Source organism: Calidifontibacillus oryziterrae, from assembly GCF_000331575.1.
Lineage (GTDB): Bacteria > Bacillota > Bacilli > Bacillales > Bacillaceae_J > Calidifontibacillus_A > Calidifontibacillus_A oryziterrae.
Window position 1 is genome coordinate 230,686 of sequence record NZ_ANOK01000003.1, and the last position, 57,671, is coordinate 288,356.

Sequence of the window (57,671 nt, forward strand, 5' to 3'; positions counted from 1 at the left end):
TCTTAGTAGAATAATTTGATCCTTTAAATACAGTCCCGTGAGGCTGAGAAGGAGGTCGGATAATGATAAGAGGTGTATTGTACCCTCTTATACGTGCACGCGAGAATACGATCCTCTCACCAATGCGGTGGGGGGATTTTTTTATGCAACCAGAAACAGAACAACTGTGAGCACAGCCGAAATCGAAGAAGAGTTAAACAACATCAAAGTGAGGTGAACTAGTGGATGAAGGAAAAAGCTATTGTCCTTGATGAACAAGCAATACGTAGAGCCTTAACCCGAATAGCCCATGAGATTATCGAACGTAATAAGGGAATTGATAACTGTATTCTTATCGGTATTAAGACTAGAGGTATTTATTTAGCGAACCGACTTGCTGAAAAAATCCAACAAATTGAGGGAAGGCATGTCCCGGTTGGTGAAGTGGACATTACTCTATATCGTGATGATCTAACGAAAAAGACAATTGATCAGGAACCGATGATAAAGGGAACAAGCATACCAATAGATGTAACAGATCAAAAAGTAATTTTGATAGATGATGTATTATATACTGGTCGAACTGTACGTGCCGCAATGGATGCAATCATGGACATTGGTCGTCCATCGCAAATACAATTAGCAGTTTTAGTAGATCGTGGTCACCGCGAATTGCCAATTCGTGCTGATTTTGTAGGGAAGAATATTCCGACATCTAGTTCTGAAGTAATCGTTGTTGAGTTAACAGAAGTTGATGCAGATGATCAAGTAAGCATTCATGAAAATGATTAATAATAAAAATAGAGTAATCAGGGAGGCAGAAACAATGGCAAATAATGATATCGTATTAGACGTAAGAGACGTACCTAAAGTTCCACAGTGGATTTCCCTTAGTATTCAGCATCTATTCGCGATGTTTGGTGCTACAATTTTAGTGCCTTACTTAGTTGGGTTAAGTCCAGCAGTAGCCTTAATTTCCAGTGGTTTAGCAACACTAGCCTACCTATTTATTACAAAAGGTCAAATACCAGCTTACCTAGGGTCATCGTTTGCGTTTATCGCACCAATTATTGCAGCAAAAGCTAGCGGTGGACCGGGGACAGCGATGCTCGTTGGATTTATGGCAGGTCTTATTTACGGAATTGTAGCATTGCTCATCAAAAGCTTCGGAGTTAATTGGTTGTTAAATATTTTACCACCAATTGTTGTGGGGCCTGTCATTATGGTTATCGGTTTGGGTCTTGCAGGAACAGCAGTAAATATGGCAATGAGAATTGATCCAAATGATGCTGCAACATACAGTTCACTCCATTTTTCAGTCGCATTAGTTACTCTATTTCTCACGATCATTGCGTCAATGTTCTTTAAAGGGTTTTTCGGAGTTATTCCCGTCTTAATTGGCATCATTGGCGGTTATGTATATGCACTAATTGTAGGAATTGTTGATTTTTCAGGTGTAAAAGCTGCAGAATGGTTTGCTGCACCAGAATTATTAATCCCCTTCGTTACGTATGCCCCTGAATTGAAATGGGGTGTAGCACTCGCAATGCTGCCAGTGGTTATTGTTACATTATCAGAAAACATTGGACATCAAATGGTATTAAGTAAGGTAATAAATCGTGACCTACTTAGAAAACCAGGTTTGCACCGAGCAATTGCGGGTGACGGGGCAGCTTTAACACTAGCTTCATTAATAGGTGGGCCACCAAATACAACTTACGGTGAAAATATAGGTGTTCTCGCAATTACAAGAGTATTTAGTGTGTTTGTAATTGGCGGGGCAGCAGTTCTCGCAATTGTGTTTGGTTTTGTTGGTAAAATTAGTGCACTTATTAGTTCAATCCCTACAAATGTAATGGGTGGAGTCTCGATTCTATTGTTCGGTATTATTGCTTCTTCTGGCTTAAGAATGTTAGTTGATAACAAAGTTGATTTTAATGAAAAAAGAAATTTAATAATCGCTTCAGTTATACTTGTCATTGGTATCGGTGGTGCATTTATTCAAGTAAGTGAACAAGTTCAAATTTCTGGTATGGCCTTAGCTGCTATTATCGGAGCTATTTTAAACTTCATATTACCTGGAAGAGAAAAAACTAAAGACCATGATTCTAGCATAGAAGAAAAAAATGTAAATAACACACTTTAATAAAGCACAGAGAGGCTTCAAAGGGTGTTGAAAACAGGTGAGATACTAAATCTCGCCTTAGCCTGCACCCTTTTTGTTAAAAAGGGTGTTTTTTTATACAAATCGTGCCTTTCAATACAATATGGTAGTTGGCTTTTCGGAATAAAAAAGTACAGGGATGGGGGTAATACTATGAATCATTTATTGACAATAGGAAGCTTAACAGTCAATGAAATTGAAGAATTATTGTACAATGCTGAACAATTTATTTCTGGAACAGTTTGGCGACCTCAGCAACAAAAGTTTGTTACAAATCTATTTTTTGAACCTAGTACAAGAACTAGATTTAGCTTTGAAGTTGCAGAAAAAAAACTAGGATTAGAGGTGCTTAATTTCAGTACGGAAAGCTCTAGCGTCCAAAAAGGAGAAACATTATACGATACTGTACGGACATTGGAATCGATTGGTGCGAGCGCAGCAGTTATTCGTCATCCTGAGGATTATTTTTATCATGAACTGGTTGATAAAGTTAATATCCCAATTATAAATGCTGGCGCAGGCTCTGGAGAGCATCCGACACAATGCCTATTGGATTTATTAACGATAAAGCAGGAATTTCACTCATTTAAAGGTTTAACAGTTGCGATTGTTGGTGATATTCGCCATAGTCGCGTTGCTCATTCTGATTATGATGCGTTGACTAGATTAGGGTCGAATGTGATTTTTTCAGGTCCAAAAGAATGGCAGGATAATACAGGAGAATTTGTGCCGATGGATCAAGCTGTACGTGAAGCAGATGTTGTAATGTTATTAAGAATACAACATGAACGACATGGTGGGAAGATGGGAAATACAAAAGAAGAGTATCATCAAACATATGGCTTAACGCTTGATAGGGAGAAGAAAATGAAGGCTCACAGTATTATTATGCATCCAGCCCCAGTGAATCGCGATGTTGAAATTGCATCGCCGTTAGTAGAATGTGAACGATCAAGAATATTTAAGCAAATGGAAAATGGTGTATTCGTAAGAATGGCAGCATTGAAATGGGCGCTGGAAGAGCAAAAAGGGGGAATGAACAATGTCAATCATCTTAAAAAATACGAGGTTATTTAATCGTTCGGGGGAATTGGAACAGAAAGATATTAAAATTGAGAATGACATGATTACAGAAATATCCGATCGGATCGATGAAACTAGTGAGGTCATTATTGATGTAGCCGGAAAATTAGTTTCACCAGGCTTTGTCGACTTACATGTTCACTTACGTGAGCCAGGTGCGGAAAAGAAAGAAACAATTGAAACTGGTACGATGGCAGCGGCTAGAGGCGGATTCACTACAATTGCAGCCATGCCAAATACTCGTCCAGTTCCAGATTCAAAGGAACAGTTACAGTGGCTCAAAGATCGTATTAAGGAAACAGGAAAAGTTCGTGTTTTACCATATGCATCAATAACAGTTCGAGAACTTGGAGAGGAATTGACGGATTTTGAAGCATTAAAAGCTGAAGGTGCATTTGCTTTTACTGACGATGGTGTCGGTGTACAAAATGCAGGGATGATGTTAGCTGCAATGAAGCAGGCAGCGGAAGTGGATATGGCAATCGTTGCTCATTGTGAGGAAAACACTCTTATAAATAAAGGGGCCGTACATGAAGGGATTTTTTCTAAGAAAAATGGCTTGAATGGTATTCCATCTGTGTGCGAATCCGTACATATAGCCCGTGATGTGCTTTTAGCTGAAGCTGCAGGCTGCCATTACCATGTTTGTCACATTAGTACAAAGGAATCTGTTCGGGTTGTTCGCGATGCAAAGCGCGCAGGGATTAACGTCACTGCTGAAGTAACACCACATCATCTTTTACTTTGTGATGAGGATATACCGAGCTTAGATCCGAATTATAAAATGAATCCACCTTTACGTAGTAGAGCGGATCGTGATGCATTAATTGAAGGTTTATTAGATGGAACAATTGATTTTATCGCTACCGACCACGCCCCACATACAGCCGAAGAAAAAGCTTGGGGAATCGAGCAAGCACCATTTGGTATCGTTGGTTTAGAAACAGCATTTCCGCTTTTGTATACTCACTTTGTCAAAGCAGAGAAGCTCACTTTAAAACAATTGTTGGAATTTTTAACGGTCAAACCTTGTGAAGCCTTCAATTTGCCATATGGGAAAATTGAAGTGGGCAGTATTGCAGATTTAACGGTAATTGATTTAGAAGCAGAAGAAATGATTGATAGTTCGAAGTTTTTATCTAAAGGGAAAAATACTCCGTTTGATGGCTGGAAATGTAAGGGCTGGAATGTCCTAACGATTGCTTCCGGAAAAATTGTTTGGGAGAAGGAGATGATTCAACAATGAAACGACAATTAATTTTAGAAGATGGTACTGTTTTAGTTGGCAAAGGTTTTGGGAGTATGGAAGAAACGATTGGGGAAGTCGTTTTTAATACAGGAATGACAGGCTATCAAGAGGTTTTATCAGATCCTTCCTATTGTGGACAAATAGTAACGTTAACATATCCTTTAATCGGAAACTATGGAATTAATCGTGACGATTTTGAATCTATTTCTCCAGCCATTCAAGGCTTTATCGTGAAAGAAGCAGCGGCCGCTCCATCAAACTGGCGTAGTAAGGAAACGTTAGATGAATTGTTAAAAAGTAGGAAGATTCCAGGCCTAGAAGGAATTGATACTCGCAAGTTAACAAGAATTATTCGCCAATATGGTGCATTAAAAGGAGCCATTTGTGGAATGGACGTGAACGTTCAGGCAATGATTGAACGATTGAAAAATGAGCCATTACCAACAGATCAGGTTGAAAGAGTTTCAACAAATACAGCATATCCTAGTCCAGGTAGAGGATACCGAGTTGTGTTAGTCGATTTTGGGATGAAGCACGGTATTTTACGTGAATTAAACATGCGAAACTGTGATGTTGTTGTCGTTCCATATAATACTACAGCTGAAGAAATTTTAAGGCTTAATCCTGATGGCATTATGCTGTCAAATGGACCAGGAGATCCAAAAAGTGTTCCTGTAGCGATAAATATGATTCAAGGTGTATTAGGAAAAGCACCGTTATTTGGAATTTGTCTTGGGCATCAATTATTCGCTTTGGCTTGTGGTGCTAATACTCGCAAAATGAAATTCGGTCATCGAGGCTCTAATCACCCTGTAAAAAGTCTAGAAACGGGTGTGGTTGATATTACTTCACAAAATCATGGCTACACTGTTGAAATGGAATCGATCGAAAATACTCGTTTACAGGTGACGCATATAGCATTGAATGATGGAACTGTTGAAGGCCTAAAACATATAGACTATCCAGCGTTTACAGTTCAGTATCATCCTGAAGCATCACCTGGACCTGAGGATTCAAACCATTTATTTGATGACTTTATGAAGCTAATTGAAACATACAAGAAAGAAGGGGAAGACGTATGCCAAAACGTTTAGATATAAAACGAATATTAGTAATTGGCTCAGGTCCAATTGTGATCGGACAAGCAGCTGAATTTGACTATGCAGGTACTCAAGCGTGTCAAGCGTTAAAGGAAGAAGGCTATGAGGTAATTCTCGTCAATTCAAATCCAGCGACTATTATGACCGATACAGAAATTGCAGATAAAGTATATATTGAGCCATTAACATTAGAATTTGTTAGCAGAATTATTCGCAAAGAACGGCCAGATGCACTTTTACCAACTCTTGGTGGGCAAACAGGCCTAAATATGGCAGTTGAACTTCATAATTCTGGCATATTAGCTGAATGTGGAGTAGAAATATTAGGAACAAGACTTTCAGCGATTCAACAGGCAGAGGATCGTGATGAATTTCGAACATTAATGAATGAACTAGGAGAGCCAGTTCCAGAAAGTGCGATTATTCATACTGTCGAAGAGGCTTTTACTTTTGTTGAACAGATCGGATTCCCTGTAATCGTACGGCCTGCCTATACGCTTGGTGGTACTGGTGGAGGAATTTGTACAAATGAAGAAGAGTTAAAAGAAATTGTTGCGAGCGGTTTAAAATATAGTCCTGTTACACAATGTTTAATTGAGAAGAGTATCGCAGGCTATAAAGAAATCGAGTATGAGGTTATGCGCGATTCGAATGACCATGCGATTGTTGTTTGTAACATGGAAAATATCGACCCAGTTGGTATTCATACAGGAGATTCAATTGTTGTTGCACCGAGTCAAACGTTAAGTGATCGTGAATATCAGTTATTACGAAATTCTTCTTTGAAAATTATTCGTGCACTTAAAATTGAAGGTGGCTGTAATGTACAATTAGCGTTAGATCCACATAGCTATAATTATTATATAATCGAGGTAAATCCTCGTGTTAGCCGTTCATCTGCGCTTGCTTCAAAAGCAACAGGATATCCAATTGCCAAGCTTGCTGCGAAAATTGCGATTGGCTTAACGCTTGATGAAATGAAAAATCCTGTTACAGGGAAAACATATGCATGCTTTGAGCCTGCGCTAGACTATATCGTAACGAAAATTCCACGTTGGCCATTCGACAAATTTGAGTCAGCAAACCGTAAGCTAGGGACGCAAATGAAAGCAACAGGGGAAGTAATGGCGATTGGTCGAAGCTTTGAAGAATCGCTTTTAAAGGCTGTTCGCTCATTAGAATCGAAAGTTTACCACCTTGAAATCGAATCAATGTCACAATTAGATGATCAAACGCTGAAAAAAAGAATTGAAGTCGCTGACGATGAGCGTTTATTTGTGATTGGTGAAGCGTTTCGTCGTGGAGTAACTGTCGAGCAAATCTACGAATGGAGTAAAATTGATCATTTCTTCTTAGAAAAATTCAAAGGAATCATCGAGTTTGAAAGCAAGTTCAAGTTAGAACCTTTGAATGTAGAGTTATTACGAGAGGCAAAAGAAAAAGGTTTCTCTGATATTGCAATCGCGCGTTTCTGGAATAAGTCGGAAAGAGATATCTATGATTTCCGAAAAGCGAATGGAATTATGCCGGTTTATAAAATGGTAGATACATGTGCAGCAGAATTTGAATCAGAAACTCCTTATTTATATGGAACATATGAAGAAGAAAATGAATCGATTGTAACTGCTAAAGAAAGTGTAATCGTCCTCGGTTCAGGTCCAATTCGGATTGGTCAAGGTGTTGAGTTTGACTATGCAACTGTCCATTCCGTCTGGGCAATTAAAGAAGCTGGTTATGAAGCAATTATTATAAATAACAATCCTGAAACAGTTTCAACCGATTTTAGTACATCAGATAAGCTTTACTTTGAGCCGTTAACAATTGAAGATGTCATGCACGTTATCGAAGTAGAAAAACCGCTTGGAGTTGTTATTCAATTTGGTGGACAAACGGCTATAAATCTAGCAGAAGAGCTTTCAGCAAGAGGAGTAAAAATACTTGGGACAACTCTAGAAAATATGGACCGTGCCGAGGACAGGGATAAATTTGAACAAGCTCTTTCATCTTTAGGAATTCCACAGCCGAAAGGGAAAACAGCAACCTCTGTCGAACAGGCTGTTAAAATTGCTGAAGAAATCGGTTATCCGGTGTTAGTTCGCCCTTCCTATGTTCTTGGCGGCAGGGCAATGGAAATCGTTTATCATCTTGACGAATTGTTACATTATATGGAAAATGCAGTGAAAATCAATCCGCAGCATCCTGTTTTAATTGACCGATATATGATCGGTAAAGAAATTGAGGTTGACGCGATCTCAGATGGAGAGAATGTGTATATTCCAGGGATCATGGAACATATTGAACGTGCCGGTGTACATTCAGGTGATTCAATTGCTGTTTATCCACCGCAAACGTTATCTGAGGATATTAAACAACAAATTATTGAAAATACGATTAAAATCGCAAGAGGCTTGCAAATTGTTGGTCTATTAAACATACAGTTTGTACTATATGAAAATAAAGTATATGTGATTGAAGTCAATCCACGTTCAAGCCGCACGGTGCCATTTTTAAGTAAAATTACAGGTGTACCGATGGCGAACGTTGCGACAAAGGTAATCCTTGGCGCGACACTTCCTGAGCTAGGTTATGAAACAGGATATCATCCAGAAGAAAAAGAAGTAAGTGTCAAAGCACCTGTATTCTCGTTTGCTAAATTGCGACGTGTCGATATCAACCTCGGACCAGAAATGAAATCGACAGGGGAAGTAATGGGTCGGGATGTTACCCTTGAAAAGGCGTTATACAAAGGGTTGGTTGCTTCAGGAATTTCAATTCCAACATATGGCTCTGTATTAATGACAATTGCTGATAAGGATAAAGAGGAAGCACTCGATATAGCCCGCCGGTTCCATCAAATTGGCTATCGGATTTTGGCAACAGCAGGAACAGCAACACGATTGCAGGAAGAAAACATACCTGTTACCGTTGTTAATAAAATAGGTTCAGAGGATCATAATTTGTTAGACGTTATTCGTAATGGTGAAGCACAATATGTAATAAATACGTTGACGAAAGGGAAACAGCCTGCACGAGACGGCTTCAGAATTCGCCGCGAGTCTGTCGAAAATGGCGTTGCTTGTTTAACATCATTAGATACTGCGAAAGCTATTTTACGAGTTTTAGAGGCTATGACATTTACAGCAAATGAAATGCCTAAGTTTGAAAAGGAAAAGGTGGTTGTACCACAATGAAAAAGCAAATGATGAAGGTTGTTTCGCAAGTTGAAATCGCTAGAAATATTTTTGAGCTTGTCTTAGAAGGGGACCTAGTTTCTGACATGCAGCAAGCGGGACAATTTGTTCATCTTAAGGTGGATGAAAGTAACGACCCGTTGTTACGTCGCCCTATTAGTATATGCGATATTAATCATGAAAATAATCAATTTACGATGATCTATCGGGCTGAGGGCAAAGGAACAACCCTTTTATCAAAGAAAATGCCAAAGGATCACGTCGATGTTCTCGGGCCGTTAGGTCGTGGCTTTCCAATTGATGAAATAAGCGAAGGGAAAACAGCGTTGTTAGTAGGTGGCGGTATTGGTGTACCGCCGCTCTACAATCTATCAAAACGACTAGTAGCTAAAGGTGTTCGAGTAATTCATGTTTTTGGTTTTCAGGATAAAGATGTGATCTTTTATGAAGAAAAATTTAATGCGCTTGGTGATACGTACATTGCAACAGTAGATGGGTCACATGGCACTAAAGGATTTGTAACAGATGTGATCGATGCTAAAAACATACAATTTGACGTTTTATATTCATGTGGGCCGACTCCGATGTTAAAAGCGTTGGATCAACGTTTCAAAGACAAAAAAGGTTTTATCTCATTGGAGGAACGGATGGGCTGTGGCATCGGTGCATGCTTTGCTTGTGTCTGTCATCTCCAGAATGACCCTACGGGTGCTAGCTATCGTAAGGTTTGCAGTGATGGGCCAGTATTTCCAATTGGGGAGGTATCTATATGAATCGTTTAGATGTAACCCTGCCAGGCTTGAAATTAAAAAACCCAATTATGCCAGCATCTGGTTGTTTTGGTTTTGGCCGTGAATACAGCCAGTTTTACGACTTATCAAAGCTGGGGGCAGTTATTATTAAAGCAACAACGGTTGAACCTCGATTTGGAAATCCAACACCGCGTGTTGCTGAAACAACTGCCGGGATGTTGAATGCAATTGGTTTGCAAAATCCTGGATTAGATGCTGTATTAGAGCGTGAGCTACCATGGCTTCAGCAATTTGATGTACCAATTATTGCAAATGTTGCCGGCTCACAGGTTGAAGACTACTTACAAGTGGCAGAACGAATTGCAAAAGCTCCTAATGTACACGCGATTGAGTTGAATATTTCTTGTCCCAATGTGAAAACAGGCGGAATTGCGTTCGGAACGATTCCTGAAGTTGCTTACGAGTTAACAAAGCAAGTAAAATCCGTGTCCGGTGTTCCTGTTTATGTAAAGCTTTCACCAAATGTTTCAGACATTGTTGAAATGGCAATCGCAGTGGAAGAAGCCGGCGCTGATGGATTATCAATGATCAATACGCTTCTTGGCATGCGGATTGATTTGAAGAGTGGGAAACCGATCTTAGCGAACGGAACAGGAGGTTTATCTGGGCCCGCGATTAAACCTGTTGCGATTCGGATGATTTATCAAGTAAGCCAGAAGGTAAAGATCCCAATCATTGGCATGGGTGGGATTCAATCTGCAGAAGATGTCGTCGAATTTTTTATGGCAGGTGCAAGTGCTGTTGCGGTTGGGACAGCAAACTTTGTTGATCCGTATGTATGTCCGACAATTATTGAAAAACTCCCAGCTTTACTCGATGAGCTTGGTGTTGATCATATTTCCGATTTGACAGGAAGGAGTTGGGAGCGTGACAACAAGACCTTTAATTGTTGCTCTTGATTTTCCAAGTAGCCACGAAATCAAGCCGTTTCTTGAGCAATTCGAAGGCGAATCGCTGTTTGTAAAAGTTGGAATGGAGCTGTTTTATAAAGAAGGATTTCATGCAATCTCATACTTAAAAAAGAATGGGCACAAAATCTTTTTGGATTTAAAGCTACACGACATCCCAAATACAGTAAAGAGCGCGATGCGGAATCTGGCATCCCTTGATGTAGATATTGTCAATGTCCATGCTGCCGGTGGCAAACAAATGATGGTGGCCGCTTTAGAAGGGCTTGATCAAGGTACTATTGCAGGAAAAAAACGTCCAAAGTGTATTGCTGTTACGCAATTAACAAGCACATCTGAACAAATGCTGAAAAGTGAACTTCTTATAGATCAGCCGCTCGATACAGTGGTTCGTCACTATGCGAAGCTTGCTAGTGATAGCGGTTTGGACGGTGTTGTTTGTTCTACATGGGAGGTTGAGCAAATTTTAGCAGCTTGCGGGTCTGGATTTTTAACGGTCACACCTGGGATTCGGATGCTGAATGATAATAAGGATGATCAAGTACGTGTTGCGACACCAGAGGAAGCAAGAAAGCGTGGGAGCTGGGGCATTGTTGTTGGACGACCAATTACAAAAGCACTAAATCCGCTTGAAGCTTATCATATCGTCTGCGAGCAATGGGAGGGAAAATAAATGAAACGACAAATTGCATCACATTTATTAGAAATAGGTGCTGTCCACCTAAAACCAAGCGACCCGTTCACTTGGTCTTCGGGCCTAAAATCACCTATTTATTGTGATAATCGCTTAACATTGTCATATCCTTTACTACGGAGAGAGATTGCAAAGGGGCTTGAAAATATAATTGTGAAAGAGTTTATGCAATGTGAAATGATTGCGGGTACTGCCACAGCAGGGATCCCACATGCTGCCTGGGTAAGTGACCGTTTAAACTTGCCGATGTGTTATGTGCGCAGTAAACCGAAGGGCCATGGCAAAGGCAACCAAATTGAAGGTGCTGTTAAGCCAGGTCAAAAGGTTGTTGTTGTTGAAGACTTAATTTCGACAGGTGGCAGTGTCATTACTGCAGTAGAAGCGTTGCGGGAAGCAGGATGTGAAGTATTAGGTGCCGTTGCCATCTTTACATACGAATTAGAACGAGGTTTTAAACAGCTTGAGGAAGCAAGTATTAAAGCATTTGCATTAAGCGATTATTCTACATTAATAGAGGTTGCGCTAGAGAAAAATTTAGTGACTGCTAGCGAACTAGAAAAATTAAAACAGTGGCGCAAAAATCCTGAAGATGAAAGCTGGCTGAAGCTTTAAGAAAAAAATAAAGGAACTATAATTGATACTGTTGATAAAGGTATAATTTGAAAAAGCCCTCAAAAATTGAGGGCTTCTTTAAAAGAATAAGAATGTATATCATTTTGAGCTTTGGAATCCAGCGCTTGCGCCTTTTGTTCATATGAAGAGGTTATGATGTTTGCAAACCATATGACGGTAGTAATTTCATCTCATTCATATGAACGAGTATCGTTTTAAACGTGCCATCTTCTCGGATTTCACAAAAATTGCTCGTATATATATGGATCACTTTATACTCTTTATCTTCATAAACCACTTTGTCACCAATATTAATTCTCATCTAACAAGGCCTCCCGTATGTTCAATCATTCGTAATAGTGAGAAATATAAGTAATATAGTCTGAAAATTTCGTAATTAATTACTATCTATAATTACAATAATGGTTTCTATCGTATACTTCAACGTAATTCGATTGCGCTTTCCCGCCGTTTTTTTGCGGTCCAAAATGCGGATTACAACAGTATATTTTTAAAAATTATACTGATAAGATTAATACATGGTTAATCGATGTTATCCAGGGATGGTGATTAAAATAAGAAATTTACTAATAATCATAATGGCTACAGTTTTTTTTACAGCTTGTAGTAATTATAATAGCGAGATTCGTGATTTATATGCTAATGATGTTGGAAAATTTTCGTTATTTATAGTGGCTCTTACATGTTGTGTTCATCCATAAATTGAATGTCGCTTAAAATCAAAAGAAATAAAATATAGTAATCAATCAATATTATGCCGCAAATCTATTACGATATTCCGCAGCATTATTACGGTGATAATCTTTGGAAAATTAATTATAATATGAATAATATATCAATTCTATTTGCTAGGTGAAAAAAATGATAGAGATAAAAGACACTGTTCTGCAAATCATTGATCAATGTTATTATGATGACCGAATGAAAGAGCTTGCTACTAGTTTTATCGATTATAAGGAAAAAGAAGGCTTTCGCTTTGCAGAACTTGTATTGTTTCACTATGATCTTTTTGGTGGTAAAGACAAGGAAATTGTTAAGGTCGCTGCTGGAATAGAACTATTAATCCTTGCTATTGATATTTTTGATGATTTAGTTGACCAAGACAACCCAAATCCACCATGGACAAGCGTTTCCCCAGCAACTGTAACTCACGTAGCAATAGGGTTACTAATCGCTAGTCAAAAAGCTATTGATGAATGTCACTTGAATCAAGATGTTAAACAAGAAGCAAAAAAAATATTGAATGATCATTCGTTGCGCTGTATGTATGGTCAGCAAAAGGACTTTGAAAACGTAATTACAACGGAAGATGATTATCTCCGCATAACAAAGGAAAAATCAGGAGCATTAATTTCCAGTGCATGTCTATTAGGCTCTATTTTTGCAAATAAACAACATGTTACTGATGTAAAAAAATATGCTGAGTATTTTGGCATTGCTGTTCAAATTTCAAATGATATAAATGATATTCAACGGGAAACGAAGAAAAATGACTTGTTGCATAAAAAGAAAACGTTGCCTATTTTATTCTTACTTCAAAATAAAGATCCACAATTTAATATAATAAAAGATTACTATAATGGTAAGGTTACTACCGAAATAATAGAATCACTACAACAGGAAATAATTACAAATATAAAAAAGTCCGGTGCAATCGAATATGCGAAAGTAATGATGCAGTTTGAAATAAGTAAAGCCCAAAAATGTATCGATGAGATGGATATTCCAACTACCAGTAAAGAAAAAATAGTGGAGTTTTTATTAAAATAGTAATCATTTATTACTATTTATCATTATAAAAAAGGGGGATTGAAAAATGTTATCAGATATCATTCAATTTTTAGTAAACAACGAAGATGTAGTAGAAAAATTACAAAATGGCCTAGTAAGTCTTATTGGAGTAAGTGAGGAAGAATTGCGAATTATATTGGATGTGTTGACAGGCACTGTTAGAACATTATCGGATTTTTGGTATTAGTATTTATAGCTAGATTTTCCATATATTATGGAGAATCTAGCTATTTTCTCTTATACTTATAATAACTAACGTAATCTCAGTATAGGTGGATAACATGACAAAAAGAATGTTTATTTTTTTGAATTCTATTGTATTTCTTTTATGTAGTCTTTTTTTGGTCACAATATTAAAATATCCTTTTATTGGTATTGATGTAAAACAAAATGACAATAAGCAATATGAAATTATTAAAGTAAGCTCTACAGGTTTAGCGAAAGATTATGGATTGGAAAATGGGGATATTATTACTTCTATTAATGGAACCAATCCAGACGACCACTTTTCTGTCAAAAAATATAATCTTATCGAGAAAGCCCAACACCTTGCTATCGAAAGGGATGGAGTTATCCATGCTTTTTCATTTATAACAATTCACCAAAGAGGGCAGCTATTATTGCATTTAGTATTCCCTCTATTGTATTTAGTTCTTGCTACGTTGTTTAGCTTATTCCTGTATATAAAAAGCGGTAATGAGAAAGTTAGTTATGTTTTAATCATTTTATTCCAATTATATGGGATCAGTATGTTTGCAGGGGCAGCCTCGGCTCGAACCGAACCCCTTGCTCAGTTTTTCTCGACTGCTATTTTATTATTTATTCCATTGTTATTGCTTCAATTTTTTTATACATATTTTCAAAAGTATAACATCCAATTTGTCAATAGAAAGCTACTAAAAATATTATATGGTGCGAGCTTTAGTTTGATGTTTTTGATGCTTATTTACCTGTTACTACCGTTAGGTAATCACTTTTACCAGCTAACAAAGTTACTAGTGTTACTTTTGTTTGTTAGTAATGTGATAAGTTGTCTCTTTTTCTTTGGCCGAGGTTTTCTAAAATATCGAAAATCAATCTATAGTTCTTTTTTTAAGATCATAAATGTTGCAATTCTTATTTCTTTTACTCCATATGTTTTTTTATATGCATTGCCGACGATTGGACTAAACTGGGTAATTATGACTGGAGAAATTGCTTTTTTATTTACGTACTTTTTGCCTTTATCTTTTGTATATCTAGTAACAGCGAACCGACTTTTAGATATTGATTTTTATATAAAGCGGATTTACTATTATGCATTATTTTCACTTATACCGGCACTTTTGTTAACAACTTTTTGCCTATATTTAATCAATGATTTTTCCCTATATTTATGGTTTCAGGTTTTCACAATTATATATTTTCTTTTCATTCTCGTTTTTTACATAAAAGAACAATTAGATTATCGCTTTCGAAATAAACTATTTTCTGAAAAGTATAATCTTCAATCAAGCACCTACCAATTTGTACAGTTTCTGGCTGGAGCGAAAAGTAGTGACGAAATCGAGCAGCAGTTTCTTAAAGAAATTAAGTCTGTATTGGGGTTGAAAAATGCAACTATATTAGAATATGAAAAAAAACAAGCCAAATTCCAATTGAAAAATGGTGACGATTGGCAGTACGAACAAACTGAATTGAAAAGTCAATTAAAAGAATATATCGGAAAAAATTTCCTTGGGGAATTACTGTCGGCTGGTTCTATTTTTTATATTATTATCGCTGAACAATCAGAGAAAGCACTAGTGTTAGTACTTGGTACGAAACGTAATTTTACTGCACTGAACTTAGAGGAGAAAGAATGGTTGAAAACCATTTCGTACTTTGTGAATATAAGCTATCAAAATATGGAGCAGATTGAAGACCTTATTAACGAAATTGGGAATATTAGACAAAATGAAGCTGCCCCAAGCTGGTTGCTTAGGATGCTTTTTGCCTTGGAAGAAAAAGAGCGGAAGCGATTATCAGTAGATTTACATGATTCTGCTTTGCAACAGCAGTTATTATTATATCGAAAGTTAACACATGTGCTTGAATACTATGATTTTGATAAAAACATAAAGAATGAGCTTGAGATTATTAATGAGGGATTGTTAGATGTAGTTCATGATATTCGCGAGACTTGTAATGAGTTAATGCCACCGTTTTTGAAAGAGACTGGGATTATTGGTTCACTTGAAAATCTATTTAAAAAAGCGCAGCTGCGGACAAATCTTGTCATTGATTTCAAGTATGACAAGGATATAACGATTACCTTAACTGATGAAGTGACATTAACAATCTATCGGATCGTTCAAGAGCTGCTTAATAATGCGGAAAAGCATGCAAATGCTTCTCGGGTCCACATAAATTTAAAGAATCAATTTGATAAATTAGTTTTACAATATAAAGACGATGGAAAGGGTTGTGATACAGAAAAACTTTCGACAAATAATGTTTCCATCGGGCTCTATGGAATAAAAGAACGGGTTAAGAGCGTGGAAGGGGAAATGGACTTTGACAGTTCAGTAGAAAAAGGGTTACAAATGATGATAGTAATTCCAACCCAAATGAAGGATTATAGTCTAATCAACCAATGAGGAGGATCAAAAGTGAGAAGTATTTTATTCGTTGATGATCATCCGTCCGTTCGTGAAGGAACAAAAGGGATGATAGAAGAGCATAGTGATTATAAGGTGACGTTAGCTTCTTCGGGAGAGGATGCAGTGAAGCTAATTACTAGTACCAAATTTGATTTATATATTTTTGATCTGTTTATGCCGAGTTTGAGTGGACTTGATTTAACAAAACAAGTCATAGAGAAGGATAAAGAAGCAATTATTCTAATTTTGACAGGGTTTGATTTTGAACCTCATTTTAATATATTAATAGAAGCAGGTGTGAGTGGTTTTATAAGTAAAGCGGTGTCAAAGGATCAGCTCCATACAGCAATTAAATGTGCACTTCGGAAAGAAGCGATTATACCCGTTTCTTTTTTAAGACAGCTCCGTAGAAGTGAAATAAAATCATCAGATGATGGAAACTCAGCGAGAATAACTTTAAATGAACGTGAGCAGGAAATATTGTTTGAAGCTTCAATGGGAAAGACAAATAAAGAAATTGCCCAGAAGCTATTAATGAGTCAGCGTACGGTTGAATACCATTTGACAAAAATATTCAATAATTTAAATGTAACCTCAAGAGCTGAAGCGGTATCAAAAGCAAGGGAATTGAAGCTTCTACCTAGTGAGTTTGTAAAGTAAACGGTGTATAGTAGTTTAGTAGTCTAAAAAACAAAGGTAGGGGATGAAGATGAAAAAAGTTTTCTTTATAATCGTAATTAGCTTACTAGTAATCGTAACAGGTTGTAATAACGAAAAAGAGACTGTTAGTCAAACGGATACAAATAATTCTAATCAATCAGCTAATGAAAATAGTAAGGAAATTTTAATTAGCGATGAATCTGAAAATGCCAAGGATAGTGCCGAAACAGATGCTGAAAAAAGTGATGATGAGCCTGAACTGTCAGCTATTGTTTCTATACCGGATGATATGCTCCAATTTGTAATCCGTCAACAGCTTGAAAAGCCTGACGGTGATATTTTAGTTGAAGATATGTTAAAGCTTACAACAATTTCTGCCGGAGAAGGCATGGATTCGTATATTGTAGAGGATTTAACAGGAATACAATATGCAAAAAACTTAGAAAGATTTTATTGCTATGGCTGTAAAATATCAAATTTACAACCATTATATGAATTGGAAAAGTTACAAGTATTAGACCTTGATGATAATGGTCTTGATAATAGCATGATTGGGGGATTATCGGAGTTAAAATCCTTAACAGAATTACATCTCGATCGAAATCCAATCACAGACATTAAAGTATTAAGTCATTTGAAAAACCTTGAATGGTTAAGTGTAGGATTTATCAACATGGAGGATAGTGGAACGGTAATAACTGATTTCAGACCGCTTGCTAAATTGGTGAAACTTAAAGAATTACAACTACATGCGAATGAAATAAAAAATATTGATTTTTTACAAGGATTGCAAAACCTTACAATGTTAAATTTAAATGGGAATCAAATAGCAAATATCGAACCATTAGCTAATTTAACGAAGCTCCAAGAACTATCAATTTCAGGTAATCAAATTGTTAACATTCATCCTTTAACTGAGTTACATGAGTTGAAAAATGTAGGTTTAAGTGAAAACAATATTACGGATATTACCCCACTAAGTGGATTAACGAAGATATCTAGGCTACAAATCCGTAATAACAGTATTAGTAACATCGAGCCACTCAAAGATTTACAAGATTTAGAATCCTTATTGATAGACAATAATCAAATATCGAACTTAGGAATGGTGGTTAACTTTAAAAAACTCAATGAGTTTTCTGTAGGTGATAATCCGCTTGATGCTAATTCAATTAATTTAGTGAACCAACTAAAAAACAATGGCGTATATGTTTATTAATTATTTATAGATTATAATTGGGTGGTTGATTGGAGTGAAAGCGGCTACTCCTGCGGGATATCTGGCGGGACAGTCCGAGACCCTGGATTGAGTGAAGCGAAGGAAGCGGCTCGGCGCCCGCCCTAAGGTCCGCGTCCGCCTGAAAACGGAAATCAACCAACAAAATTTAACAGCCTATGAAAAATGAGGATGCTCAAAGAGTTACTTTGAGACACCCCCATATGTAATTAATTCTACTTTTTTCGTAATTTCAATATCAAATCTTCATCGGGTGTAACGTAAACGGTCGTCTGGTTGTAATAAATAACGTAACCAGGCTTCGATCCGTTTGGTTTTTTGACATGGCGAATTTTCGTATAATCGACTGGAACGGAGCTTGAATTTTTTGCTTTACTGTAAAAAGCGGCAATTGTTGCAGCTTCAACTAGGGTTTGTTCCGACGGCTCCTGATTGCGAATGACAACGTGTGAGCCGGGAATATCCTTTGTATGAAGCCAAATATCATCTCGACGAGCATATTTGTTTGTCAAATACTCATTTTGCTTATTATTTTTACCGACGATGATTTCATCGCCGTCGGTGGAAAAATAATAGTCTAACGTTGGTTTTTGATCTTTTGCTTTTACCCGTTTTTGATTACGACGTGCTTTTATATATCCTTCATCTGCTAGCTCTTCTCTCATTTCTTCAATATCCTTTGGTGATGCCGATTCAATTTGCTGCAACAATCCTTCAAAGTATTCAATTTCAATATGTGTTAAACGAATTTGTTCGTTAACAACATCAACGGAATTTTTCAGCTTTTGATATTTTAAAAAGAAGCTTTGCGCATTTTCCGACGGAGTTTTTAAAGGATCTAACGGAATCGTAAGCATCGACCCTTGTTCGTCATAATAATTACTGACTTCAATCGCCTTCATACCCTTCTTCGCGGCATACATATTGGCCGTTAGCAATTCGCCATATAACTGATAACGGTCAGCTTTTTGAGCGTCGGATAAAGATTGTTCAAGCTTTTTTATTTTCTTTTTGTTTTTGTTCAGTTCATTTTTAATAAAACGCTCTAAGTCATTTGCTTGTTGACGAACGCGGTCGCGGTCTGCTTTACCGTAAAAATAACGGTCGAGCATTTCACTGATTGATCGATACGTTTTTGCTTCCCCTTTTAAATGATGGAGATCGCAAATATAGAAAAATTCTTTATCGCCGCTATAAATGATCTGGGGATTATAGTTTTTATTTTTTATTGGTTCGATAACCGAAAAAAATCCATTGGCAATTGTAGCGCGATTTGCGAGACCTGCTCGAAACAAGACTTCATTTGCAAGTAATGGTGAAATCCCTGACAACTGCTCAACTAGTTGAGTACCAAGCTTCCCTCGATTAAAATCGAGCTTTTTCAGCAGAGTTTCCTCCGTAACCGTTAATGGGTTCAGCTTGTTTTGTTCAGGTGGGGCAATGTATTCATAGCCCGGCAGGACAGTGCGATGGCGGTTCAAGGCTTGCGATACATGCTTAATACTATCCATTATCAAATTTCTTTCATAGTCAACTAAAATGATATTACTATGTCGTCCCATTATTTCTATTATTAACGTCTTAACAGACTCATCACCAATTTCATTTTTTGTACGAACATGGAACTTGATAATTCGTTCTAGCCCATCCTGTTCAATTTTTTCAATGAAGCTTCCTTCAAGATGCTTCCTTAACAGCATGCAAAACATTGGAGGTTCTTTTGGATTTTCATATGCTTCAGTTGTAATATGAATTCGTGCATAACTAGGATTAGCTGAAATGAGGAGCTGATGATTTTTTCCTTTAGCACGCACAGTGAAAATTAAATCATATTTAAAGGGCTGATAAATCTTAGAAATCCGTCCTTGTTCAAGCAATTGTTTCAATTCTTCTGTCATTCCTTTTGTGACAATTCCGTCAAATGACATATTCTCCACCTCACAATGTACAAAGTATAACATGTTTTTAATTTATATTTTAAAAAGAAACAGCTATAATTTGGATTTAGAGTTAAAATAATGATTAATTACTTGTTGTACTAGCTTAAATTATATAAAATAAGATAGTGGATGTGATAAAAATGGTCGTAAGTATGACAGGATTCGGACGTAGTAAAAAAGAACATGAAAATTTTAAAGTGATTGTCGAAATGAAATCTGTTAATCACCGTTTTTGTGAAATCACAGTGCGGATGCCGAGACAATTTCTTTTATTTGAAGATAAACTCAAAAAAACAGTAAATCAATATATCGGTCGTGGACGAGTTGATGTGTTTGTAACGGTTGAAGGTGAAGGATATATTAATCGTACATTACAAGTAGACTGGAACTTGTTATCTCAATATGAACAGGCGGTCGAAAAAGCGAAGCATTCCTATAAGCTTGACGGTTCCTTTTCAGTAGAACAACTACTCAATCTTCCTGAAGTTTTTACAGTGAATGAAAATGAAGATGGAATTGAGGTATTAGAGCAGGTTTTATTAGAGGTAACAAAAGAAGCAGCAATCGAGCTACAAAATATGAGAAAGATTGAAGGCAAGGCATTAAAAGCGGATATTGTAGCACGCTTAGAGTTAATTGACCTAGCTGTACAATATTTAATTCCCTTGTCAGCTGATGTTGTCGAAAAGTACCGGGAACGACTTACCAAAAAAATGAATGATTTTCTAAACGGTGTGTATGAGGTTGATGAAGGAAGAATATTAACAGAGGTTGCGATTTTTGCCGACAAAGCTGATATAAATGAAGAATTAACAAGATTACATAGCCATATTGGTCAATTCTATAAAATTATCGAAGCTAATGAAAGCATCGGTCGGAAGCTTGATTTCCTTGTTCAAGAAATGAATCGCGAAATGAATACAATTGGCTCAAAAGCAAATGATGTGCAAATCAGTCAAAAGGTAGTTGAAATGAAAAGTGAGCTAGAAAAAATAAAGGAACAAGTTCAAAATATTGAATAGATAATAAATGTTACGTTTACTATATATGTTTGAATATTTGTAAACTAGCTAAAAATAGTTTAGTACATAGGGGGAGCATGATGAGCATTAAGTTGATTAATATTGGATTTGGAAATATTGTGTCTGCAAACCGAATTATTTCAATAGTAAGTCCTGAATCCGCACCGATCAAAAGAATTATTCAGGTTGCAAGGGAAAAAGGAATGCTCATAGATGCTACATATGGCAGACGGACAAGGGCTGTGATCATTACAGACAGCGATCATGTTATTTTGTCAGCAATTCAACCGGAAACTGTTGCACAACGGTTAGGGAATAAAGAGGATTTATCTGAAGAAGGGTAGGAATTAAGGAATGATTGAAGAAAGAGGTATTTTATTCGTCCTGTCTGGACCTTCTGGTGTTGGCAAAGGAACCGTTCGAAAAGCATTATTTGAAGGGGATATTAATCTCCAATATTCGATTTCGGCAACTACAAGAAAGCCACGTGAAGGTGAAAAGGACGGAGTTGATTATTTTTTCAAATCTAAACAAGAATTTGAAACAATGATCGAACAAAACAAATTGTTAGAATATGCACAGTTTGTAGGAAATTATTATGGGACGCCTATCGACTATGTGAAAGAAACTTTAGATCACGGCAAAGATGTATTATTAGAAATAGAAGTTCAAGGTGCGATGCAAGTGCGGAAAGCTTTTCCTGAGGCAGTACTCATCTTCTTAATTCCACCCAGCTTAGAAGAACTAAAAAATAGAATTGTAGGTCGTGGAACTGAGACAGAGGATATAGTTAAAGATCGTCTTGATACGGCTAAAATAGAAATTGAAATGATGAATGCCTACGACTATGTAGTTGTCAATGACCAAGTTGAAAAAGCATGTGAACGAATTCAGGCGATTGTTCAAGCTGAGCATTTTCGTCGAGATCGTGTCGAAGCATCTTATAAAAAATTACTGGAGGTTGAATAATTTATGTTATATCCATCGATTGATTCTTTAATGAAAAATATTGATTCAAAATATACACTTGTTACAGTGTCTGCAAAACGGGCTCGTGAAATGCAGGGAAATGATGATTGCTTGCTAGAAAAAACGGTGTCAAAGAAATATGTTGGTAAAGCATTAGAAGAGATTTACGAAGGCTTATTAAAGTACGATATAGAGAACAACAACCTATAATAGTAGGTTGTTATTTTCGTTATAGGGGTGAGATTAAATTGAAAGGAAAAAAGGTATTATTATGTGTAACCGGGGGGATAGCTGCTTATAAAGCGGTAGCATTAACGAGTAAGCTTACTCAGGCAGGAGCATCCGTCAAAGTGATCATGACTGCCTCAGCTATGCAGTTTGTTCAACCGTTATCGTTCAAGGTTCTATCCGGGAATGAGGTATATTATGATACTTTTGACGAAAAAGACCCAAGTAAAATTGCTCACATTGATTTAGCAGATTGGGCTGATTTAGTCATAATTGCACCAGCAACTGCAAATATAATTGGGAAACTAGCAAACGGTATTGCTGATTGCATGGTTTCTACAACACTTCTTGCTTCGAAAGCACCGATATGGATTGCCCCAGCAATGAACGTGCATATGTATGATCATCCTGCCGTAAAAAGAAATATTGAAATTCTTCATAATTTTGGTTATACATTCATTGAGCCTCAAGAAGGCTATTTGGCTTGTGGATATGTTGGAAGAGGAAGATTAGAGGAACCTGAGCAGATAGTTAATTTAGTGGAGAACTTCTTTTCAAGAGACAATTTGTGCCTGTTGGAAGGAAAACATGTTCTTATTACAGCAGGCCCTACACGAGAAAGAATTGACCCTGTAAGATTTCTAACAAATCGCTCTACAGGGAAAATGGGGTATGCACTTGCTGAGGCGGCTCGTGACCACGGTGCAAATGTAACGTTAATCTCTGGACCAACAGATCTCACCCCCCCTAGCGGTGTGAAATTTGTCCAAATTGAAACAGCACAACAAATGTATGAAGAAGTAATGAAGAATTATGCTACCACGGATATCGTTATAAAAGCAGCAGCTGTTGCTGATTACCGACCGAAAGTAGCATTTGCTGAAAAAATGAAAAAACAAGATGGTGATTTATCAATTGAAATGGAACGGACCATCGATATTTTAAAAACATTAGGTGAAAAAAAGGAACATCAAATCCTAATTGGCTTTGCAGCTGAAACTGAAAATGTTCAAGCTTATGCTGAAAAGAAATTACAAACTAAAAATTTAGATATGATTGTTGCCAATAATGTCAAACAAGAAGGTGCAGGATTTGGTGTCGACACAAACGTTATAACAATGTACACAAGAACAGGTGAAACTAATGAATTGCCTCTTTTGTCAAAGCGTGAAGCGGCAAACGAGATCATAAAAAAAGTTTCTACATTTACTAAATAAAGGAAGTTCATTATGAAAATTGCCAAAGTAATCGTTGACATTCCTGCCAATCAAATTGATAGGCCGTTTGATTATTTAATTCCAAAAGAATGGGCAGATAAAGATTTTGTTCAACCTGGGATGCGTGTCGTCGTACCATTTGGCCCTCGTAAGGTTCAAGGTTTTGTAAGTGCAATTACACATAATACCGCAGTAGAGAGTGAAAAAATTAAACCTATACAATCAGTCCTCGACTTAACACCTGTGTTAACTCCAGAATTATTGCAATTAGGGGAATGGATTTGTGGTACGACACTTTCCTTTTTAATAACGGCTTACCAAGCGATGCTTCCGGCTGCCATGAAGGTAAAGTACGAAAAAGAAGTTCATATATTTGATTTACAAAGTGTTAAAAATGATCAACTATTGCAATTTGCTACCGATTCTGTAATTCAATGGAAAGAAATTGAAAAAAACAAAATGATTTTTCCACTTATTCAAAAGGAAATTCAAAATGGAAACGCCGAGGTTGTTTATCGTGTTGAGGATCGTGCAAAGAAAAAGAAGAAAAGGCATATCATACCAAAGCTTTCACTAAAAGAACTTAGTGAATTTGCTGATTCTTTGCCCATGCAGGCGAGTAAACAAAAAGAAGTACTTCACTTTTTTTTAAAGCATCAAGATGGAGTTGAACTACAACAGCTCCTTTCCACCCTTCAAACATCTGCTGCACCTATCCATGCGTTAGTCACAAAGGGGGTATTACAAGAGAGCTTTGTAGAGGTGTACCGTGACCCGTATCAACATCGGAATTTCGAAGCTACCATGCCACTCGAGTTAACAAATGAACAAAAGCATGCAATTGAACCGATTCTTCAAAGTATCAAAAATGGTCAAAATGATGTTTTTTTAATGTTTGGCATAACCGGTAGTGGGAAAACAGAAATATATTTACAAGCGATAGCTTCGGTATTAAGAGCTGGGAAAGAGGCAATCATGCTTGTACCGGAAATTGCATTAACGCCAATGATGGTAGAAAGATTTAAAGGAAGATTTGGTAATGATGTAGCCGTACTACATAGTGGTTTATCCACAGGAGAAAAGTATGATGAGTGGCGGAAAATTCAACAAAAAGAGGTTCGTGTTGTTGTTGGTGCACGCTCGGCAATCTTTGCTCCTTTTGAAAATATTGGAATTATCATTATTGATGAGGAGCATGAAACAAGCTATAAGCAAGAGGAAAACCCTAGATATCATGCTCGCGACGTCGCGATCGAACGGGGAAAAAATCATAAATGTCCAGTTATTTTAGGTAGTGCGACACCATCATTAGAGTCGTTTGCGCGAGCAAATAAAAATGTATATCGTTTATTAACATTAAAAGAACGGATTAATGCTCGCAAGCTTCCTACTGTTGAAGTTGTTGATATGAGGAAGGAGCTTAAGAATGGAAACCGTTCTATGTTCTCGATAACTTTATTAAAAAAACTAACGGAACGTTTAGAACGCGGTGAGCAGTCAGTCTTATTTTTAAATCGAAGAGGATTCTCAACGTTCATAATGTGTCGTGACTGTGGTTATGTATTAAATTGTCCACATTGTGACATTTCATTAACATATCATAAAAAAGACTCAAAATTAAAATGTCATTATTGCGCATATGAAATTCCACTTCCTCGAGTTTGTCCGGAATGTTCTAGTGACCATATTCGCTTTTTTGGAACAGGCACCCAAAAGGTAGAAGAGGAATTAGCTAAGCTGTTGCCGGAAGCAAGAGTCATCAGAATGGATGTGGATACAACTAGTAGAAAAGGAGCACATGAACAACTATTACAAGCATTTCAGGGGAAAAAGGCGGATATTTTATTAGGAACACAAATGATTGCCAAAGGACTTGATTTTCCGAATGTCACGTTTGTAGGTGTATTAGCTGCTGATACGATGCTTCATTTACCAGATTTTCGTGCAAGCGAAAAAACATTTCAGCTCATTACACAAGTCAGCGGTCGCGCAGGCCGACATGAACTTCCTGGCGAGGTAGTTATTCAAACATATACGCCAGAGCATTATAGCATTGAGCTTGCCGCTATACCTGATTTTGAAAGCTACTATTATCACGAAATGATGATAAGAAAAATTCATCAATATCCACCATTTTATTATTTAACATTAATAACTATATCTCATTCTGAAATTATGAAGGTTGTTGATACTGCTGACAAAATTGCTCGCTTTTTACGAAGTAATTTATCAAATAATGCAATTATATTAGGGCCATCGGCATCTCCAATTCCAAGGATCAAGGATAGATATCGCTATCAATGCATGATAAAATACAAACACGAACCAAAACTTGGTAATGTACTTCATACACTAATAAACCATTATCAGCAGGAAATAAGTAAAAGTGAATTGCAAATATCAATTGATATGAATCCATATATGATGATGTAGTGTGAACAAGAAAAAAGGAAGTGAAACTTATATATGCCACGAATTGTTTTTATGGGTACACCTGATTTTTCTGTGCCTGTTTTAAAGCAGCTAATTATTGATGGCTATAATGTTGTTGGAGTTGTAACACAACCGGATCGTCCAAAGGGAAGGAAGAAGGAGCTAACGCCGCCACCTGTAAAAATTGAAGCAGAAAAGCATTCTATTGAAGTTCTTCAGCCGACTAAAATTAGCAATCCAGAACAACTAGAACAAGTTCTTGCTCTTAAACCAGATTTAATAGTTACGGCCGCTTTTGGCCAAATATTACCAACTCAATTATTAGAGGCACCTAAATATGGTTGTATTAATGTCCATGCCTCTTTGCTCCCAGAGTTAAGAGGTGGTGCCCCGATCCATTATGCGATTCTTCAAGGGAAAAAAGTGACTGGTGTTACGATTATGTATATGGTTGATAAGCTTGATGCTGGTGATATTCTTTCCCAAGTTGAGGTGCCAATTGAAGATACCGATCACGTTGGAACTCTTTTTGAAAAACTAAGTATTGCAGGTGCCAATCTATTATCAAAAACAATTCCGTTACTATTGGCTGGAAAGATTACTCCTATTAAACAAAATGATGATGATGCAACATTTGCTGCTAATATTAAACGGGAACAAGAGAAAATAGATTGGAGTAGAAGAGGAGAGGATGTATATAATCATATTCGCGGCTTACACCCATGGCCAGTTGCTTATACTTACTTAAAGGGTCAAGTATTGAAAATATGGTGGGGTGAGAAAATTAAAGTTAACGAAGCCGCTGAGCCAGGGACTGTTCTTCAAATAAATAGCAACGGCATAGTAGTGGCAACTGGGGATAATGTGGCAATCAACATAACCGATTTGCAGCCATCTGGTAAGAAAAGGATGACAGCTTTGGATTATTTAAGAGGTGCAGGTAGTAACATCGCAATTGGCGATAAACTGGGAGAAGAAAATGAGTAAGAACGTTCGCGAAGTAGCCTTAGATAGTCTTATCCAAATTGAAAAAAACCAAGCATATAGTAATTTGCTTTTAAATCAAATGATTCAAAAAAGCAATTTGGCTAGTAAGGATATAGGATTATTGACAGAAATCGTTTATGGGACGATTCAAAGAAGGCTAACTCTTGACTACTTCCTTCAGCCGTTTATACGAAACTCAAAAAAAATGGAAGCTTGGGTTCTTATACTTTTAAGAATATCGATATATCAAATGGTATATTTAGATCGAATCCCAGAGCGAGCAATTATCCATGAGGCTGTTGAAATTGCAAAAAAAAGAGGCCATCGAGGCATATCAGGAATGGTTAACGGAATCTTACGCTCTATTCAGCGCCAAGGTATTCCTAGTTTAGAAGAAATAAAAGATCCGCTAGAAAGGCTAGCTATTCAAATGAGCTTTCCGAGGTGGTTGATTGAAAAATGGGTCATGCAGTATGGAGAAGAGGAAACGAGAAAAATTTGTGAAAGCTATTTAATACCACCAAAGATTACAGCGAGAATCAATCGGATGAAAGCAACGAAAGAACACGTTATATCATTACTTGAGGATGAAAATATTTCTGCAAGACAAGGTGATCTTTCGATTGACGCAATTACAATCGAAAAGGGGAATCTTGCAAAAACAAGCGTATTTCAACAGGGTTATGTTACGATTCAAGATGAAAGCTCGATGTTGGTCGCGAGAGCACTTGACATAAATGATGGACAGCATGTTCTAGATAGTTGTGCAGCTCCAGGTGGAAAAACAACTCATATTGCGGATTTATTACATAATACAGGGAAAGTATTTTCCGTAGACTTGCACCCACATAAGGTAAAATTAATAGAGGATCAAGTTACTAGACTTCAGTTGAAAAATGTTGAGACACTTGTTCATGATAGTCGCCGGCTACATCATATTTTTCAACCTGAATCGTTTGATCGAATTCTAGTTGATGCTCCATGCTCTGGCTTTGGCGTAATCCGCCGTAAGCCTGATATTAAATACAGTAAAAAGGCAGAAGATAGTAATAATTTAACGAAGATACAGTTAAATATTTTAAATAATGTTGTTGGGCTTCTAAAAAAAGGTGGTAAACTCGTCTATAGTACATGCACTATTGACCATGAAGAGAATACCGGTGTTGTAAACAAGTTTTTAAAAGAAAATCGTGATATGATTTTGGACGATACATTAGCAGATCGAATGCCGGAAGCACTTAGGCCGTTGGTGAAGGGTGGACAAGTTCAAATCTTACCTCATTATTTTGGAACAGATGGTTTCTATATTGCTAGTTTTCGAAAGCAGGTGTAAAAACAACATGGATAATAGTCAAGCAGAAAAACACGCTAATCTAGAAAATGAAAAAAAGCCTTCAATTTACTCTCTTCAATATAATGAGCTTGAAAGCTGGTTGAAAGATCAAGGAGAGCCAAAATTTAGAGCTGGACAGCTTTTTGATTGGTTATATGTAAAAAGAGTTACGGATTTTGCTGATATGTCCAATTTATCAAAGGGTTTAAGGGAAAAATTAGAGAATCATTTTGTAATTACAACTTTAAAGACGATTGTTCAACATCGCTCTCAAGATGGAACGCTAAAATTTTTATTTGAGCTTTATGATGGGTATACGATTGAAACCGTGTTAATGAGGCATGACTATGGAAATTCAATTTGTGTGACAACTCAAGTTGGATGTAGAATCGGTTGCACATTTTGCGCTTCAACATTAGGGGGCTTAAAGAGAAATCTAGAAGCCGGAGAAATTATCGCCCAGGTTATACACGTGCAAAAAGCTCTAGATGAAACAAATGAGAGAGTAAGTTCAATTGTTGTAATGGGAATTGGTGAACCTTTCGATAACTATGACGCATTGCTATCGTTTTTAAGAACTGTAAATCATGAAAAAGGGCTAAACATTGGTGCACGTCATATTACTGTTTCAACAAGTGGTATTGTTCCAAAAATTTATGATTTTGCACATGAAGGACTGCAGATTAATTTTGCAATCTCCTTGCATGCCCCAAATACTGAATTGCGGAGCCGATTAATGCCAATTAATAAGGCTTATAAATTGGCAGACCTAATGAAGGCAGTCAAATATTATACTGAAAAAACAGGGCGCCGTGTCACATTTGAATATGGCTTGTTTGGTGGTGTGAATGATAGCAAAGAACATGCTGAAGAACTAGCACAGTTAATAAAGGGCCTTAAATGTCATGTAAATTTAATTCCTGTCAATTATGTACCGGAAAGAGATTATGTAAGGACACCAAAAGATCAGATATTTCTCTTTGAAACAACACTAAAAAAGAATGGAATTAATGTTACAATTCGTCGAGAGCAAGGGCACGATATTGAAGCAGCTTGTGGTCAGTTACGTGCAAAGGAGCGAAAAGAAGAGGCGAGGTGAAACCATGGAAACAGTTTTTCTTACCGATAAGGGAAAGGTTCGAACACACAACGAAGACAATGGGGGAATTTTCTTTTTAGAAAATGAGTTAGCTTTAGCTGTCGTAGCAGATGGAATGGGTGGTCATCAAGCTGGAGACGTTGCAAGTGAAATGGCAATAAAAGGGCTCCAGAAAGAGTGGTCCATTCAATCAAGCGAACTGTTGTCTTCACCGGAAAAAGTCGAAGCTTGGTTAAATAACACTGTTCAAAATGTAAATGCAACAATTTATGAATATGCAAAGGGCCATTTAGAATGTCAAGGTATGGGTACAACCCTTGTTGTTGCTGTGTTTACAAAAGAATTCATTACAATCGGCAATATTGGCGATAGTCGTTGCTATATCCTTAATAATAACGGATTTGCACAAATTACTGATGATCATTCTCTAGTGAATGAATTGGTGCGTTCAGGTCAAATTTCGGTAGAGGATGCAAAACATCATCCGCGCAAAAATGTTTTAATGAGAGCATTGGGTACTGAAGAATCTGTCTCTGCTGATATCAAAACAATAGAATGGGAAAAATCAGATTTATTGCTACTATGTTCTGATGGATTAACAAATAAAGTTCCTGCTGAAGATATAGAAAGTATCCTTCGTGACGACAGCTTAATTGAATATAAAGCTAAAGAGCTAATTGAACGAGCAAATAAAGCTGGCGGTGAAGACAATATTACAGTTGCGCTTGTAAAGTACGAATGGACGGAATTGGGAAGTGAGTGATGATAATTGATTATTGGTAAACGGTTAAATGGTCGATACAAAGTTCAAGAAATGATCGGCGGCGGCGGAATGGCAAACGTTTACCTTGCACATGACATGATCTTGAATCGGCATGTTGCGGTCAAGGTATTAAAACCTGAATTTTCCAATGACGATGAATTTATTAAACGTTTTCGTCGTGAAGCGCAATCAGCAACTAGTCTTGACCATCCGAATATTGTAAGTATTTATGATGTTGGTGAAGAGGATCATATTTATTTTATGGTAATGGAGTATGTTGAAGGTACGACTCTTAAGCAATTTATTCAACAACGGAAGGTATTATCTGTTAAAGAAGTCGTTGATATTATGATACAAATTACTGCTGCTATTGAGCATGCCCACCTTAATCAGATCGTACATCGAGATATTAAACCTCATAATATCTTAATCGACTTTAACGGAAATGTGAAAGTTACCGACTTTGGAATTGCAATGGCGTTAAGCGCAACATCGATAACCCAAACAAATTCTGTATTAGGTTCGGTTCACTATCTTTCACCTGAACAGGCTAGAGGTGGAATGGCTAATAAAAAATCGGACATATACTCATTAGGAGTTGTCATGTTTGAACTTTTGACAGGACGGTTGCCTTTTTCTGGTGAATCTGCAATTTCAATTGCCTTAAAGCACTTACAAAGTGAAACACCTTCACCAAGAAGATGGAATCCTGATATTCCGCAAAGTGTAGAGAATATTGTCTTAAAAGCAACAGTAAAGGATTCATTTCGTAGGTATGATAGTGTAACAGAAATGCGAAATGATCTGGAATCTGCTTTACATCCAAGTCGTATAAATGAACCAAAGTTTGAAATTCCAGAAGATGATGAAGCTACAAAAGCAATTCCGATTATTACAAATGAACACGAGTTAAAGATTAGCCATGACACAATTGTTCATCATACAAAAAATGGTAAAAAGAAATCTAAAAAGCGTTTGATCGCTTTATTACTTTCCCTTGCGATGATTTTTAGTGCTGGACTTATTGCCGTTATACTATTTATTCCTTCTCTATTCGAACCAAAGGATGTTATTATTCCAGATGTAACCGAATATGAAATAGCTGAAGCTATTGAAGATTTGCAATCTGTAGGTCTAAAGGTTAAACCAGAACAAATCCCAGATGATAGGGTACAAGAAGGATTAGTAATCAAAACGGATCCACCGGTAAATACAACAGTTAAAGAAGGCTGGGAAGTAATTGTTTATGAAAGCTTAGGAAAAGAAAAAATTCAATTTGAAGATTTTGTTGGTCAACAATTAGAAGATGTAATTCGGGATTTAGAGATAAAGGGAATAAGTGCGGATCACATATTGCCAAATTATATCGATAGTGATTTACCTGAAAACGAAATTATTGCCCAGCTTCAGCCACTTCCTGGTGACTTGATTAATCCAGATGAAATTAAAAATATGTGGGTGATTTTTCAAGTAAGTAAAGGACCTTTCGTAAGAATACCAAATATGAAAGGCTGGAGCGAAGCTGATGTTAATAAATTTGTTCATGATAATCAGCTATCTCTGGATAATACGAGTGAACGGCAATATTCCAATGAGCTTGCCGAAGGGCTTGTTGTTTCACAAGAACCAGGGGAAAATACATTACTCAAAAAAGGTGGAATCATAAAAATTGTTCTTTCAAGAGGTCCAGAACCAAAGACATATACATTTTCAAAAATTATACCTTTTGATAGTGAAGATGGGGAAAGTATTGTTGAAGTTTATAAAGACGATATGGAAAATAATATTGATGGGACTCCAGAAATTTTTATGATTAGTGAAACGACAGAAATTCCGATTGAATTAATTATTCCATACAATGGTAAGGCCACTTATAAAATATTTATAGATGGAGAGCTACTTGATAGCGAGGAAATTAGTTATAGTGCTATAGATTAGTACTTAGTTTTATAGTAAATCTATAATTGTGGAGGGTTACATGACAGAGGGTAAAATTATAAAAGCACTTAGTGGGTTTTATTACGTTTTGGCAGATAATAGAATCACACAATGTCGAGGAAGGGGAGTCTTCAGAAAAAAAGGGATTACACCACTTGTTGGAGATTATGTAATCTTTGAGGCGGAAAATGATCATGAAGGATATATTTTGGAGATAAAACCAAGAAAGAATGAGCTTTTAAGACCTCCAATATCAAATGTTGATCAAGCTATTCTAGTATTTTCAGCAGTGGAACCTGATTTTAATCCACTACTCCTTGATCGTTTTCTAGTGCAAATAGAGTTAAATCATATTACCCCTGTTATTTGTATTACTAAAATGGACATTGTAAACGGTGAACAATTGGATATTATGAAAGGTTATGGAGCGGATTATAGTAAAATTGGGTATGACGTCGTTTTTACATCAGCAAAAACACAGGACGGTATTGAAAAGCTTCGACCATATTTAGATGGGAAAATATCAGTTTTTGCGGGTCAATCTGGTGTTGGAAAATCTTCTTTATTAAATTCTTTAAATCCGGAATTACTATTAAAAACAGATAATATTTCGAATCATCTTGGAAGAGGAAAACATACGACACGTCATGTTGAATTAATTCAATTTGAATCAGGATTAGTGGCGGATACGCCTGGGTTTAGCTCATTAGATTTTATAAATATTGAGCTTGATCAATTATCGAGCTATTTTCCCGAAATGGCGGAATTATCAGATTTATGTAAATTCCGGGGGTGTCTACATATAGCTGAACCAAAATGCGAAGTAAAGAAAGCTGTAGAGCAAGGTGAAATTCCTAAATATCGTTATGATCATTATCTTCAATTTATGGAAGAAATAAAAGAAAGAAAGCCGAGGTATTAATTTTGATTAAAATAGCACCATCTATTCTATCTGCTGATTTTGCAAAACTTGGTCAAGAAATTAAAGATGTTGAAAATGGGGGAGCTGATTATATCCATGTTGACGTCATGGATGGACATTTTGTACCCAATATCACAATTGGACCGTTAATTGTTGATGCCATTAGACCTGTGACAACTTTACCGCTAGATGTCCATTTAATGATTGAAAATCCGGACCTATATATACCCGATTTTGTTCGGGCAGGGGCAGATATTATTACTGTACATGTAGAGGCATGCAAACATTTACATCGGACCGTTCATTTAATTAAGGATAGTGGAGTAAAGGCTGGAATTGTGCTAAATCCAGCGACACATGTAAATACAATTGAACATATTCTTGAGGATATCGACATGGTTCTTTTTATGACTGTTAATCCTGGTTTTGGTGGACAAAAGTTTATTTATTCTGTATTACCTAAAATTGAAGCGGCAGCGACAATGATTTCTAATAATAGATTAAATGTTGAAATAGAGGTTGATGGTGGGGTTAATCCTGAGACCGCAAAGCTATGTATAGATGCGGGAGCGAACGTTTTGGTCGCAGGTTCTGCAGTATTTAATAAACAAGATCGCAAACAAGCCATAGCACAAATAAGAGGATAATATAAGACAACCGTCTTTGAACGGTTGTCTTTTTTGAAAGATAAGAAAGTCGATGCGCTCTTTGTTTATACGTCGCTAATCAGGGCGCTTGCGCCTTTTTTAATCAGTTTAGTTCTCAAGATAAAAGTATAAGCATATCATAGATGATAAGTAGATGGCTATTATGTATAAATCTTCAGGTACTTTTTTGCAGCCTATGAATATATTAAAAGAGATAATTGTGGCCATAATTTTTGGAAAAGGTAATCCGCTTTGAGGAGGGACATTATGAAGTTTTATACGATTAAATTACCGAAATTTTTAGGTGGATTTGTAAGAGCAGTAATTGGGGTATTTAAAAAAGAGTAAAACGAAAAAAGCACCGAGCTCGGTGCTTTTTTCTTCACTTTCAAGGGGCTTGCGCCTTTTGTATTAAACGCGTTCTACTTTTCCTGACTTAAGAGCACGTGCAGATACCCATACACGCTTAGGCTTACCATCAACTAAGATGCGTACTTTTTGTAAATTCGCACCGAATGTACGTTTATTAGCGTTCATTGCATGTGAACGGTGATTCCCTGAACGGGTCTTTCTTCCAGTAATTTCACATTGCTTACCCATTGATATCCCTCCTCTAACTACAAACAATAACATTTAAACCAGTAAAAACACTTAATTACTTTATCATAAATAAATCAAGAAAGCAATCATTGAAAGTGATATTATCAAGAAAAAAACTTGACAGTAAGTGACGGGAACCAACCTGACTTTTAAATTCAATACTGTCGTGTTTTGATTCATATTTGTATATACTTTTATTATAAGCAATATTATAGTAAAATGACGATAAGTAATGGAATTAATAAAGGGGGATCATTATGTCAATTGAAATGAAGACAGAGTATGGTCAAATTGATATATCCGATGAAGTAATTGCTACAATTGCAGGCGGTGCTGCGGTCGACTGTTATGGTATTGTTGGAATGGCTTCTAAAAACCAACTTAAGGATGGTATATCTGAAATTCTTCGCAAAGAAAATTTCAAAAAAGGTATTTTGGTGCGTCATGAAAATGAAGAAGTACATATCGATATGTACATTATTGTTAGCTATGGAACGAAGATATCTGAAGTTGCACATAACGTGCAAACAAAGGTCAAATATACATTGGATCAAACATTAGGCCTTGCCGTTGATTCTATTAATATTTATGTTCAAGGTGTTCGGGTTACAAATCCATAAGAGGAGTAGGACAGTGAGAAAAGTGAAAGCGGCATAATCAGCCCCGAAAGAAAAGCACTGGCTAAATTCGCGACATCCTTTCGCAACGCCAGTACTAGCACGGCCTGTGCCCATTAAACTCTAGGGGCTAGACGCTGGAACTAGACATTTAAGGAGGAAGTTTAGTGACAATGCAACAATTAGACGGGATAAAGTTTGCGCAAATGGTAATTGCTGGTGCAAACAATTTATCTAAAAATGCTAAAATGGTCGACGCGTTAAATGTATTCCCCGTTCCAGATGGTGATACAGGTACAAACATGAACCTGTCAATAACATCTGGAGCTAATGAGGTAAGAAAGCTAACAACTAATCATGTTGGAAAAGTCGCTTCTGCATTTGCAAAGGGTTTGTTAATGGGAGCTAGGGGGAATTCAGGAGTTATCTTATCCCAGCTTTTTCGAGGCTTTGCCAAGGTAGTTGAATCAAAAGAAACGATCACTAGCTTTGAATTTGCTGCAGCATTCGAAGCTGGTGTTTCAACTGCATACAAAGCAGTAATGAAGCCTGTAGAGGGTACAATTTTAACTGTAGCAAAAGATGCTGGTAAAAAGGCAGTACAAATATCAAAAAAGAATACGGATATTGTTGCTGTAATGGAAGAGGTTTTAATGGAGGCGAAAGCTTCATTGGACCGAACGCCAGATCTATTACCTGTTTTAAAAGAAGTAGGAGTTGTCGATAGTGGCGGTCAAGGGCTGGTGACAATTTATGAAGGATTTCTAGCCGTATTAAAAGGTGAAGAACTTCCAGAGACATCTGAGCTTCAACCTTCAATGACAGAACTTGTAAATGCTGAGCACCATAAGTCTGTTCAGAGTCATATTTTGACAGAGGAAATTGAATTTGGCTATTGTACTGAGTTCATGGTTAAATTTGAAGATGATAAAATCAAGCAAAATCCTTTTACAGAAGAAAAATTCCGAAATGATTTGAGTGCTTATGGTGATTCATTACTTGTTGTTTCTGATGAGGACGTAGTAAAAGTACATATACATGCTGAATACCCTGGTAAAGTAATGACTTATGCTCAAAAATATGGCAGCTTAATTAAAATAAAGGTTGAAAATATGAGGGAACAGCACTCAACTATTGTTGAAGCAGATAAGGGCATACCTAAAATTCAGACTCCACAACAAAAAAGTGAATATGGTATTGTTGCTGTTGCAATGGGTAATGGGATATCAGAGCTTTTTAAAAGCTTGGGAGCGCAGGCTGTAATTGAAGGTGGACAAACAATGAATCCAAGTACGGAGGATATTGTTCAAGCAATTAAGCAAGTACATGCTGAGAAGGTTATTATTTTACCAAATAATAAAAATATTATTATGGCTGCGTCACAAGCTGCATCTGTTGTTGATGAGGACGTTGTTGTTATACCTTCAAAAACTGTTCCACAAGGAATGACATCCTTGCTTTCATTTAATCCTGCTCTCACCTTGGATGAAAATGAGGCTCTTATGAACGATGCATTGGAAAATGTTAAAACAGGACAAATAACTTATGCCGTTCGCGATACTGTTATTGATGGTCTGGAAATTAAAAAAGACCACTTTATGGGAATATTTGATGGGAATATTGTTATAACGGATGCCTCAAAAACTAATGCTGCGATCTCATTATTAGAAAAGATGATAGATGAAGATGATGAAATCCTGACAATCCTTCAGGGTGAAGATGCAACAGATGAGGAAATGGACAAGCTTAAGGAATACATTGAGGAAAAATATGAAGATGTTGAAGTTGAAGTCCATAATGGAAATCAACCATTGTATCCATTTATATTTGCAGTAGAATAATAATCTTTTAATAATCAATAAATGTCATTTACAACATTTTTAAATAATATGACATGAGATGGTTTAATGGTGGCTAAAGCTTCGGCCACTAGTAATTGAACCACCCTCATGTCTTTTTACTAGGCTCAAGTGCTGTTGAAACACCTTCAGTCTGTTTTCTAGCAGGAAAAGTTAAGCCTTTGGAGAATAATAATAAATAGCTATTTTTTCACAGGGAGGTATGGCCACAACGAAAACAGAATCGATCGGTGGCGATGAAATGTGAATAAACTAAAACAAAATATTACTAATATAAAAGGGATCGGTGAGGAAACGGCTAATGCTTTAAATGAAATGGGGATTTATACTATTGAACAGCTTATAGAGTATTTTCCTTATCGATATGAAGATTATCGCTTACGTGATATGAATGAAATTAAGCATGGTGAAAGAATAACAATTGAGGGGAAGGTTCATAGTGAGCCTTCTTTAACGTTTTATGGAAAGAAGAAATCACGTTTGCAATTTCGTATCTTTGTTAATCATCTTTTAATAAAAGTAGTCTTTTTTAATCAACCTTACTTGAAAAAGCAATTTTCAATTGGAGATGTAGTTACAATAACTGGGAAATGGGATCAACATCGGCAAACTATTACTGGAAGTATTTTAAAAACAGGGCAAATCGGTCATCAACAAGAGCTAAGGCCCATTTATTCGGTAAAAGGAAATGTAACGGTTAAAGGGATAGCTAGACTCATTGCTCTTGCTCTCAACCAGTTTGGCGAATTGATTTTAGAAATTTTGCCAGAGGAAATGATTTCTTCTTATAAGTTAATGTCTAGAAAAGATGCAGTTAAAAATTTTCATATTCCCAAAAGTAGAGAACATTTAAAGCACGCACGAAGGCGGATGGTATACGAGGAATTTTTGTTATTTCAATTAAAAATGCAAGCTATGAGAAAGTTTGAACGAGAGCATCGAGGTGGGAATATCCACACTTTTTCGGAAGAGACTATTAATCAATTCATTTCATCTCTACCATTTCCGTTAACGAATGCACAAACAAGGGTCGTTCAAGAAATATTAGATGATATGGCATCCCCTTATCGAATGAATCGTCTTCTCCAAGGCGATGTAGGTTCTGGCAAAACAGTTGTTGCAGCTATCGCATTATTCGCAACTATAAAAGCTGGCAATCAAGGAGCGTTAATGGTCCCAACAGAAATTTTGGCAGAACAACATGCATTATCACTTATGGATTTGTTGGCGTCACATGGTCTAAACGTTGCTTTACTAACGAGCTCAGTGAAAGGGAAAAAACGTAAGGATCTTTTAAAACAATTGCAGGATGGAGTGATAGATGTAATTGTTGGGACGCACGCTCTTATTCAGGATGAGGTGAATTTCAATAAACTTGGGTTAGTGATTACTGACGAACAGCATCGCTTTGGTGTCGAACAACGCCGGATATTACGTGAAAAAGGTGAAAGTCCAGATGTATTATTTATGACTGCTACACCGATACCAAGAACGTTAGCCATTACAGTTTTTGGGGATATGGATGTGTCGGTAATTGATGAGATGCCAGCAGGGCGTAAGCTTGTTAAAACTTATTGGGTTAATCATACGATGTTGGAGCGGATACTTGCCTTTATACTGAAGGAAATCAATAAAGGTCATCAGGCTTACGTAATTTGCCCATTAATCGAAGAATCAGAAAAGCTAGATGTTCAAAATGCAATCGACGTATATACTATGCTTGTTCAGTTTTTTTCATCAAAAATTAAAATTGGCTTAATGCATGGGCGTCTTTCAAGTGGAGAAAAAGAAGAGGTGATGAAAAAGTTTAGCGAAAATGATTACCAAATTCTCGTTTCAACAACAGTGGTCGAGGTTGGTGTCAATGTCCCAAATGCTACTGTAATGGTGATTTATGATGCCGAAAGGTTTGGGTTATCACAACTCCATCAATTGCGGGGGAGAGTCGGTAGAGGCAATGATCAATCGTATTGTATTTTAATTGCTGATCCTAAAACAGATGTAGGTAAAGAAAGAATGACAATTATGACCGAAACGAATGATGGCTTTGAGCTATCGCAAAAAGATTTGGAGTTAAGAGGGCCTGGAGATTTTTTTGGGAAAAAACAAAGTGGCTTACCAGAATTTAAAATAGCGGATATGGTTCACGATTTTAAAACATTAGAGGTAGCAAGAAACGATGCAGCAAGGCTTATTTCATCATCAAGCTTTTGGCAGGATGAACAATATCGACTTTTACGGTCATATCTTAATGAAACAGGAGTTTTAAATGGTGAAAAATTAGACTAGTAGGAAAATAATGCTTGCAAGCTTCCAGCAATATTTATATACTACTATTAGTACCTAGTCATAGTATCGGGAGGTGGAGTCGGTGCGGCGTACAAAAAAAGAGCGACAGCAATTACTGAAAAAAACAATTGAAGAAACTCCCTTTATAACAGATGAAGAGCTCGCAAAAAAATTTAACGTAAGTATTCAAACGATACGTTTAGATCGGCTTGAATTATCAATTCCTGAGCTTCGTGAACGAATTAAGGATGTGGCTAAAAGCAAGCTCGATGAGGAAGTAAGATCATTACAAATAGAGGAAATTATTGGCGAAATTGTTGATTTAGAGATGGATAAAAGTGCGATATCCATTTTTGATGTGAAAAGTGAACATGTTTTTACAAGAAATCGGATCGCAAGGGGGCATCATCTTTTCGCTCAAGCAAACTCATTAGCTGTTGCTTTAATAGATGATGAGTTAGCACTAACAGCTAAAGCAAACGTGAAGTTTACTCGCCAAGTCAAAGAAAATGAACGAGTTGTCGCAAAGGCGAAGGTAGTCGATAACGATGAAGAAAGAAGTAGAACCTTAGTTGAAGTTAAGTGTTATGTTGGTCAAGAGCTTGCATTTATCGGCGAATTTGAAATGTATAGACCAAGATCTAAATGATGTGAATACGAAATAAAAAAGGTAGTGAAAATGAATGAGACTTGCAATAGATGCAATGGGTGGGGATCATGCACCAGAGCAAATTGTAAAAGGTGTAATAAATGCAGTAAAGCTATTTCCAAACATCGAATTCACATTAGTTGGAAATGAACAAGAGATTTTAAAATATGTATCAGATCGACACCATATAACCATTATACATACGGATGAAGTAATTGAAGCCACTGATGAACCAGTACGGGCTGTTCGTCGTAAAAAAACAGCATCAATGGTAGTAATGGCTGAAGAAGTAAAAAATGGAAGAGCAGACGCTTGTATTTCAGCAGGCAATACAGGTGCTTTAATGGCCGCAGGACTATTTATCGTAGGTCGTATTGAGGGCATCGATCGACCAGCGCTATCACCAACTTTACCAACCATTGATGGCCGAGGTTTTGTTTTCTTAGATGTAGGTGCTAATGCTGATGCTAAGGCTGAACATTTACAGCAATACGCCATTATGGGCTCTGTCTATGCTGAAAAGGTGAGGGGAATTACAAACCCTCGTGTTGGACTACTTAATGTTGGTACAGAGGATAAAAAAGGAAATGAACTGACAAAGCATGCTTTTACCCTATTGAAAGAAGCACCCATCCATTTTATCGGAAATGTAGAAGCAAGGGATTTATTATCTGGAGTTGCAGATGTAGTTGTAACAGACGGTTTTACAGGTAATGTTGCCTTGAAATCAATTGAAGGTACTGCGCTGGGAATCTTTTCGATGTTGAAAAAGGAGCTTATGAGTAGCTTAAAAACGAAGCTTGCAACTGCTGTTATTAAGCCCCAGCTCAAAAATTTAAAAAACCAGCTTGATTATTCCGAATATGGAGGTGCTGGATTGTTTGGTTTAAAAGCACCTGTTATTAAAGCACATGGTTCATCTGATGCGACAGCAATAGTTAATGCCATTCGACAGGCAAAGGATATGGTTGAGAACGAAGTTATAACAAAAATTTGCGCAACTGTAAAAGGGATAGAATAAAGTAAGGGGGAACAACATGGGAAAAGTAGCATTTATTTTTCCAGGTCAAGGATCGCAAACTGTAGGAATGGGACAATCAATTGCAAGTGAGATTGAGTCCGCAAAAATAATTTTTGAAAAAGCAGATAAACGGTTAGGCATTACATTATCCGAAACAATCTTTAACGGGCCAGCAGAAAAGCTAACGTTAACAGAAAATGCACAACCCGCTCTATTAACGACTAGTATTGCACTTTTAGAGGCTTTAAAGGAGCATGGGATTAAACCGGATTATACTGCCGGTCATAGTTTAGGTGAATATAGTGCACTAGTTGCAGCAGAAGCATTAAGCTTTGAGGATGCTGTTTATGCTGTCCGAAAGCGTGGAGAATATATGGAAGAAGCTGTTCCAGCAGGTGTTGGTACAATGGCGGCTGTATTAGGGATGGCAGAAGCTGATTTACAAGCTGTTACATCTGAAATAACAGCTAGCGGGCATGTTGTTCAGCTCGCCAACTTAAACTGTCCCGGGCAAATTGTGATTTCTGGTTCGAAGCTTGGAGTTGAAAAAGCATCCGAGTTAGCGAGAGAGAAGGGTGCAAAGAAGGTCATTCCTTTAGTTGTAAGTGGTCCTTTCCATTCTCAATTAATGAAGCCTGCGGCTGAAAGATTTTCACAAATACTTGATCAGATTGAAATAAAGGATGCAAAAATTCCTGTCATTGCGAATGTAACAGCAATGGAAATGAGTAAACAAGAGGAAATTAAAGAAAAATTAATTGAACAGCTTTATTCACCTGTATTATGGGAACGCTCAGTTGAAACAATGCTTGCTAAAGGTGTGGATACATTTATTGAAATTGGTCCGGGAAAGGTTTTATCGGGACTAGTTAAAAAGGTTAATCGTCGAGTGCATACATATGCTATTTCAGATCAAGAATCATTACTAGAGATAGTAGGCAAACTAAAGGGGGATGATTAAATGCTTAAGGGAAAAGTAGCTCTTGTGACGGGTGCATCAAGGGGCATCGGTAAAGAAATTGCATTACAGCTGGCACGTAATGGAGCGAGTGTTGCTGTAAATTATGCTGGAAGTGAAGCAAAGGCAAATGAGGTTGTTGCACAAATAAGGGAAAACGGCGGTGAAGCATTTGCCATTCAGGCTGATGTTGCAAACGCGGAATCAGTTACAAATATGGTTGCTGAAGTAATTTCAAAATACGGCGCATTAGACATTCTTGTAAATAATGCCGGGATTACACGTGATAATTTGTTAATGAGAATGAAGGAAGATGAATGGGATGCAGTGATAAACACAAACTTAAAAGGTGTGTTCAACTGTACAAAGGCAGTAACTAGACAAATGATGAAGCAACGAAAAGGTCGGATTATTAATATTGCTTCAATTGTTGGTGTGTGTGGTAATCCAGGTCAAGCTAACTATGTTGCAGCAAAAGCTGGTGTTATAGGATTAACAAAAACAACTGCTAAAGAGCTTGCTAGCCGTAATATTACTGTGAATGCCATTGCGCCTGGGTTTATTACAACCGATATGACAGATGAATTAACTGATGAAGTGAAAAATGAAATGTTAAAGCAAATACCTCTTGCGCGCTTTGGAAAGCCTGAGGATATTGCTGCCGTTGTTCGTTTCCTTGCTTCTGATGAAACCAGCTATATTACTGGGCAGACTTTCCATGTTGATGGCGGTATGGTTATGTAAGTACAAGTATTTTTTACTATAAATGGGTTACAAGCTAGTTTTTTTAATAAGAATTTAATATAATACTTGAGGGGAGGTGAGCTAAACATGGCAGACGTATTAGAGCGTGTAACAAAAATCATCGTAGATCGTTTAGGAGTAGACGAAGCTGCTGTTACATTGGAAGCTTCTTTTAAAGATGATCTTGGTGCAGATTCCCTTGATGTAGTTGAATTAGTAATGGAACTTGAAGATGAATTTGATATGGAAATCTCTGATGAAGATGCAGAAAAGATTTCTACTGTTGGAGATGCAGTTAACTACATAAAATCACAAGCATAATTAAAGGGCTGTCCTTTTGGCCAGCCTTTTCTCCAATTTATATTATTGTTGATGTTTTGTCTAAAGCGGAGGTTTTTATGTCACGACCAATAAGAAAAAGAGAGAAAAACATAGGTGTGAAACAAAAATTAAAGTTCCAAGAATTACAAAACCGGCTCGGTATACATTTCACTGATGAAAATATTTTATACCAAGCTTTTACACATTCATCTTATGTGAATGAGCATCGAATTAAATCATCAGAGGATAATGAAAGATTAGAATTTTTGGGTGATGCTGTCCTTGAATTAACGGTTTCACAATATTTATTTAAAAATTTTCCTGCAATGAGCGAGGGAGATTTGACAAAACTTAGGGCGGCTATTGTATGTGAGCCTTCTTTAGTAAATTTTGCTCATCAATTATCGTTTGGAGACTATGTCTTATTAGGCAAGGGCGAAGAGTTAACAGGTGGAAGAACACGACCTGCATTACTTGCGGATGTATTTGAAGCATTTATTGGGGCTCTTTATTTAGACCAAGGGCTTGATAAGGTAATTGATTTTCTCCAAGTAACGATTTACCCAAAAATTAGTGAAGGTGCTTTTTCTCATGTGATGGATTATAAAAGTCAGCTACAAGAAATTGTTCAAAGAAGTGGTCAAGGCTCATTAGAATATTTAATTGTTCAGGAAAAAGGGCCTGCTCATAACCGTGAGTTCGTTTCTAAAGTGTTACTAAATGATGAAATTCTTGGAACCGGCATCGGAAAGTCTAAAAAAGAAGCAGAACAAAAAGCGGCTAAGCAAGCTTTGGATAAGATTAAAAGTGAAAAAGGAACATTATAAATCCCCCCTTCAATTAAGGGGGTCTATTTATATAGGCTCAGCTTTTTTTCTCAGTGTAGGAGGACAATATTATGCATCTAAAGCGTTTAGATATAGTTGGATTTAAATCTTTTGCTGATCGAATCTCTGTAGATTTTGTTAATGGTGTAACTGCTGTCGTTGGCCCGAACGGAAGTGGTAAAAGCAATATTACCGATGCGATTCGTTGGGTGTTAGGTGAGCAATCTGTCAAATCATTAAGAGGTGCAAAAATGGAGGATATCATTTTTGCGGGTAGTGATACGAGAAAACCTCTAAACATTGCAGAGGTGACGTTAACGCTAGAAAATGATGATCAATTTTTACCGATCGATTACCATGAGGTAAGTGTGACTAGAAGAGTATATCGTTCGGGTGAAAGTGAATTTTTAATAAATAAACAAACATGTCGCTTAAAGGATATTGTTGACTTGTTTATGGATTCTGGTTTGGGTCGCGAAGCATTTTCAATTATAAGTCAAGGTAAGGTTGAGGAAATTCTTAGTAGTAAATCAGAGGATCGCCGCAGTATTTTTGAAGAAGCTGCAGGTGTATTGAAATATAAAACACGCAAGAGAAAAGCTGAGAATAAGTTATTTGAAACTCAAGATAATTTAAACCGGGTTGAAGATATCATTCATGAAATTGAGGGACAAATTGAACCATTAAAGCTGCAGTCTTCCATTGCAAAAGATTATCTTGAAAAGAAGGAAGAATTAGAAAAAACTGAGGTTGCACTCACTGTTTATGAAATCGAAGAGCTTCATAGTAAATGGGAACATCTTCTAAAACAATTTGAAGAGCATAAGGATGTAGAAATTCAGCTTTCGACTACTGTTCAAACTCGCGAAGCAGAAATTGAATCGATCCGTGACCAGATGCAAACGATTGATGATTCAATCAATGAGTTACAAGAGGTATTATTGAATTCTAGTAAAGAATTAGAGAAACTAGAAGGACAGCGTCAGGTTTTACAGGAACGGAAAAAGAATGCAACTCATAACCGCGCTCAATTAGAAAAAGCGGTGGAAGAATTAAAAATTAAAATAAGTGATTATGACACTCAAATTGCTAATCAATCAGACTTGTTAAAGGAATTCCAGCAGCAGCTTGAAGCGGTATTAGAGGATTTATATCATACTGAAGAGCAATTATCAGCTGTTAGTCAAGATATTGATGCTGAATTAGATACGTTAAATGGTGAGTATATTGATATTTTGAATAAACAAGCGTCATATAAAAATGAAAAGCGCTATTTAACAGAGCAACTTGGCCAGTTTGATCAAAAGAAATTGCGATTAGATCAAGAAAATGAAAAATATTTAAGGCTTCGCCTTGAATTTGAAGCTACTAAGCAAAGTTTGTTAGAGAAAATTTCAAAAAAACAGGAAGAGATCCAGCTGCAGCTCAGCAAATATAAGCAAATCGAGTCTGAACTAGTAAAGCAGCGAGATGAATATCATAAAAGAGAAACGCAGCTATATCAGGCAAATCAATATTTACAAAAGTTTAAATCTAGAAAAGAAATGCTTGAAGAAATGCAGGAGGAGTATGCGGGGTTTTTCGGTGGTGTTAAAGAAGTATTGAGAGCAAAGCTTCCTGGCGTTGAAGGTGCAATTGCAGAGCTAATTAATGTTGGGAAACAGTATGAATCTGCCATTGAAACAGCCCTAGGTAGCGCAATGCAGCATGTTGTCGTTAACAATGAAGAAAATGCTCGTCATGCCATTCAGTTTTTGAAACAAAATCGATCAGGCAGAGCAACATTTTTACCGATAAGCGTCATTAAAGGGAAAGAAATTCCCTCTCTACAAGTTGAGGCATTAAAGAAGAACCCAGGGTTTGTGGGGATAGCATCCTCACTAGTAAGCTATGATAAAAAGCATGAGGATATTATTCAAAATCTATTAGGTACTGTTATCGTAACGACTGATCTTAAAGGGGCAAATGATATAGCTCGAATAGTAAATCATCGCTACAGGATAGTAACATTAGAAGGGGATGTTGTAAACCCGGGTGGTTCGATGACTGGGGGAGCTGTAAGACAGAAGACAACATCATTATTTACGCGAGGTAGAGAGTTAGAGGAAATAAAGACAAAATTGCCTGATATGGAACGGAAAACAGAAGAATTTGAGAAACAGGTAAAGGAATTAAAGGGAAGTATACAAGAAAATGAAAAAGTTCTTTCCGAGCTTAAAGAAATTGGCGAAAGCCTCCGGATAGAGGAACACACTTTAAAGGGGGATTTGCGAGAACTTGAGATTGAAGAGAAGAATATTAATGAACGCCTTTCCATTTATGATTTAGAAATCGAAAATCTAAATAACGAAAAGGAATTAACCAAATCTAAGTTAGTGGAAGTAGATGCTAATTTAACATCTTTTGAGGAAACAACGGTCAAATTAAACGGACGGATTGAACAATTAAATGAGCAGAAGAAAACCCAACAGTCTTCAAAAGAATCAATCCAGCAAAAAGTTACTGAATTAAAAGTACTTGCTGCAGAAAAGGGGCAGTTAGTTAAAAATGAGCAAGAAAATCTTGATCGTATAGAACGAGAGAAAACAGAACTTCATCATCAATTAAATGAGCATTGCATGAATCTACAACTTTTAAATGATGAAATGAACACAAGCATTTCAGGTGAAGGTACACTAGAACAAACGATAATCGAAAAGGATAAAGAAAAAGAAAGCACTTTATCTTTAATTAGTAGTAGACGTGAAGAGCGTCTGAAGCAGCAAATGAATTTAGAGGACCTTTCTCGTGAAGTAAAAGAATTGAAGCGGCAGCATAAGCAAATGCTTGATGCTACAAAGGATGAAGAGGTTAAGATTAATCGCCTTGATGTAGAATTAGATACAAGGTTAACACATTTACGGGAAGAGTATATGCTATCTTTTGATGCAGCAAAAGAAAAATATCCAATGACGATGGAAGCGAATGACGCAAAACGGAAAGTTAAATTAATTAAAATGGAAATAGATGAACTAGGGACAGTGAATCTAGGAGCGATAGATGAATATGATCGCGTATCTGATCGTTACCAATTTCTAACCGAACAGAAAAGTGATTTACTTGAAGCAAAGAACACATTACATCAAGTGATACAGGAAATGGATGAGGAAATGAAAAAACGGTTCGAGGCTTCCTTTTATAGTATAAAAGCAGAATTTGAGCACGTCTTTAAAGAACTGTTTGGTGGTGGTAGAGCGGATTTGGTTTTAACCGATCCAGATGACCTACTTAATACAGGTGTAGATATTGTTGCTCAACCCCCGGGGAAGAAGCTGCAAAATCTCGGACTTTTATCTGGTGGGGAGCGGGCGTTAACGGCGATTGCTCTATTGTTTGCCATTTTACGGGTACGACCTGTTCCTTTCTGTGTTCTCGATGAGGTAGAGGCCGCATTAGATGATGCCAATGTAAACCGCTTTGCAAATTATTTAAAATTCTTTAGTAAAGAGACGCAATTTATTGTGATTACCCATCGTAAAGGGACAATGGAGGAAGCGGATGTCCTTTATGGTGTTACAATGCAGGAATCGGGTGTTTCAAGCTTAGTATCCGTACGTTTAGAAGAGTCAAAACAATTAGTCGAGGGTTAAACTGTACGAAAGTGAGGGAATATGGTTGAGTTTTTTTAGAAAATTAAAAGAACGAATTACAACTAAAACAGATGCTGTTACAGATAAATTTAAAGACGGCTTAGCAAAAACGAGGAACTCTTTTTCAGAGAAGGTAAATGATCTAATTTCCCGTTATCGAAAAGTGGATGAAGAGTTTTTTGAGGAATTAGAAGAAATTTTGATTAGTGCTGATGTTGGCGTTACAACCGTAATGGATTTAATTGATATATTAAAAACGGAGGTTAAAAAGCGTAATATACAAGATCCGAAAGAGGTCCAAGCAGTTATTTCTGAAAAGCTAGTCGAGTTATTCGAAATAGAGGATGGAAATGTTGAACAGTTAAATATTAACGAAGAGGGGTTAACGGTTATTCTTTTCGTCGGAGTGAATGGCGTAGGGAAAACTACGACAATTGGTAAATTAGCCTATAAATTAAAACATGAGGGAAAATCTGTACTTTTAGCTGCCGGTGACACATTTCGGGCTGGAGCAATTGAACAATTGGAGGTTTGGGGCGATCGTGTTGGTGTAGACGTGATTAAACAATCTGAAGGCTCTGACCCTGCAGCAGTCATGTTTGATGCGTTGCAGGCTGCTAAGTCTCGCAAGGTTGATATTCTAATTTGCGACACTGCAGGTCGTTTGCAAAATAAAGTAAATTTAATGAAGGAGCTTGAAAAAGTAAAACGTGTGATTGAACGTGAAGTTCCAGGGGCACCCCACGAGGTACTATTAGTACTTGATGCAACGACAGGTCAAAATGCAATGAGCCAAGCCAAGCAATTCAGTGAGGCTACAAACGTTACTGGTATTGTACTAACAAAGCTTGATGGTACTGCCAAAGGTGGAATAGTATTAGCGATTCGTCATGAGTTACAAACACCAGTGAAATTTGTTGGTCTAGGTGAAAAAGTGGAGGATTTGCAGGAGTTCGACCCCGAACAGTTTGTGTATGGACTGTTTGTAGAGATGATAGATAAAGAGATCGATGAGGGAGAAACGGCTTGACAATTATTTAGTACGAGTGTATCATTTAAACCTGTAAAGGGAATTCACTTAACAAGGGGGTCTTTTGTATGCTTGAAAAAACAACGAGAGTGAATTATCTTTTTGATTTTTATCAATCATTGTTAACATCTAAGCAGCGAAACTATATGGCGTTGTACTATTTAGACGATTATTCACTTGGGGAAATTGCTGAAGAGTATAATGTTTCAAGACAAGCTGTTTACGATAACATTAAGCGTACAGAGACAATGCTAGAAGATTATGAAAGCAAACTCCGTTTATTTGAGAAATTCCAACAGAAACAAGAAATTATTCAGCAGCTAAAAAAACATTTGCATGAATACAGTTTAAAGAGGGACGATATTTTAGAGTTAATAGAGACCCTTGAGAAATTAGATTAGGAGGCGGCAATTATGGCATTTGAGGGATTAGCCGACCGACTGCAAAATACGATCCAGCGAATTCGCGGCAAAGGGAAAGTGACCGAAGAAGATGTAGCGGAAATGATGAGGGAAGTTCGTTTGGCGCTTTTAGAAGCTGATGTTAATTTCAAAGTTGTCAAAGACTTTGTAAAGCGAGTCAAGGAACGAGCTGTAGGTCAGGAGGTCATGAAAAGTTTAACTCCTGGTCAGCAGGTTATTAAAGTTGTTCAAGAAGAGCTTACCGAGCTTATGGGTGGTCATCAAAGTAAAATTGCTGTTAGCAACCGTCCGCCAACTGTCGTAATGATGGTTGGTTTACAAGGGGCTGGTAAAACGACAACGACGGGTAAACTTTCTAATCTTTTGAGGAAAAAATATAACCGTAATCCTTTACTAGTTGCTGCGGATATATATCGCCCTGCAGCAATCAAGCAGTTGGAAACACTTGGTAAGCAACTCAATATACCTGTCTTTTCTCTAGGTGACCAAGTAAGTCCGATTGAAATTGCAAAACAAGCTATTTCAAAAGCGAAAGAAGAACACCATGATTATGTTTTGATTGATACTGCAGGACGTCTTCATATTGATGAAGCGTTAATGGAAGAACTAAAGCAAATTAAAGAGCTTACAAATCCAGACGAAATCTTTCTTGTAGTCGATGCGATGACAGGTCAGGATGCTGTCAACGTGGCCCAGAGCTTTAATGAACAGCTAGGTCTAACCGGAGCAGTATTAACAAAGCTTGATGGTGATACTCGTGGTGGTGCTGCCCTATCAATTAAAGCAGTAACAAATATCCCAATAAAATTCGTTGGTATGGGTGAAAAGCTTGATCAATTAGAGGACTTTCATCCGGAACGAATGGCTTCCAGAATTCTCGGTATGGGTGATGTGTTAACGTTAATTGAGAAAGCACAAGCTAGTGTAGACGAGCAGAAAGCAAAAGAGCTAGAAGAAAAGATGAGAACGATGAGCTTCACATTTGATGATTTTCTTGAACAACTAGCTCAAGTTAAAAGTATGGGTCCATTAGATGAATTGCTCGGGATGTTGCCTGGTGCTGGCAAAATAAAAGGCTTAAAGGATCTGAAGGTTGATGAAAAGCAACTTAGTCATGTAGAAGCGATTATACAATCGATGACGAAGCAAGAAAAAATTAACCCGGAAATTATTAATGGCAGTCGAAAAAAAAGAATTGCGAAAGGTTCAGGGAGATCCGTTCAAGAGGTAAATCGGTTGTTAAAGCAATTTGAAGACATGAAAAAAATGATGAAGCAGTTTAGTAACATGAATATGAAAGGTAAGAAAAAAGGCTTTAAACTTCCTTTTATGTAATTTTTATTAGCAAGTGTCAATAAAAAATACTTTACAAACTAGAAACAAATTGATAGTATATTAAAATGTGTGAAATATTTTCGGAGGTGCAAGTTAAAATGGCAGTAAAAATTCGTTTAAAGCGTATGGGAGCTAAAAAATCTCCTTTTTATCGTGTAGTAGTGGCTGATTCTCGTTCACCACGTGATGGACGTTTTATTGAAGAGATTGGTACGTATAATCCAGTTGCGAATCCAGCAGAAGTTAAGCTGAATGAAGAAGCAGCGCTTAAATGGTTACAAACTGGTGCAAAACCATCAGACACAGTGCGTAATCTTTTCTCTAGCCAAGGCATTATGGAAAAATTCCATAACTTAAAGCAATCTAAATAAGCTGTGTGACGCCTATGATCGAATTAATTGAAACAATTGTTAAGTCATTAGTTGATTATCCAGAAGATGTCGTTGTAACAGTTAATGAGGATGATCGCAAAATTACGTATAACTTAACAGTTCATAAAGACGATGTTGGCAAGGTTATTGGAAAACAAGGTCGTGTAGCAAAAGCTATTCGTACTGTAGTTTATGCAGCCGCAACTAATGAAAGTAAAAGAATTCATCTAGAAATCATGTAAAGGGCGAGGGAAAAACCTCACCCTTTTTTCATACTTAGAAAATTATAAACCTAGTGCTTACTTCGAGGTGTACAATCGTATGAAAATAATAAAAAATATTACAGTTAAACAAGTATTAACGGAGGATAGTAAAAAATCACTCGCATATAGCTTCAAGACACAAATGAGTAAGCTTGAAAAGGAAATCGATCAATTTAGGTTTGAAAAGAAAAAGTTTGAGAAAACTAAAAAGATACAAACGCCAATGATTGCCGCGCAAATTGAAAAGGAAATTAGCTTAAGAACTGAAAAATGTAAATTGCTAAAATTTCAACTTGAGCAATTGGATATATTACCACTTGGAAGTGAATTAAAAGAGACAGAGGTTCAAGGAATTATTGAAATTAATAAAGGTGATAATTGGGATGAAATCGTAAAGGAACGAGTAATTATCGTTAAAGACGGAATCATCTCAGAGCTTCGCTAGGGATTGGAGGGTACTTTTGTGCCAAGGTATTTTAACGTAGGTAAGATTGTAAATACACATGGTGTTAGAGGTGAAGTGAAGGTTATTTCATCTACGGATTTTCCAGAAAAACGTTTTCGAAAAGGTAGTAAACTCTCACTTGAGTTAGACCCTATGCAAATGCTTGAGTTAATTGTTTGCTCACACCGCATCCATAAAAACTTTCATCTACTAACTTTTGAAGGGTATACGGATATCAATCAGGTTGAAAGGTTTAAAGGGAAAAACCTTAAAGTTGCAGAGGAATATATGTCAGATTTAGCTGAACATGAGTATTATTATTATGAAATTATTGATTGTGAAGTTGTGACTGAGGAAGGGGTAAGGCTTGGGGTCATAAAGGAAATACTGTCTCCAGGTGCAAATGATGTGTGGGTTGTAAAAAGACCAGGTGAGAAGGACTTGTTATTGCCATACATTGAGGAAGTAGTCAAATCAGTTGATATATCCAGTAAAAAGGTTACGGTACATTTAATGGAAGGATTACTATAAATGAAGATTGATGTGTTAACAATTTTTCCTGAAATGTTCGCTGGTGTATTGGGTCAATCGATATTAAAAAAAGCAGAGGAACGCAATCTTGTTTCCTATCATGTCTATAATTTTCGTGAGTTTTCAACTGATAAGCATCAAAAAGTTGATGATTATCCGTATGGTGGCGGGGCAGGAATGGTATTAACACCTCAACCCATTTTTGATGCGGTCCATCACTTAACAAAGGAAGCAAAGATAAAACCAAGGGTAATCCTTATGTGCCCTCAAGGTGAACGTTTCACCCAAGCAAAAGCAGAGGAACTAGCTAGTGAGGAACATCTTATCTTCATCTGTGGCCATTATGAAGGCTATGATGAACGAATACGCCAGTTTGTTGTAACCGATGAAATCTCAATCGGTGATTACGTGTTAACGGGCGGCGAGCTTGCAAGTATGGTTGTAATTGATAGTGTAGTGCGACTTCTTCCCGGAGTATTAGGGAATAAAGAATCTGCTCCATGTGATTCGTATAGTAGCGGCTTACTTGAATATCCCCATTATACAAGACCAGCAGATTATAAAGGATTAAAGGTACCAGAACAATTGTTGTCTGGAAACCATAAAGCAATTGAAGAGTGGCGGGCGAAGGAAGCATTAAGAAGGACATATGAAAGAAGACCTGACATGTTAGAACATCGTAAATTAACAGACGCTGAAAAAAAGTGGTTAGATGAGTTTAAGAATCAAGAATAAAGCTTGAAACAAAGGTGATATTATGATATATTAGTCTCTGTGACTTGAAGTGACTTTCAAGTTTGGATAACGATGTTCCGCTGTAATCGAAATCATTTACAAGAGCATCTGTGTGGAAGGAGTGAAGACGATGCAACAATTAATTCATGACATTACAAAAGAACAATTAAGAACGGATATTCCAGCGTTCCGTCCTGGGGACACACTACGTGTACACGTTAAGGTTGTCGAAGGAAATCGTGAGCGTATCCAGGTGTTCGAGGGTGTTGTTATTAAGCGTCGTGGTGGCGGAATTAGTGAAACATTCACTGTACGTAAGATTTCTTATGGTGTTGGTGTTGAACGTACATTCCCATTGCATACACCAAAAATTGCGAAGATCGAAGTTATGCGTCGCGGGAAAGTACGCCGTGCTAAACTTTATTACTTACGTAATCTTCGTGGTAAAGCAGCTCGTATTAAAGAAATCCGATAATTTGATGAAAAAGGAGCTTGGTTATCAAGCTCCTTTTTTCCAACTAGCTATTTATATTTATTTATTTATTTTTCTTATATATATGATCGTAATTGCAATAATTTTTCTTTTTTGGAGGAACGAATATGTCCCAAAGCAAGCATGAAATATGGGAATGGATTAAAGCATTGGTAATTGCGGTGTTATTAGCTGGTGGTATTCGTTATTTTCTATTTGCTCCCATTGTAGTAGATGGGCTATCGATGATGCCTACCTTACATGATCATTATAGAATGATTGTTAATAAAATTAGCTATAACATTGGGAAACCAGAACGTTTTGATATTGTCGTATTTGAAGCAACTGAAGACAAAGATTATATAAAACGAGTGATCGGATTACCAGGTGAACACGTTGCATACAAGGATGATGTATTATACATTAATGGTGAGCCATTCGAGGAGCCATATTTAGATGAATATAAGCAAGAAGCAAGTGGCGTACTTACGTATGACTTTACCCTCGAAGAAGTAACGGGCTTGGACCGTATTCCAGAAGGTCACATATTTGTTCTTGGTGATAATCGACGTTTTAGTAAGGATAGTCGAATTATTGGAACAGTATCAATGGATAAGGTTTTAGGGAAAACAAATATTGTTTATTGGCCTTTAAGTGACTTTCAAATAATAAAGTGAACCTAGTAATAGATATAAAGTAGGTGAACAAATGACAATTCAATGGTATCCCGGGCATATGGCTAAAGCAAAGCGCCAGGTTATCGAAAAGCTTAAACTGATCGATGTTGTAATTGAATTATTAGACGCAAGAATACCCTATTCTTCAAGGAATCCGATGATCGATGAAATTGTTACAAATAAACCCCGCCTTGTTCTTTTAAATAAGGCAGACCTTGCCGACCCAAAGAAGACGGACGCTTGGATCTCGTATTTTGAAGAAAAAGGGATAAAATGCATTGCGGTTAATGCTCAGGACAAGCAAGACATGAAACGGATTATCTCCGAAAGCAAAGTATTAGTACAAGATAAATTTGAAAAAATGAAGGCAAAAGGAATCAAAAATACGAGGGCTATTCGCGCTCTTATTGTTGGTATTCCAAATGTAGGGAAGTCTACCTTGATTAATCGACTTGCTAATAAAACAATTGCAAAAACCGGGGATCGTCCAGGGGTGACAACCGGACAGCAATGGATAAAGATAGGTAAAGAATTTGAGTTATTAGATACCCCAGGGATACTATGGCCTAAATTTGAAGATCAAGATGTTGGATACCGCTTGGCAATTACTGGTGCTATCAAAGAAAACTTACTTGATTTACAGGATGTTGTTGTATATTTACTTCTCTTTTTAATAAAAGAATATCCCGGAAATTTACAGGAACGCTATCAACTAACTGCAATTCCTACAGACATGATTAAGGTATTTGATGAAATTGGAAAATTTCGCGGTTGCTTGATGGGTGGTGGCCTTATCGATTATGATAAAACGGCTGAAGTAATTATAAGAGATATTCGTTCAGCTAGGCTTGGACGAATTACATTTGAAACACCTTTAGAATAGAAGTTTGTAGACGAATTAAATGAAAAAGCAGAGACAATTTTTCCGAATGTAAGTATCGATTACGAAGCAATTACCTACTTACGGACGGTGAATCGGCTCGTGCTCTGGATAATGTTTAACGCACGGCACACAAAATTTGTGTGCCTTTATTTTTTTTGATTCGAACCGATATAAAAAGAAAAACAAAGAGAGAGATTACGATGGCGAAAACGATTAAGGAAATAGAGGAAATATTAAACACACCAAAAACACTGAACGATGATATTATCGAACAAATTTCAACCGATGAACGTAAAGGAGTCCAAGTACTATATCAGAAATGGTTAAAAAATGAAAAAAACAAGCAAAAAGCTAAGGAAAAATATGATTTAATGTCTGCTTATGAAAACGAATTACGAGCAAAAAACATACATATGATTGCTGGTGTTGATGAGGTTGGTAGAGTTATATGACTTTAGAAAAGAGTGTCTAACTAAAAAATATGTTACCAATAATTTGTTTGACTAACTATGGGGTATTGTCTAGAATGAATATAGTTAAATATCACCTATCACCTTAAGAGGTGATTTTTTTTATGGGTGTTTTCTAGTGGGGGCGCTTTAGGCTCTTGGGGGGAAGAACCTCGAAAGATATGTGGTTTTGTTTTTAATAAGGGTAGAAAGCTATGCTGGATAAATCTTTTACTTTATATAAAATTGTGACAAAAGGATCTATATAAAATAAACAATAATTCATATTGGATATAAAACAGGGTTAGGATATAGATTTTAAAGGGGAGTAAAGAGTAATGATCGTATGTGGAGTGGATGAAACAGGTAGAGGATCGGCAATTTCAGGAGTATGGGTTTCAGCGTGTATTCTTGATCCCGACAAACCTATTGAGGGCTTAAGAGATTCGAAGAAACTATCTGTTAAGCGACGGGAAGAACTAGCTAGAGAAATAAAAGATAAAGCTCTTTGCTGGAGTATCGAAATAGCATCACTTGAGGAAGTAGAAGCCCTTAATGTTCTGAACGCAACACTTCTAGGCATGAGAAGGGCCATAGAAGGGTTGCATATTAGGCCTAATAAAGTATTTGTCGATGGGAATAAATTACCTAACATCGATATTCCGGCTGAGGCCATTGTGAAGGGTGACGATTTGATTCCAGCCATCAGTGCAGCTTCTATTTTAGCTAAAGTCGAACGGGATAAAGTAATAAGGGAGTTACACCAGATTTATCCCCAATATGGTTTTGACAAGCACAAAGGATATCTAACAAAAGCTCATATGTTGGCGTTACAGGAATATGGAGCTTGCCCTATCCATCGAAAAACATATGCTCCAGTTCGCAAGATATTAGAGAAACAATTGGAGTTGTTCTGATGGCAAAAAAAGCGACGTTAAAGAAAACGTTGGTAAAGCAAAATGAAGAACTTTCGAATACTGGCTCTCTAACGCTAGATGTTTCAGAAGAGGCTATTCTTTCAAGGGCTGATGAAAGAGAGTATTTGCCTTCTGTAACTTACGTAAATAATTACCAGGTGAAGAATAGAGGGAAAATTGGTAATTATACAATTGATTTCTCTGAATTAGTGTGCAAATATCCAAAAAACAAGAGCTTGATTGAGCAACTTATCGTAGGCATGAATGAAATTATTGTACCGGATTGCGGCCGAACAACAATTCGAAATATTGATAAAGGAGTAAAAGTTTTTCTTGAGTTTCTTAATAGTGAAAACAATTTGAGTAATAATTATGTAACCAATGTAAATGACATTAACATAATAATAGCTAAATCATTCTCTAATTACTTACTGAGTACATATCCGAAGGAAAGTCATTGTCGACAATGGTTTGGGGCAATTAGACGAATTGTGCAACGATTACAAGAGCTATTTCCAAAAGACCCGTCAATAGGAGTGGATTTTCCGTGGCCAACAGGTCCAGGAATTATAGGGGGGACAATTGAGGGATATCATCCCAGAGAAATGAAAGAGCTAATTTATGCTTGCATACAGGATATTAAGAATATCAAGAGTTTTCATCAGGCGTATCTAAACCTTAATGAAGAGCTTGTAACTGCAGAATGGAATTTAGAGAATATTATGTATTATATTCATGCGGGTATGCAGAGAACTAAGGAAAGTCGTATAAAGCTTAGATATTCTCAAAGGGCTTGGGTTAGAAGGTTAATTTATAGGCTTCCCAATATCCAAAAAATAATTAAGGATCTAGGGTTCACAATTGATCAGATACAAGATTTATACATACAAAGGGGATCGGAATTAGCATCTAGTGGACGTTCTCCATTCGCAACCCGAATTTCTGATCGTCCTGATCAAGAAAGAGCCATACCACAGTTCAATTTGGCTTTAGGCACATTAAAAAAACGGTTCCCACTATTCCCTTATTATTTACCTATAGATGAGGCAAAGGATTTGTTAAATAGCAAAAATCTTCTTAACTCTTCACAAAAGGCTAAAGATCCATTGGCAAATATGGTTAACATTGCTATATCAAAAAGTTGTCGAAAAATCAAATTCATGGACGGAACTTTAGGGAAAATGGCAGTTTACGCTGCAAAACACTTTGTTAGTGATACTTTATATCCATTTTTCCTTCTTGCCTTAATAAATACGGGATGGAACGTTGAAAGTCTTCTCTCAATAAGTGATGATGTGGATGCACATATAACCCCGGATCTAATAGATCCTGAAAATTATGTAATAATTCACGGAAGAAAAAAACGCGGTTCAAATGATAAGGAATTTTTAAAAGTTATACGTCGTTCAAACAAAAACAAAATGTTAGACACTTATCAGTTACTCAAATATGTTGAAAGCATAATTACCCAATATAAGGATAGCCCTTACTACGGGTCGGGGTATTTATGGCAATTTACTATACCTGAATCTCAAAAAGGTGTTATCTCATCATTCAACGAACAACCTCTCTTTACAATCATTAGTAAAAGATTTATTGAGCGTCATAATTTTAAATATTTTTCAGATACTACCGGTATTTCTCATCCAAAGGTTAGGTCTGGTTATGTATCTATTAAACAACTTTTAGGTGAAACTGAACTAGAACTCGGTGAAGACCTAAGCCATAATGACGTAGGATCTATCAATCATTATATATCTGATGAAAGTACCAACCTTATACTAGATTTAAAGATAAAAGAGATTCAAAAGCAATTTGTAGAAGATCTGTCTAATTATAAAGTTCGGATAGTGGAGTCAACATCACTTCAATCCCTACGCAACGCCATCCATAATGCAAAGACAGAGCAAGAGAAGTTTAAACTAATAAAAAAAGAAGCTGTAAAACTACACTTGGATGAAAAAACTATAATACACTTACTAGATGCTGGTTCACAAAAATATATTC

General features: G+C 36.8%; 56 protein-coding genes (1 of these 56 running past the window's edge). 53 read left to right on the top strand and 3 right to left on the bottom strand.

Going from position 1 to position 57,671, the window contains the following annotated elements; all coding sequences use genetic code 11:
* Positions 1-225 precede the first annotated feature (225 nt).
* From pyrR to pyrE, 10 genes are all read left to right on the top strand, one after another.
* Complete coding sequence (gene pyrR, locus D612_RS0101250) at positions 226-771, top strand: bifunctional pyr operon transcriptional regulator/uracil phosphoribosyltransferase PyrR (RefSeq protein WP_017753655.1); 546 nt, start codon at positions 226-228, stop codon at positions 769-771.
* A 34-nt stretch (positions 772-805) separates the two neighbouring features.
* Positions 806-2,125, top strand: coding sequence for a solute carrier family 23 protein (locus tag D612_RS0101255; protein ID WP_017753656.1), 1,320 nt, complete (start codon positions 806-808; stop codon positions 2,123-2,125).
* 171 nt (positions 2,126-2,296) lie between these two features.
* Positions 2,297-3,220 (top strand): aspartate carbamoyltransferase catalytic subunit, encoded by a 924-nt coding sequence (locus D612_RS0101260; RefSeq protein ID WP_017753657.1) that lies wholly within the window; start codon positions 2,297-2,299, stop codon positions 3,218-3,220.
* Positions 3,186-4,472 (top strand): dihydroorotase, encoded by a 1,287-nt coding sequence (locus tag D612_RS0101265; RefSeq protein ID WP_017753658.1) that lies wholly within the window; start codon positions 3,186-3,188, stop codon positions 4,470-4,472. The genes D612_RS0101260 and D612_RS0101265 overlap by 35 nt, the downstream gene beginning before the upstream one ends.
* Positions 4,469-5,569 carry a carbamoyl phosphate synthase small subunit gene (locus D612_RS0101270; protein ID WP_017753659.1) on the top strand — a complete coding sequence of 367 codons (1,101 nt, stop codon included), beginning with the start codon at positions 4,469-4,471 and terminating at the stop codon, positions 5,567-5,569. Before D612_RS0101265 ends, D612_RS0101270 begins: the two co-directional genes overlap by 4 nt.
* The gene (gene carB / locus D612_RS0101275) at positions 5,554-8,766 is read left to right on the top strand and encodes a carbamoyl-phosphate synthase large subunit (protein ID WP_017753660.1); all 3,213 of its coding nucleotides are present in this window, start codon (positions 5,554-5,556) and stop codon (positions 8,764-8,766) included. The genes D612_RS0101270 and carB overlap by 16 nt, the downstream gene beginning before the upstream one ends.
* Positions 8,763-9,539: a dihydroorotate dehydrogenase electron transfer subunit gene (locus D612_RS0101280; protein ID WP_017753661.1), complete on the top strand. Its 777-nt coding sequence runs from the start codon at positions 8,763-8,765 to the stop codon at positions 9,537-9,539. Before carB ends, D612_RS0101280 begins: the two co-directional genes overlap by 4 nt.
* A complete protein-coding gene (locus tag D612_RS0101285) occupies positions 9,536-10,477 on the top strand; it encodes a dihydroorotate dehydrogenase (RefSeq protein WP_017753662.1) in 942 nt (313 codons plus the stop codon). Before D612_RS0101280 ends, D612_RS0101285 begins: the two co-directional genes overlap by 4 nt.
* Positions 10,446-11,159 (top strand): orotidine-5'-phosphate decarboxylase, encoded by a 714-nt coding sequence (pyrF, locus tag D612_RS0101290; RefSeq protein ID WP_017753663.1) that lies wholly within the window; start codon positions 10,446-10,448, stop codon positions 11,157-11,159. The genes D612_RS0101285 and pyrF overlap by 32 nt, the downstream gene beginning before the upstream one ends.
* Positions 11,160-11,792 carry an orotate phosphoribosyltransferase gene (gene pyrE / locus D612_RS0101295; RefSeq protein WP_017753664.1) on the top strand — a complete coding sequence of 211 codons (633 nt, stop codon included), beginning with the start codon at positions 11,160-11,162 and terminating at the stop codon, positions 11,790-11,792.
* A gap of 151 nt (positions 11,793-11,943) precedes the next feature.
* Here pyrE and D612_RS19330 read toward each other — a convergent pair whose 3' ends face one another.
* Positions 11,944-12,114, bottom strand: coding sequence for a hypothetical protein (locus D612_RS19330; protein ID WP_017753665.1), 171 nt, complete (start codon positions 12,112-12,114; stop codon positions 11,944-11,946).
* A gap of 560 nt (positions 12,115-12,674) precedes the next feature.
* On the opposite strand from D612_RS19330, the gene D612_RS0101305 reads away from it, so the two are divergent.
* The 5 genes from D612_RS0101305 (at position 12,675) to D612_RS18580 (ending at position 18,104) form a co-directional block, all read left to right on the top strand.
* The gene (locus D612_RS0101305) at positions 12,675-13,583 is read left to right on the top strand and encodes a polyprenyl synthetase family protein (RefSeq protein ID WP_017753666.1); all 909 of its coding nucleotides are present in this window, start codon (positions 12,675-12,677) and stop codon (positions 13,581-13,583) included.
* Between the two features lie 46 nt (positions 13,584-13,629).
* Positions 13,630-13,791 carry a competence pheromone ComX gene (comX, locus tag D612_RS18910; protein ID WP_017753667.1) on the top strand — a complete coding sequence of 54 codons (162 nt, stop codon included), beginning with the start codon at positions 13,630-13,632 and terminating at the stop codon, positions 13,789-13,791.
* A gap of 94 nt (positions 13,792-13,885) precedes the next feature.
* Positions 13,886-16,222, top strand: a complete 2,337-nt coding sequence (locus D612_RS0101315; RefSeq protein ID WP_017753668.1) for an ATP-binding protein — start codon at positions 13,886-13,888, stop codon at positions 16,220-16,222.
* A 12-nt stretch (positions 16,223-16,234) separates the two neighbouring features.
* The gene (locus D612_RS0101320) at positions 16,235-16,885 is read left to right on the top strand and encodes a response regulator transcription factor (protein WP_017753669.1); all 651 of its coding nucleotides are present in this window, start codon (positions 16,235-16,237) and stop codon (positions 16,883-16,885) included.
* 49 nt (positions 16,886-16,934) lie between these two features.
* On the top strand, positions 16,935-18,104 hold the full coding sequence (locus tag D612_RS18580) for a leucine-rich repeat domain-containing protein (protein ID WP_017753670.1): 1,170 nt from the start codon (positions 16,935-16,937) through the stop codon (positions 18,102-18,104).
* Between the two features lie 233 nt (positions 18,105-18,337).
* On the opposite strand, the gene D612_RS0101330 is transcribed toward D612_RS18580, so the two are convergent.
* A complete protein-coding gene (locus D612_RS0101330; protein WP_017753671.1) occupies positions 18,338-20,050 on the bottom strand; it encodes an Rqc2 family fibronectin-binding protein in 1,713 nt (570 codons plus the stop codon).
* A 152-nt stretch (positions 20,051-20,202) separates the two neighbouring features.
* On the opposite strand from D612_RS0101330, the gene D612_RS0101335 reads away from it, so the two are divergent.
* The 14 genes from D612_RS0101335 to spoVM all read left to right on the top strand — a co-directional run bounded on the left by D612_RS0101335 (position 20,203) and on the right by spoVM (position 33,968).
* The gene (locus tag D612_RS0101335; protein WP_017753672.1) at positions 20,203-21,084 is read left to right on the top strand and encodes a YicC/YloC family endoribonuclease; all 882 of its coding nucleotides are present in this window, start codon (positions 20,203-20,205) and stop codon (positions 21,082-21,084) included.
* An 80-nt stretch (positions 21,085-21,164) separates the two neighbouring features.
* Positions 21,165-21,428: an extracellular matrix/biofilm regulator RemA gene (gene remA, locus D612_RS0101340; RefSeq protein WP_017753673.1), complete on the top strand. Its 264-nt coding sequence runs from the start codon at positions 21,165-21,167 to the stop codon at positions 21,426-21,428.
* A 13-nt stretch (positions 21,429-21,441) separates the two neighbouring features.
* Positions 21,442-22,053 carry a guanylate kinase gene (gene gmk, locus D612_RS0101345; RefSeq protein WP_026092349.1) on the top strand — a complete coding sequence of 204 codons (612 nt, stop codon included), beginning with the start codon at positions 21,442-21,444 and terminating at the stop codon, positions 22,051-22,053.
* A 3-nt stretch (positions 22,054-22,056) separates the two neighbouring features.
* The gene (rpoZ, locus tag D612_RS0101350) at positions 22,057-22,263 is read left to right on the top strand and encodes a DNA-directed RNA polymerase subunit omega (protein ID WP_017753675.1); all 207 of its coding nucleotides are present in this window, start codon (positions 22,057-22,059) and stop codon (positions 22,261-22,263) included.
* A 38-nt stretch (positions 22,264-22,301) separates the two neighbouring features.
* Entirely contained in the window at positions 22,302-23,498 is a 1,197-nt protein-coding gene (coaBC, locus tag D612_RS0101355; RefSeq protein ID WP_017753676.1) for a bifunctional phosphopantothenoylcysteine decarboxylase/phosphopantothenate--cysteine ligase CoaBC, read from the top strand.
* Positions 23,499-23,510: 12 nt separating this feature from the next.
* Positions 23,511-25,931, top strand: a complete 2,421-nt coding sequence (gene priA / locus D612_RS0101360) for a primosomal protein N' (protein ID WP_017753677.1) — start codon at positions 23,511-23,513, stop codon at positions 25,929-25,931.
* A gap of 33 nt (positions 25,932-25,964) precedes the next feature.
* Positions 25,965-26,918 carry a methionyl-tRNA formyltransferase gene (gene fmt / locus D612_RS0101365; RefSeq protein WP_017753678.1) on the top strand — a complete coding sequence of 318 codons (954 nt, stop codon included), beginning with the start codon at positions 25,965-25,967 and terminating at the stop codon, positions 26,916-26,918.
* On the top strand, positions 26,911-28,251 hold the full coding sequence (rsmB, locus tag D612_RS0101370) for a 16S rRNA (cytosine(967)-C(5))-methyltransferase RsmB (protein ID WP_017753679.1): 1,341 nt from the start codon (positions 26,911-26,913) through the stop codon (positions 28,249-28,251). Before fmt ends, rsmB begins: the two co-directional genes overlap by 8 nt.
* A 7-nt stretch (positions 28,252-28,258) precedes the next feature.
* Complete coding sequence (rlmN, locus tag D612_RS0101375; protein ID WP_017753680.1) at positions 28,259-29,350, top strand: 23S rRNA (adenine(2503)-C(2))-methyltransferase RlmN; 1,092 nt, start codon at positions 28,259-28,261, stop codon at positions 29,348-29,350.
* A 4-nt stretch (positions 29,351-29,354) separates the two neighbouring features.
* A complete protein-coding gene (locus tag D612_RS0101380) occupies positions 29,355-30,113 on the top strand; it encodes a Stp1/IreP family PP2C-type Ser/Thr phosphatase (protein ID WP_017753681.1) in 759 nt (252 codons plus the stop codon).
* 6 nt (positions 30,114-30,119) lie between these two features.
* A complete protein-coding gene (gene pknB, locus D612_RS0101385) occupies positions 30,120-32,051 on the top strand; it encodes a Stk1 family PASTA domain-containing Ser/Thr kinase (RefSeq protein WP_017753682.1) in 1,932 nt (643 codons plus the stop codon).
* Positions 32,052-32,091: 40 nt separating this feature from the next.
* Positions 32,092-32,973 carry a ribosome small subunit-dependent GTPase A gene (gene rsgA, locus D612_RS0101390; RefSeq protein ID WP_017753683.1) on the top strand — a complete coding sequence of 294 codons (882 nt, stop codon included), beginning with the start codon at positions 32,092-32,094 and terminating at the stop codon, positions 32,971-32,973.
* Between the two features lie 2 nt (positions 32,974-32,975).
* Positions 32,976-33,620, top strand: coding sequence for a ribulose-phosphate 3-epimerase (gene rpe / locus D612_RS0101395; RefSeq protein WP_017753684.1), 645 nt, complete (start codon positions 32,976-32,978; stop codon positions 33,618-33,620).
* 267 nt (positions 33,621-33,887) lie between these two features.
* A complete protein-coding gene (gene spoVM / locus D612_RS17665) occupies positions 33,888-33,968 on the top strand; it encodes a stage V sporulation protein SpoVM (protein WP_017753685.1) in 81 nt (26 codons plus the stop codon).
* A gap of 63 nt (positions 33,969-34,031) precedes the next feature.
* Here spoVM and rpmB read toward each other — a convergent pair whose 3' ends face one another.
* A complete protein-coding gene (rpmB, locus tag D612_RS0101405; RefSeq protein WP_017753686.1) occupies positions 34,032-34,220 on the bottom strand; it encodes a 50S ribosomal protein L28 in 189 nt (62 codons plus the stop codon).
* Positions 34,221-34,477: 257 nt separating this feature from the next.
* Between rpmB and D612_RS0101410 the strand changes: the two genes are divergently transcribed.
* The 24 genes from D612_RS0101410 to D612_RS0101525 all read left to right on the top strand — a co-directional run.
* Entirely contained in the window at positions 34,478-34,840 is a 363-nt protein-coding gene (locus D612_RS0101410; RefSeq protein ID WP_017753687.1) for an Asp23/Gls24 family envelope stress response protein, read from the top strand.
* A gap of 164 nt (positions 34,841-35,004) precedes the next feature.
* Complete coding sequence (locus D612_RS0101415) at positions 35,005-36,678, top strand: DAK2 domain-containing protein (RefSeq protein WP_017753688.1); 1,674 nt, start codon at positions 35,005-35,007, stop codon at positions 36,676-36,678.
* Between the two features lie 261 nt (positions 36,679-36,939).
* Positions 36,940-38,985, top strand: a complete 2,046-nt coding sequence (gene recG / locus D612_RS0101420) for an ATP-dependent DNA helicase RecG (protein ID WP_017753689.1) — start codon at positions 36,940-36,942, stop codon at positions 38,983-38,985.
* 82 nt (positions 38,986-39,067) lie between these two features.
* Entirely contained in the window at positions 39,068-39,634 is a 567-nt protein-coding gene (gene fapR, locus D612_RS0101425) for a transcription factor FapR (RefSeq protein ID WP_017753690.1), read from the top strand.
* 34 nt (positions 39,635-39,668) lie between these two features.
* The gene (plsX, locus tag D612_RS0101430) at positions 39,669-40,655 is read left to right on the top strand and encodes a phosphate acyltransferase PlsX (protein ID WP_017753691.1); all 987 of its coding nucleotides are present in this window, start codon (positions 39,669-39,671) and stop codon (positions 40,653-40,655) included.
* Between the two features lie 16 nt (positions 40,656-40,671).
* On the top strand, positions 40,672-41,616 hold the full coding sequence (gene fabD / locus D612_RS0101435; protein ID WP_017753692.1) for an ACP S-malonyltransferase: 945 nt from the start codon (positions 40,672-40,674) through the stop codon (positions 41,614-41,616).
* Entirely contained in the window at positions 41,617-42,357 is a 741-nt protein-coding gene (fabG, locus tag D612_RS0101440; RefSeq protein WP_017753693.1) for a 3-oxoacyl-[acyl-carrier-protein] reductase, read from the top strand.
* 87 nt (positions 42,358-42,444) lie between these two features.
* On the top strand, positions 42,445-42,678 hold the full coding sequence (acpP, locus tag D612_RS0101445; protein ID WP_017753694.1) for an acyl carrier protein: 234 nt from the start codon (positions 42,445-42,447) through the stop codon (positions 42,676-42,678).
* Positions 42,679-42,755: 77 nt separating this feature from the next.
* A complete protein-coding gene (gene rnc, locus D612_RS0101450; protein ID WP_017753695.1) occupies positions 42,756-43,505 on the top strand; it encodes a ribonuclease III in 750 nt (249 codons plus the stop codon).
* Positions 43,506-43,576: 71 nt separating this feature from the next.
* Positions 43,577-47,134: a chromosome segregation protein SMC gene (smc, locus tag D612_RS0101455; protein WP_017753696.1), complete on the top strand. Its 3,558-nt coding sequence runs from the start codon at positions 43,577-43,579 to the stop codon at positions 47,132-47,134.
* 25 nt (positions 47,135-47,159) lie between these two features.
* Entirely contained in the window at positions 47,160-48,164 is a 1,005-nt protein-coding gene (ftsY, locus tag D612_RS0101460; RefSeq protein ID WP_017753697.1) for a signal recognition particle-docking protein FtsY, read from the top strand.
* A gap of 68 nt (positions 48,165-48,232) precedes the next feature.
* Positions 48,233-48,565 carry a putative DNA-binding protein gene (locus tag D612_RS0101465; protein WP_017753698.1) on the top strand — a complete coding sequence of 111 codons (333 nt, stop codon included), beginning with the start codon at positions 48,233-48,235 and terminating at the stop codon, positions 48,563-48,565.
* A gap of 12 nt (positions 48,566-48,577) precedes the next feature.
* Positions 48,578-49,921, top strand: a complete 1,344-nt coding sequence (ffh, locus tag D612_RS0101470) for a signal recognition particle protein (protein ID WP_017753699.1) — start codon at positions 48,578-48,580, stop codon at positions 49,919-49,921.
* Between the two features lie 98 nt (positions 49,922-50,019).
* The gene (gene rpsP / locus D612_RS0101475; RefSeq protein WP_017753700.1) at positions 50,020-50,292 is read left to right on the top strand and encodes a 30S ribosomal protein S16; all 273 of its coding nucleotides are present in this window, start codon (positions 50,020-50,022) and stop codon (positions 50,290-50,292) included.
* Between the two features lie 14 nt (positions 50,293-50,306).
* Positions 50,307-50,534 carry a KH domain-containing protein gene (locus tag D612_RS0101480; protein ID WP_017753701.1) on the top strand — a complete coding sequence of 76 codons (228 nt, stop codon included), beginning with the start codon at positions 50,307-50,309 and terminating at the stop codon, positions 50,532-50,534.
* A gap of 79 nt (positions 50,535-50,613) precedes the next feature.
* A complete protein-coding gene (locus D612_RS0101485) occupies positions 50,614-51,000 on the top strand; it encodes a YlqD family protein (RefSeq protein WP_017753702.1) in 387 nt (128 codons plus the stop codon).
* Between the two features lie 18 nt (positions 51,001-51,018).
* Positions 51,019-51,531: a ribosome maturation factor RimM gene (gene rimM, locus D612_RS0101490; protein ID WP_017753703.1), complete on the top strand. Its 513-nt coding sequence runs from the start codon at positions 51,019-51,021 to the stop codon at positions 51,529-51,531.
* A complete protein-coding gene (trmD, locus tag D612_RS0101495) occupies positions 51,532-52,266 on the top strand; it encodes a tRNA (guanosine(37)-N1)-methyltransferase TrmD (RefSeq protein ID WP_017753704.1) in 735 nt (244 codons plus the stop codon).
* 130 nt (positions 52,267-52,396) lie between these two features.
* Positions 52,397-52,741, top strand: a complete 345-nt coding sequence (gene rplS, locus D612_RS0101500; protein ID WP_017753705.1) for a 50S ribosomal protein L19 — start codon at positions 52,397-52,399, stop codon at positions 52,739-52,741.
* Between the two features lie 125 nt (positions 52,742-52,866).
* Positions 52,867-53,415, top strand: a complete 549-nt coding sequence (gene lepB / locus D612_RS0101505) for a signal peptidase I (protein ID WP_017753706.1) — start codon at positions 52,867-52,869, stop codon at positions 53,413-53,415.
* A gap of 31 nt (positions 53,416-53,446) precedes the next feature.
* Entirely contained in the window at positions 53,447-54,298 is an 852-nt protein-coding gene (gene ylqF / locus D612_RS0101510) for a ribosome biogenesis GTPase YlqF (RefSeq protein WP_017753707.1), read from the top strand.
* 200 nt (positions 54,299-54,498) lie between these two features.
* Positions 54,499-54,750 (top strand): hypothetical protein, encoded by a 252-nt coding sequence (locus D612_RS0101515; RefSeq protein ID WP_017753708.1) that lies wholly within the window; start codon positions 54,499-54,501, stop codon positions 54,748-54,750.
* A gap of 335 nt (positions 54,751-55,085) precedes the next feature.
* Entirely contained in the window at positions 55,086-55,664 is a 579-nt protein-coding gene (rnhB, locus tag D612_RS0101520; protein ID WP_017753709.1) for a ribonuclease HII, read from the top strand.
* Positions 55,664-57,671, top strand: the 5' portion of a protein-coding gene (locus tag D612_RS0101525; protein ID WP_017753710.1) for a hypothetical protein. It continues 332 nt past the right edge of the window; only the first 2,008 of its 2,340 coding nucleotides appear in the window; it begins with the start codon at positions 55,664-55,666; the stop codon falls past the right edge of the window. Before rnhB ends, D612_RS0101525 begins: the two co-directional genes overlap by 1 nt.

What these genes read in the sequence shown, in the direction of transcription:
- ylqF (WP_017753707.1), top strand. Translation starts at nt 53,447, where the DNA reads ATGACAATTCAATGGTATCCCGGGCATATGGCTAAAGCAAAGCGCCAG.
- trmD (WP_017753704.1), top strand. Translation starts at nt 51,532, where the DNA reads ATGAAGATTGATGTGTTAACAATTTTTCCTGAAATGTTCGCTGGTGTA.
- rpmB (WP_017753686.1), bottom strand. Translation starts at nt 34,220, where the DNA reads ATGGGTAAGCAATGTGAAATTACTGGAAGAAAGACCCGTTCAGGGAAT.
- rsmB (WP_017753679.1), top strand. Translation starts at nt 26,911, where the DNA reads ATGAGTAAGAACGTTCGCGAAGTAGCCTTAGATAGTCTTATCCAAATT.
- remA (WP_017753673.1), top strand. Translation starts at nt 21,165, where the DNA reads ATGAGCATTAAGTTGATTAATATTGGATTTGGAAATATTGTGTCTGCA.
- D612_RS0101315 (WP_017753668.1), top strand. Translation starts at nt 13,886, where the DNA reads ATGACAAAAAGAATGTTTATTTTTTTGAATTCTATTGTATTTCTTTTA.
- D612_RS0101480 (WP_017753701.1), top strand. Translation starts at nt 50,307, where the DNA reads ATGATCGAATTAATTGAAACAATTGTTAAGTCATTAGTTGATTATCCA.
- D612_RS0101515 (WP_017753708.1), top strand. Translation starts at nt 54,499, where the DNA reads ATGGCGAAAACGATTAAGGAAATAGAGGAAATATTAAACACACCAAAA.
- D612_RS0101260 (WP_017753657.1), top strand. Translation starts at nt 2,297, where the DNA reads ATGAATCATTTATTGACAATAGGAAGCTTAACAGTCAATGAAATTGAA.
- D612_RS0101270 (WP_017753659.1), top strand. Translation starts at nt 4,469, where the DNA reads ATGAAACGACAATTAATTTTAGAAGATGGTACTGTTTTAGTTGGCAAA.
- D612_RS0101280 (WP_017753661.1), top strand. Translation starts at nt 8,763, where the DNA reads ATGAAAAAGCAAATGATGAAGGTTGTTTCGCAAGTTGAAATCGCTAGA.
- rpoZ (WP_017753675.1), top strand. Translation starts at nt 22,057, where the DNA reads ATGTTATATCCATCGATTGATTCTTTAATGAAAAATATTGATTCAAAA.
- D612_RS0101335 (WP_017753672.1), top strand. Translation starts at nt 20,203, where the DNA reads ATGGTCGTAAGTATGACAGGATTCGGACGTAGTAAAAAAGAACATGAA.
- D612_RS0101380 (WP_017753681.1), top strand. Translation starts at nt 29,355, where the DNA reads ATGGAAACAGTTTTTCTTACCGATAAGGGAAAGGTTCGAACACACAAC.
- D612_RS19330 (WP_017753665.1), bottom strand. Translation starts at nt 12,114, where the DNA reads ATGAGAATTAATATTGGTGACAAAGTGGTTTATGAAGATAAAGAGTAT.
- spoVM (WP_017753685.1), top strand. Translation starts at nt 33,888, where the DNA reads ATGAAGTTTTATACGATTAAATTACCGAAATTTTTAGGTGGATTTGTA.
- rsgA (WP_017753683.1), top strand. Translation starts at nt 32,092, where the DNA reads ATGACAGAGGGTAAAATTATAAAAGCACTTAGTGGGTTTTATTACGTT.
- comX (WP_017753667.1), top strand. Translation starts at nt 13,630, where the DNA reads ATGTTATCAGATATCATTCAATTTTTAGTAAACAACGAAGATGTAGTA.
- lepB (WP_017753706.1), top strand. Translation starts at nt 52,867, where the DNA reads ATGTCCCAAAGCAAGCATGAAATATGGGAATGGATTAAAGCATTGGTA.
- ffh (WP_017753699.1), top strand. Translation starts at nt 48,578, where the DNA reads ATGGCATTTGAGGGATTAGCCGACCGACTGCAAAATACGATCCAGCGA.
- carB (WP_017753660.1), top strand. Translation starts at nt 5,554, where the DNA reads ATGCCAAAACGTTTAGATATAAAACGAATATTAGTAATTGGCTCAGGT.
- D612_RS18580 (WP_017753670.1), top strand. Translation starts at nt 16,935, where the DNA reads ATGAAAAAAGTTTTCTTTATAATCGTAATTAGCTTACTAGTAATCGTA.
- plsX (WP_017753691.1), top strand. Translation starts at nt 39,669, where the DNA reads ATGAGACTTGCAATAGATGCAATGGGTGGGGATCATGCACCAGAGCAA.
- rnhB (WP_017753709.1), top strand. Translation starts at nt 55,086, where the DNA reads ATGATCGTATGTGGAGTGGATGAAACAGGTAGAGGATCGGCAATTTCA.
- rpsP (WP_017753700.1), top strand. Translation starts at nt 50,020, where the DNA reads ATGGCAGTAAAAATTCGTTTAAAGCGTATGGGAGCTAAAAAATCTCCT.
- D612_RS0101465 (WP_017753698.1), top strand. Translation starts at nt 48,233, where the DNA reads ATGCTTGAAAAAACAACGAGAGTGAATTATCTTTTTGATTTTTATCAA.
- D612_RS0101410 (WP_017753687.1), top strand. Translation starts at nt 34,478, where the DNA reads ATGTCAATTGAAATGAAGACAGAGTATGGTCAAATTGATATATCCGAT.
- priA (WP_017753677.1), top strand. Translation starts at nt 23,511, where the DNA reads ATGAAAATTGCCAAAGTAATCGTTGACATTCCTGCCAATCAAATTGAT.
- smc (WP_017753696.1), top strand. Translation starts at nt 43,577, where the DNA reads ATGCATCTAAAGCGTTTAGATATAGTTGGATTTAAATCTTTTGCTGAT.
- acpP (WP_017753694.1), top strand. Translation starts at nt 42,445, where the DNA reads ATGGCAGACGTATTAGAGCGTGTAACAAAAATCATCGTAGATCGTTTA.
- D612_RS0101485 (WP_017753702.1), top strand. Translation starts at nt 50,614, where the DNA reads ATGAAAATAATAAAAAATATTACAGTTAAACAAGTATTAACGGAGGAT.
- D612_RS0101305 (WP_017753666.1), top strand. Translation starts at nt 12,675, where the DNA reads ATGATAGAGATAAAAGACACTGTTCTGCAAATCATTGATCAATGTTAT.
- D612_RS0101285 (WP_017753662.1), top strand. Translation starts at nt 9,536, where the DNA reads ATGAATCGTTTAGATGTAACCCTGCCAGGCTTGAAATTAAAAAACCCA.
- pyrR (WP_017753655.1), top strand. Translation starts at nt 226, where the DNA reads ATGAAGGAAAAAGCTATTGTCCTTGATGAACAAGCAATACGTAGAGCC.
- D612_RS0101330 (WP_017753671.1), bottom strand. Translation starts at nt 20,050, where the DNA reads ATGTCATTTGACGGAATTGTCACAAAAGGAATGACAGAAGAATTGAAA.
- fmt (WP_017753678.1), top strand. Translation starts at nt 25,965, where the DNA reads ATGCCACGAATTGTTTTTATGGGTACACCTGATTTTTCTGTGCCTGTT.
- rnc (WP_017753695.1), top strand. Translation starts at nt 42,756, where the DNA reads ATGTCACGACCAATAAGAAAAAGAGAGAAAAACATAGGTGTGAAACAA.
- D612_RS0101255 (WP_017753656.1), top strand. Translation starts at nt 806, where the DNA reads ATGGCAAATAATGATATCGTATTAGACGTAAGAGACGTACCTAAAGTT.
- rlmN (WP_017753680.1), top strand. Translation starts at nt 28,259, where the DNA reads ATGGATAATAGTCAAGCAGAAAAACACGCTAATCTAGAAAATGAAAAA.
- rplS (WP_017753705.1), top strand. Translation starts at nt 52,397, where the DNA reads ATGCAACAATTAATTCATGACATTACAAAAGAACAATTAAGAACGGAT.
- D612_RS0101265 (WP_017753658.1), top strand. Translation starts at nt 3,186, where the DNA reads ATGTCAATCATCTTAAAAAATACGAGGTTATTTAATCGTTCGGGGGAA.
- fabG (WP_017753693.1), top strand. Translation starts at nt 41,617, where the DNA reads ATGCTTAAGGGAAAAGTAGCTCTTGTGACGGGTGCATCAAGGGGCATC.
- pyrE (WP_017753664.1), top strand. Translation starts at nt 11,160, where the DNA reads ATGAAACGACAAATTGCATCACATTTATTAGAAATAGGTGCTGTCCAC.
- fabD (WP_017753692.1), top strand. Translation starts at nt 40,672, where the DNA reads ATGGGAAAAGTAGCATTTATTTTTCCAGGTCAAGGATCGCAAACTGTA.